This window comes from Prevotella pectinovora (assembly GCF_041323955.1).
In the GTDB taxonomy this organism is placed as follows: domain Bacteria; phylum Bacteroidota; class Bacteroidia; order Bacteroidales; family Bacteroidaceae; genus Prevotella; species Prevotella pectinovora.
The window spans coordinates 3,114,253-3,171,923 of sequence record NZ_JBGLIV010000001.1; the positions used below are offsets into that span (position 1 = coordinate 3,114,253).

Sequence of the window (57,671 nt, forward strand, 5' to 3'; positions counted from 1 at the left end):
ACATGGTGTGGACCATGCCGTGCCATCGCTCCTTTCGTGGCAGAGCTTGCAGAGGAGTACGACGGCAAGGTAGTAGTGGGCAAGTGTGACGTTGAGGCTAACGACGACATCGCTATGGAGTATGGCATCCGCAACATCCCGACTCTGCTGTTCATTAAGAACGGCGAGGTCGTTGACCGTCTCGTTGGCGGACAGTCTAAATCTGCTATCCAGAAGAAGTTCGAGACTCTGCTCTAAGCAGATTGTAATGCTCCTTTGCCTGTCGGTATTGTAGGTTGGCTGGGCTGGAGAAAAGGAATTATCGTTCCATATCGCTGTTGATATAGCGGTATGGAACGATTTTCTTTTTCCTGTAGATTATTTAGTCAATATGCTTGTAAATGTAAATATTTTGTCCTATCTTTGCATTTGAATAAAAAATGGCTGTCATACTATGGCTTTACGTATAGTATGGCATATAGGATTTGGATTTGATCGGGTAAATACAGGTGGGCTTTTAAGGTAAAAGCAACAACCGTCGGTAGCATTCATAACGTTGCTTCCGGTGGTTTTTATTTTGGCCGATTTTTTTTTAAAAACCATTGGCGGCATCACGCACACTTGAAATATTCTGACATAATTATATTAATGAAACCCATTGGCTGAATTAATTCAGTGCACGCTTAATTCTAATGTCAGTTTGTGTTAAATTGGGCACGGTGCTTGCCCAACTGGGGAACGCTGCTTTCTCATCATGGGCACGCTGCTTGCCCCGGATGGGCAGAATTGCTGTCAGACGTCTGCCCAATAATTGACTGTTGTAATACTGTTTCCTAACCTTGATTTTTCCCCCCACAGCGTGGGGAACATAACCCCCTAATGTGGGGTTTCATTCCCCACGTTAGGGGGGATATAAGCCGGTGGGTCAACTTTACGAAAAATTGGTGGGTTTAAATTTGCTTATTACAAATACCCATATTCCTGTTTTCTGGATTCTGCCAATGCATGCAATTCCTGTAGTCTGAATTCCTCACATCTGACAATTCGTAAGCGTATCCGCGATGCTCGTGTATGCGGTCAAAAAAAACATCGCCCAAGTTTTTATTCCCTTTCATCAGCAAACCATCCAGACAATTGGCTGACAATCGCCAGACAGTCAACTGTCTGTTTGTCAGAATGTTATGACGAAAAACCAGATGGTCTGACAGTTTTTCAGAAATTCTCGCTTTTACTAAGAATCAGAGGTATGGGCATCCATTTCGTCAGCTTTTTTATCATGACCTTTCCTTTCCTCTCATTTTCTTTCCGACTCCTTTTCTCTTATCGCTTGTCATCTTCTTTTCTTGAAGAACTCCTGCATCAGCGTCCGGCATTCCTCTTCGAGTACTCCTCCGATGGCTGTCGCTTTGGGATGAAGTACGTCGGGGGCGAATCTGCGGTAACCACGCTTTTCATCGGGTGCTCCGTATACGATGCGTGGTATCTGTGCCCATCCGATGGCTCCGGCACACATGGGACACGGTTCCACGGTGACGTAGAGCGTGCAGTCGGTGAGATATTTGCCTCCCAAGGCATTTGCGGCAGCCGTTATCGCCTGCATCTCGGCATGTGCGGTAACGTCGGTCAGGGTTTCCGTCAGGTTGTGGGCACGGGAGATGATGCGGCCGTGACACACCACGATGGCTCCCACCGGAATCTCTCCCTCGTCGAAAGCAGCCTGTGCTTCAACGAGAGCCTTGCGCATGAATTGTTCGTCTTGGTTTTCAGTGTTCATTGTGGATAAAGATTGTTTCCTTTGTCAGAACTTGACACTTCTCGTGCCGTCTTCGTTCTCTTTGATGTCCACATGGACAGCGTCCTCCGGCAACAGATCTTCTATCAGCTCCGGCCATTCTATAAGGCATATTCCGCCTCCATAGAAATAATCTTCATAGCCCATATCGTAGACCTCTTCCAACTTTTTGATGCGATAGAAGTCGAAGTGATAGATAGGGTAGTCCACGGTGTCAGACTGATATTCGTTCACGATGGCGAAGGTTGGCGACGTAACGGTGTCTACCACGCCGAGACAATCGCAGATTGCCTTGATGAATGTAGTCTTGCCGGCACCCATCTTGCCGTAGAAGGCGAACACCTTGGCGTCGCCCATGTTGTTTACAAACTCTTTGGCAGCTTCGTTGATGCTGTCGAGACCGTTTATTGTTATTTCTTTGTTCATTGTCGTTCGTTTTGTCAAGGAAAATACAGAGTCCTCTGTCGGATTATCCTTGTCTTTCCCTTGGTTTCTATTCCTTTAATAGTAAGGTTGCTCTTCCTTTTTTCAGTTTCTCTTTTTCTTTTTCATCGTGACGAGCGGTATGAGCATCTCTTCCATGGATATTCCTCCATGCTGGAAGGTGTCTTTGTAGTACGACACATAATAGTTGTAGTTGTTTGGATATGCAAAGAACGTGTCGTTTGTGGCAAATACATACGATGTGCTCAGGTTCGGCGATGGCAGCTGTGCCTTCTGTGGGTCTTTTATGGCGAATACCTCCTTGGCGTTGTAGTTCAGGTTCTTGCCCAGTTTGTAGCGCAGGTTGGTGTTCGTGTTTCTGTCTCCCACTATCTTGATCGGTCTTGATGCCCTCACGCTGCCGTGGTCTGTTGTCAGCACCACGGTGTAGTCGCTCTCTGACAGTCGGCGGAAGAGGTCGGAGAGCACGGTGTGTCTGAACCAGCTCAGCGTGATGCTTCGGTATGCCGACTCGTTGTTTGCCAGTTCGCGCACCATCTTTGATTCCGTGCGGGCATGGCTGAGCATGTCGATGAAGTTTATTACAAGTACGTTGAGGTCATTGTCGCCAAGCTGACAGAACTGCTGCAGCAGTTTGTCGGCGCCCACCGAGTCGTTCACCTTGTGGTAAGAGAATTTCGTTCCCGTCCGGCGGTATCTTTCGAGTTGCGTCTGTATGAGTGGCGCTTCGTTGAGGTTTTTCCCCTCCTCTTCGTCCTCATCGACCCACAGTTCCGGAAACATCCTCGCTATCTGGTTTGGCATCAGCCCGCTGAAGATGGCGTTTCGTGCATACTGTGTCGCTGTCGGCAGAATGCTCATATATAGATTCTCGTCGATATCGAACATGTCGCCCACCTCGTTTGCGAGCACCCTCCATTGGTCGTAGCGGAAGTTGTCAATCACAATCAGGAACACCTTCTCTCCCTTGTCGAGCAGCGGAAATATCTTCCGGCTGAATATGTTGTTGCTCATCAGCGGCCTTGATGGCAGCTGTGCGTTGTTGGGGTCCACCCAGTCAAGGTAGTTGTTGCGTATGAACTTGGCGAATCCGTTGTTGGCTTCGCTCTTCTGCATCATGAGCATCTCTGTCATGTTGCTTTCGGTGCTGCTCAGTTCCAGTTCCCAATGCACGAGCAGTTTGTACACGTCGATCCATTCCTCCACAGTCCGGCAGTTGTCAATCTTCGTCGATATGTTCATGAAGTTTTGCTGATATCCGGTCTGTGTCACTTCCGTCACTATTTCCTTCTGGTGTATGTTCTTTTTGAGGGTGAGCAGGATTTGGCTTGGGTTGACTGGCTTTATCAGATAATCGGCAATCTTCGATCCTATTGCCTGGTCCATGATGTTTTCCTCCTCGCTCTTTGTCACCATCACTACAGGTGTGGCAGGCAGAATCTCCTTTATCTTCTGCAGCGTTTCCAGTCCGCTTATTCCCGGCATCATTTCGTCGAGCAATACGAGGTCGAAGTTGTGTCGTGAGCATTCGTCGATGGCGTCGGTGCCGTTGCTCACGGTGATGACCTCATATCCCTTCTTTTCCAGGAATATGATGTGGGCGTGCAAGAGTTCTATCTCGTCGTCCACCCATAATAGTAGTCCGTTGCTCATTGTCGGTTCGTGAATTATTATTCAATATACTTGATCCATGATGACATGCAGTAGGGGGTTAGAATCCGTCCAGCTCGTAGTAGTCGTCTTCGAGGTTGAATTCCTGTTGCTTCTTCTGCTTTTTGTCGTCCTGCTGGATATTGTAGTTGTTGTCGTCAGCGTCGTCGGTGAAGTGGATGCCGTTGTCTTGCTGTTGAGGCTTTTTCTCTTCTTCCTTCTTGGGCGCAGGCTTCTCTGTCGTTGTCGCTTTCTCCGTCTTGGTTGTAGACTCCGTCTTGGCTGAGGTGCCTGTCTTTTCCCTTTTCTCAGTCATTGCAGGACTATCTGTCTTGGCAGGTTCCTTTGTCGGCTTTGGCACTTCCTTTTCCGCCTGCTGATCCAACTCTATGTTTGGCAGGTCGTCGTTTGCGGTTTGCTGCTTTCTGTCGTTGGCAGACTGTCGTTCAGGAGTCATGTCGAATGTTTCCTGCTGGTCTGTCGTCGAGTTGTCAGCGTCAGGCAGAGAGAATGTGTTGTCGTCAACAGGTGTTTCAACCTTCTTGTCAGTCGGTGCTGCCACGTTGTTGTCCACCGGTATTGTCAGACCGTCGTCGGCAGGCGCGACTGTTGGACTGTCGATAGGTATTATGGTTTCATCGTTCTCCTCGTTCTGCTTCTCGTCGTTAGTCGGTATTCCCAACTGCAGGAACGTGTCGTCGTCGATCACTCCGCCATTGTATAATTTGTTCTCCTCCTGCTTCTCGCTTTCCGGTTCCTTTTCGTATTCTATCGTTTCCGGCTCAGAGAGCAGTCGCATGGTACTGATGCGCAGCGGTACGAAGTGCTTCTCGTAGAACTTGTCATAGTCGTTATAACTGTATTGCGTTCCGAGCAGCTCCTTGTTGGAGTCGCTGATTATTATCGCTCTTGCCTTGCGTGTGAGTCGCAGGATGTTATTGTTGGAGTATAGCTGTCGTGCGTATTGCAGCGCCTCGTCGTAGCTCTTGAATCCGCTTATCACCATTCTTTCCAATCCTTCCACTTCTTCTCTTGCTATCTCGAAGTTTCTGACGAGGAAGTTGCTGAAATTGTATTTCGCCAATTCGAAGAGCAGCTGGTTCTCGTTTATGGAGTCAGTCTGATAGGCGATGATGAACGAGAAGTCCACATTGCGCTCCGCCGTGAATTTGCGCGTCTTTATAGAGTCACTGTCGCTCATCACTTCGGCACGTCTCTCCCACACATCGCTGATGTCGAATTTTCCGCCATGCAGTTTTCTTCCGGCGTTCACTCCGTTTACTATCATTCCTGCCAGTGTGCTCACTTCGCTCTTCGGGTATTTGTCCACCACGATCTTCATGTCGTCTACGCAACCTTTGGCGTCACCGCTGTTCAGCTTTGCCATACCGTCGAAGAAAATGAACTTGTCGCGGTTTGCACCCAATGGGAATCGTGTTGCCGATATCTGCACGTTGTTTTTCACCTCCATGAACTTGTCAGCCTTGAAGGCATCGTATGTGGCGGCATACAGAGAGTCTTCCAGATGCACGCCATAGCGGGAGTTCTCCACGAAATGCGGGTCGGAGAGGAGTGTCGTCCATTCGCTGTCGGGGAATCCGCTTTTCAGCTTTTCGAGATATGATGCAGCCGTCTGTGGCTGGTGCATTCTGCTGTAGAGCAGGAACAAATGATAGTATGCATTGTCCATGTGCTCGTAAGTAGGGTAGTCGTCGGCAAGACGTCGCAGCTCCTTTTCGCTGAGCACGAGGTTGTCGAGTTTGTCTTTGAATATCACTCCTGCATTGTATAGTCCGTCCATTATAAGGAGGTTGCTCGCCTCCACCTGTTCTTCGGTGAACGGAATCTGTGCGAGATAATATTCCCGTTTGTGCGGATCGTTCTGTGCGCTGTCAGCCACATTTGCCAGCGAGTCCTCCATTTGTGCCACGTTTGCGAGTGAGTCTCTCATCTCGTCGGTCATCTCTTCCACTCCCTGTGTCTGTGCAACGACTGTCTTGTTCACTCGCTGCCAGTCGTCCACGTTCTCACGCTTTCCCCATAGTTTCTGGAAGGTAGCCTTGCCTTGACTCACTGCCATAGGGTTGTAGAAATACCAGATTGCATTTTTCTGCTGCTGCTGGTTGTTTGTGATGTTGTTTCTCTGGTCAGCGTTTGCGCTGCCTCCGTTCTGTGCCTGAACGCGTTGTGCCTCGGCTTCGGCCTGTGCGTCACGCTCTTCCTTTTCCTTCTTCTTCAGCGCTTCTATCACACGGTCGATGGCGGCGTTGCGGTCTTTCTCCGACATCTTGGCGAGAGCCTGCAGAGAGTCCTGCAGGTGTACGGCGTCGGTATGTGGAACGAGTTCGTCGAGAATCTTCGAGCGGTCAGACAGTTGCTTGTAGTCCTTGCGGTCTTTGTCGAGCAGTCCGATGGCTTCCCCGTAGCAGCGTCGTGCGTTGCTGAAGTCCTCCTTCGCCCAGTATATGTCGCCGAGTGTCAGGAGCAGCACGCCTTTCTCTATTCCGTTGCGCGTAGATTTGGCGTTTCCCTTCTCATATGCGGCAATTGCCTGCACGGTGTCCTTCTGGTTCATGTATATGTTGCCGATGGCATAATACACCTGGTCGAGATATTCCTTGTTGTTGTCGTTTCTCGCCATTCGTTTCAGTCTGCCCACCATTTGCTTCCATTTTCCCGTTGCCATCACTTCCGTCATGGCTATGCGGGCATTGAATTCCAGTTCGTATGGCGGTTGCTGCCTTATCACGCTTCTGTATGCCTTGTATGCCGCCTGCCTGTTGCCTACAGCGGTCTGCAGCTGCCCCATCAGATACCATTCGCGGGCGCGCTGCTTGCGGCGTCCCTCGTGTTTGATTACCTTTCTCAGATAAGGTATTGCCTCCTGGTATCTGCCTGTTCGGATATAGTAGTCGGCGTAGGTGTAGTCCCAGTCTTTCTGAGCCCTCCAGTTCAGCGAGTCTCGCTTTATTTTGGTTATCACATCTTCTGCGTCGTATAGCCAGTCCTGTTCCACGTAGCATCTTGCCAGCCAAGCCCTTGCCTTGCCGTAGATAGCGGGTTGCGTGGCATACAGACGGCTCATGTATGCGAAAGTGGAAGCCGCTTCGTCGAACGACCCCTTCATGAATTGTGAGCGTCCCATCAGCAGCCATGCTTTCCAGAGGAACGGGTTGTATTCGCGTCTGTTCAGCCATTCGATGTCTTTTGCGTTTTTCTTGCGCGATTTGTTCCATTCCGGTCGTTTCTTGATGCTGTGCAGCTTTATCGCCTTCTGGCATTTTTCTATTGCGCGGTCGAAGTTTCCCTTTCCCAGTTCGCGGCTTGCTTTGTTGCCCACGGTGTATAGGGGCAACATCTCAGTGAAGTTGTCCTTGTTGCCGTTCTCTTTTTCGAGAGAAGCGTCTATATATGCTAGCGAACCGTTGTAGTAGGTGTTGTATCTTGCGTTGAATGAATGCCACCATCTGCTTGCCGACGTGTTCTTCTGCGTGGAGCAGCCGATTACGGTCATGACGGCAAGAAACGCCACGACTATTGATAATGTATGTTTGTCTATAATATTTTTCACTCTATAATAACTCAAAAAACCGCTTTTTATTGTATGTGCGGATGTTTTGTATTATCTTGTGTAATAAAGATTGTCGGCAGATTGTTTTGCTCCTGTCCTGCTATTCTTCCGAGATCAGGAAACCGGCGTCTGCCAGGTCTTTCCAGAAATGCGGATATGATTTCGTCACCACTTGCGGATTGTTGATTCCCAGTCCTGGTATCTGTGATGCCGCAGGAGCGAAAGCCAATGCCATACGATGGTCCTCATAGGTTTCGATTACGGGATTTTCTTCCGGTTCGCAGCGCTCTCCGTCCCATATCAGTTCCGTTCCGTCGCCGTCGCTTATCACATATCCCAGCTTGCGCATTTCCGTTTTCAGCGCCACGATTCGGTCGGTCTCCTTGATGTGTAGTGTGGCGAGTCCTGTGAAGTGGAACGGCACTCCCATCAGAGCGCAGGTCACCACGAACGTCTGTGCCAGGTCTGGCTGGTTGATGAAGTTGTAGTCGAGCCGTGCCGACACAAGTCCGGTCTTGCGTAGTGTCACAGTTGTCGGCACGTTGCGTGTCCTGCTGCTGAACGAAGTCTTGATGCCCAGCATGCTGAAGAGGTATTTCACCACGGAGTCGCCCTGCAGCGAACCGTCCATCAGTCCGTTGAGTCTTATCTCTGCCTCGTTGTCTTTTGAGAGGGCGAGAATCTCATACCAGTATGACGCCGCACTCCAGTCGCTCTCGATGTAATAATCCTGTGGGGTGTATGGTTGAGGCTTCACTTCTATAGTGTCGTTGTCGGTCCATTCAGCATCAGCTCCGAAGTTGCGCATTGTGCAGAGTGTCAGGTCGATGTATGGTCTGGAGATGATGTCTCCGGTGAGATGCAGTGTCAGTCCCTTCTCCATACCCGGTGCTATCATGAGCAGTGCTGAGATGAACTGCGAGCTTACGTTGCCCTGCACTTCCAGCGAACCTCCCTGCAGTTGTCTTCCCTTGATGCGCAATGGCGGAAATCCCTCATTCTCTTCGTATGCCACGTCGGCGCCGAGTCTTAGCAGTGCGTCGGCCAGGATGTTGATTGGGCGGTGTCTCATGCGTTCCGTTCCCGTTATAGTGTGCTCTCCAGGTGTCGCGGCAAGATAAGCTGTCAGAAATCTCATTGCCGTGCCGCCCGCCTTGATGTCGATGGTTTCGGGCATGTCTCTCAGTGCGTTGATCATTACCTCTGTATCGTCGCAGTCTGAGAGATGTTCAGGCATTGTCTTCCTTCCCGAGAGGGCATATATGATGAGCGCTCTGTTGCTGATGCTCTTCGATGCCGGCAGATTTATTTCCGTTTCGAGCTGTTGTGGTGCCGTTATTCTATATGTCATGTCTGTATCTTTTTAAATTGGTTTCGCTATGTGGCGTTTTTCTTGCCGTTTCGTGTCAATAAGCCGCATTGTCGCCTTCGATGATGTTTCTCACCGTGCGATACATTATATATAAGTCGAGACCTATCGACCAATGCTCTATATACCAGATGTCGCCTTCCACTCTGCCCTCCATCTGTGACAGTTGCTTCGTTTCACCTCTGAATCCGGTCACTTGGCTCCATCCCGTTATTCCCGGTTTCACGAAGTGGCGTATCATGTATTTGTCGATTAGCTTTGAGTATTCCTCAGTGTGCTTGAGCATATGTGGGCGCGGTCCCACCACGCTCATGTCCCCCTTCAGCACATTCCAGAACTGCGGCATCTCGTCAATGTTCGTCTTTCTCATTATGTCGCCCCATTTCGTCTTTCTCGGGTCGTCTTTCGTTGCCTGCAGTTTGTCGGCATCAGCGTTCACCTTCATGCTGCGGAATTTGTAGCAGTAGAACTCCTTGCCGTTCAGTCCGTTTCTTTTCTGCTTGAAGAAAATCGGTCCCGGCATTGTCAGTTTCGTTATTATTGCCACGATAATGAAAATGATAGGGAACAGCGTCACCAGGAACACTCCCGACACCACGATGTCGAAGGCACGTTTCAGTGCACGGTTTTCGGGGCGGGAGAGAGGTTCCCTGTAGAGACTCAGGTATGGCACGTTGCCGAGCATGTTGAAATAAACCCTGTGGTGCAGGTAGTTCGTCACGTTCGGCACGTTGTAGAAGTGTATGAAATTCTTTTCGCAGTAGTGTATTATCGGCAGGATCTCGTCGGCACGGCTTGATGGCAGACAGCAGAACAGCTCATGTATTGAATGGTTGCCTTTGAGATAGTCTATCACTTCGCTCGTCTTGCCCAGGAATTTGCATTCTTGGGGAAAGTTCCGGTTAGGCTGGTCATCGAAATATCCCACTACTTGGTATCCCAAAGATGATATTGCGAGCATCTCTTTGTATAGCGAGATGTTGTTCTCCTTGCTGCCGACGAACACCACCCGGTTGATTGATTTGCCTCGTCTTCTGTAGCTTATCACCGCCCATCTCACGAAAATGCGGTATGCCGACACCATGAATATCAGCGAGAAGAGGAAGAGCGGTAGGATTTTGTAGCTCATGTGGTTGAAATGACCGAGTCTGAGCAGCGGCACAGACAGGACCACGAAGAGCAGCACGTTTCTTGTCACGAGCGTCACTATCTGAAATCTCTTCACGTTGCGTATGTATAGTATCACTCCGCCGTTGAGTATGCAGGCGCAGTAGATCACTCCGATGAGTATCGACGTGTGTAGCTGCGTGTCGTCCAACGGCGTGCCTTTCACGGTGTTGAAGAGCCAGTATGTCAGCATGGCGATGATGAAGTCGCCAAGGATGGTGGCAGCTACTACGAGACCGTTGCTGTGCATATTGTTCAGCTTCTGTCTCATCCATGTTCCGCCCATATTTACTTGTACCCATTCCATATGCGTAGTTCAAAACTTGTTTTTTTATTAGAGATCTTTGCTCTTTTTATCTTAAGTCGGTATAGTCTGATAGAAAGGATGTTTCTTTTTCTCATGGTATCTCTTTCTCGTCTTTGTCAGGGGCAATGCAGGTTTTGACATGCATTGTCCCCGGATTGTCGGCGAGTCGGGGGTGTCTCTTCCCAGTCGTCATTTAGTCTTCTTTTCTTCCTTTTTTCAGAGTTTTTGAGCCTTTGCTGTTGTTGCAGACTCGTAAGCATGTGTCAGCTGATGCCGTCCTTATACCACTTGAACAGTTTCTCCACTCCGTCTTCTATCTCCACCTTGTGGGTCCATCCCAGACTGTGCAGCTTGCTCACATCGATGAGTTTGCGTGGTGTGCCGTCCGGCTTGCTTGCGTCGAATTCCACTGTTCCTTCGAATCCTACTGCTTTTACCACAAGTTCAGACAATTCCTTGATTGTCAGTTCTTTGCCTGTGCCCACGTTGATGTGGCAGTTCCTTATTTCGCCGAGCTGCGGTATCGCACCTCCTCGTCCCTCGCTGTTGTTGCGGTCTACTGTTCCGTCAACCTTTGCTCCATAGAACACCGAGCTGTATTTCTCTATGCCTATGATGTCTTTGAAGTCCACGTTGAGCAGCACGTGTACGCTGGCGTCAGCCATGTCTTGGCTCCACAGAAATTCGCGCAGCGGCTTGCCGGTACCCCAGAGCACCACTTTGTTGTCGTATATCCCGTAGTATTCCAGAGCCTTGAGTATGCGGTCCTTCGGGTTCTTTCCGTCCACGTTCCCTTCACCTATAGTCTGGCGTAGCTTGTCGTCTGGGTTGATCGGTCGTTTGTCCATATCCTTCTCAATCATGTCCCATGCTCCGTCGTGGATAAGCTTTGCCAGATATATCTTGCGCATCATCGCAGGCATCACGTGGCTGTTCTCCAGATGGAAGTTGTCGTTCGGTCCATATAGGTTCGTCGGCATCACGGCGATATAGTTCGTGCCATACTGCAGGTTGTAGCTCTCACACATTTTCAGTCCGGCAATCTTTGCTATTGCATATTCCTCGTTGGTGTATTCCAGTGGTGAGGTGAGCAGTGCGTCCTCCTTCATCGGTTGTGGCGCATCCTTCGGATAGATGCAAGTTGAACCGAGGAAGAGCAGTTTCTTCACCCCGTGCGAATATGCGTTGCTTATCACGTTGCACTGCATCTTCATGTTCTGCATGATGAAGTCGGCGCGGTATAGCGAGTTCGCCATTATTCCGCCCACGAAGGCTGCTGCGAGCACCACAGCGTCCGGCTTCTCCTCGTCGAAGAATTTCTCCACTGCGTATTGGTCTGTGAGGTCCAGCTCTTTGTGTGAACGTCCCACCAGGTTTTCGTATCCCCTTGCCTTAAGATTGTTCCATATCGCCGACCCCACGAGTCCGTGGTGACCGGCGATGTAGATTTTGCTGCTTTTGTCTAATGACATGTTTTATTAGTGTTTTGTATTCCTATATCGGTGTTGTTATTTCACGATACCCTTCTCAAGATATTCGGCGAGGTTTGTCTTCACCTTCTCTCCGGCGCGTTCCACTGCCACCTTTGCCATGTCGGCGTCAACCATTATTTTGACGAGCTTCTCAAACGATGTCTTGCCCGGGTCCCATCCCAACTTAGCCTTTGCCTTGGTTGGGTCTCCCCAGAGATTCACCACGTCGGTAGGGCGATAGAAATCCTTTGACACCTCGATGATTACCTTGCCCGTCTTCTTGTCGATACCCTTCTCGTTTTCGCCTTCGCCCTTGAATTCCAGTTCTATGCCGACATGCTTGAATGCCAGATAGCAGAAGTCACGCACAGAGTGCTGCACTCCGGTAGCGATGACGAAGTCCTCCGGTTTGTCGTGCTGCAGGATGAGCCACATACACTCCACGTAGTCCTTGGCGTATCCCCAGTCGCGCAGCGAAGAAAGGTTGCCCAGGTAAAGCTTTTCCTGTTTTCCCTGTGCGATGCGTGCTGCCGCGAGTGTTATCTTGCGTGTCACGAACGTCTCGCCTCTGCGCTCGCTCTCATGGTTGAAAAGGATTCCCGAGCAGCAGAACATATTGTAAGCCTCGCGGTATTCCTTCACAATCCAATATCCGTAGAGCTTTGCCACGGCGTATGGGCTGTATGGATGGAACGGAGTGTTTTCGTTCTGTGGCACTTCCTCCACCTTTCCGTATAGCTCCGATGTCGATGCCTGATATATTCGGCATGTGTCGGCAAGTCCGCACTGGCGCACAGCCTCGAGCACTCTGAGCACTCCGGTTGCGTCAACGTCGGCTGTGAACTCCGGTGAGTCGAAGCTCACCTGCACGTGGCTCTGTGCCGCGAGGTTGTATATCTCTGTGGGTCGCACCTTGCTCACCACCTGTATGAGGCTCATGGAATCTCCCATGTCGGCATAATGCAGATGGAAGTGTGGCTGTCCCTCAAGATGGGCGATGCGCTCACGGAAGTCAACCGATGAACGGCGTATCGTACCGTGTACTTCATATCCTTTACCGAGCAGGAATTCTGCCAAAAACGAGCCGTCCTGGCCCGTGATGCCTGTAATAAGAGCTATATTCTTCATAAATAACTGTTTGTTCTGTTGTGTCCTTTTTTATGTTGAAAATCCGCTATTATAGCGTTATAATAGTGCATTCAGCTCGCAAAGTTACAAATCTAAATTAAGATGTGCAACTTATTTTGTGGTTTAAATGCCATTATTATATAATATGTTGAAATTCTTGACTGATTTCTCTTTTCTTGGGATGATTCCTGTTTTTTTTATCTGATAATTGTCTTTGATGCGTGTGTGAAATTAGAGCGTAGCTTCGTACCTTTTCTTTCAAACAAGTGAAAGGCGTCTTCTGAAAAGTCAAAATCCGAGCAAGTCCCAATGGCCGATTCGGGCTTTATACACTTGTCCCGGATTGGGTAAGGAAGGGACAAAGTGAAATCAAACCGCTTTTGTTTTGCATTGCTCTTGAATTTGCATTACCTTTGTCCGCAAAAAACAAGAAGAAATGAAAAAGATAATTTGCTTTGTCTTGGCGCTGGCGCTGTTTTCGGCATGTGCCGACAATGGCAAGGAAGAGGCCCGGCGCATTCTCACAGAAGCCCAGGGACAATATGACAAAGGGAACTACAAAGAGTCGTTGCGGCTTGTTGACTCCCTCCGCCGCTCTCATCCCGAAGCAGTGGAAGAGAGGCGTCAGGCGCTGACACTCTATCAGGACGCATCCGAAAAACTCGCACAGTCGGAAATAGCCCGTCTCGATATGCAACTGCAGACTGCACAGTGCCGCCTCGACAGTATGGCTGCAGTGGTGGATTCGCATTCCGGAAGCAACGGCGATGCAGCCCTCGACAAGCTCGCCAGACTGCGCCAGCAGAGAGACTCCCTTCAGGTGGCGTTCGATACCCAGTGTGCTATGGTCAGACTGATAAGAGAGAAGCGCAAGGGATAGTCTGTATGCGGAAAGGGAAAAGGGGAGAAAATGCTGTGGCAATGACAAGTGGAGATTGCTTATAGTCGCTCAAATCACCGATTTGGGTTAAAAAACTTTCCAAATCACTTGATTGTCAATATTAATGTGTAACTTTGCCCCAATATTGACTCCTGATAAGTTATTTAAAAATAAAATAAGACCCATAAACAGAGCATCATACAATGGCTAAGGAAAATCCAGAAACGGAAAAGCAGTTCAAGGAAACACTCGAAGGCTGTCGCACGCTCTTTGCGAAGAAGCTACACGACTACAATGCGTCATGGCGAATGCTCCGACCATCGTCGCTCACTGACCAGCTCCTCATCAAGGCGCGCCGCATACGCAGCATCGAGGTGAAAGGCAAGGCTATGGTTGAAGACGACATACGTTCGGAATTCGTGGCGCTGATAAACTATGGCATCGTAGGACTGATACAGCTCGAGAAAGGATTTGCCGACAGCGTGGACATCACCAACGATGAGGCCCTGGCGCTATACGACAAATATGCCTCTGAGGCCCTGCAGCTCATGCTCCGCAAGAACCACGACTACGACGAGGCGTGGCGCATGATGCGCGTGAGCAGCTATACCGATTTCATCCTGACAAAGATAGAACGAGTGAAAGAGATAGAGAACCTTGGCGGAGGAACCCTCGTTTCTGAAGGAATCGACGCCAACTATATGGACATCATAAACTACTCCGTGTTCGGAGTGATAAAACTGACATACGGGGAGTTACAAAGAGGCTGATGAACAAGGAGACGATAAAAGATATCGGAGTCAACGTGTGCCGTTTCGTGGTGGCACTGACATTCGTATTCTCAGGCTACGTGAAGGCGGTAGACCCCATCGGAACGCAATATAAGCTGAACGACTATCTTGCCGCCGTGAATCTCGAAGGGACCGTTCCCGACTATCTCACGCTCAGCGCCTCGGTGCTGCTGGCTGCCGTGGAACTGTCGCTTGGAATCCTCCTGCTCTTTGCCATCCGCCGCAGGCTCGTGTCCAAGCTGATACTCGCCTTCATGACGGTGATGACCGCCATAACGGTATGGATAGCTATAGCCGATCCCGTGAAAGACTGCGGATGTTTCGGCGATGCATTGAAACTCACCAACGGTGAGACGCTCCTCAAGAACATCGTGCTACTCGCCGCCTCCATCGTCGTGTGTAAATGGCCGTGCGCCATGGTGAGGTTCATAGGCAAGGCAAACCAGTGGATAGCCATCAACTATACCATACTGTATAGCATAGCCACAAGTACATATTGCCTGTATGCACTGCCGGTATTCGACTTCCGTCCATACCACATCGGTGCCGACATACGCAAGGGGATGGAAATACCGCCCGGAGCAGAGCAGCCACAGTTTGAGACCACCTTCATACTGAAGAAAAACGGACAGACCAAGGAGTTCACCCTCGAAAACTATCCCGACTCCACATGGACTTTCGTAGACAGCAAGACCGTACAGACGAGCGAGGGGTACGTACCGCCGATACATGACTTCAGCATGGAAGACATGACGACGGGCGACGACATGACAGACGACGTGATATCCTCCAAGGGATACACCTTCCTGCTCGTGTCGCCACATCTGGAGAATGCCAACGACTCATACTTCGGCAACATGAACCAGCTCTACGACTATGCCCAGGCGCATAAATACCGCTTCTACTGCCTCACGGCAAGCAACGCCAAGGCGATAGACCGCTGGCGGGACATGACGGGAGCCGAATACCCGTTCCTCTTCACCGACGAGACCACGCTGAAGACAATCGTCAGAAGCAATCCCGGACTGCTGTTGCTGAAAGACGGAGTGGTGATAGGCAAATGGAGCCATAACCAGCTGCCGCAGCTCGACGACGAGTCGGCGCCGCTCGACAAACTGCCCGAGGGCAAGCTCTCAGTCACATCGCTGGGCAAGAAGATATGCCTGTCGCTGCTGTGGTTCTTCCTGCCGCTGTTCATCCTGTCGCTTGCCGACAGGACATGGGCATGGACGCGCCGCTTCAGAAAACAGAAGTCGGCGGCAGGACAGACAGGCGGAAGTGATTCTACTGACAAAGACAACAACACCCCCGTCGCAGACGAGGGATAACATCATTTTAATTATTAGCAAAAGTAAAAGGAAATGAGAAAGAAAATTGTAGCAGGAAACTGGAAGATGAACATGAACCTGCAAGACGGAGTTGCTCTGGCAAAGGAGCTTAACGACACACTGACAGCACAGAAGCCAAACTGCGGAGTGATAATCTGCACTCCATTCATTCATCTGGCAAGCATCGCACAGTTCCTCGATCAGAGTGTAATCGGTCTTGGAGCCGAAAACTGCGCCGACAAGGAGAAGGGCGCATACACAGGCGAGGTGTCAGCAGAGATGGTGAAGAGCACCGGTGCACAGTATGTCATCATCGGCCACTCAGAGCGCAGAGGCTATTACAATGATACTCCAGAGGTACTGAAGGAGAAAGTGCTCCTGGCGCTGAAAAACGGTCTGAAGGTAATCTTCTGCATCGGCGAGAGCCTTGAGGAGCGTGAGGCAAACAAGCAGAACGAGGTTGTGAAGGCTGAACTCGAAGGAAGCGTGTTCAACCTCTCAGCAGAAGAATTCAAGAACATCATCGTTGCCTACGAGCCAATCTGGGCTATCGGTACAGGCAAGACCGCCACTGCCGACCAGGCAGAGGAGATCCACGCATACATCCGCAGCGTGATTGCCGACAAGTATGGCAAGGAAGTAGCCGACGACACTACCATCCTCTATGGTGGAAGCTGCAAGGCAAGCAACGCTCCAGAGCTGTTTGCAAAGCCAGACATCGACGGTGGACTCATCGGTGGAGCTTCTCTGAAGGCTGCCGACTTCAAGGGTATCATCGACGCACGATAATAATTGAATACGAGAGCATCCCCTGTCGCAGAATGCCTGCAAACGGCATTGGCGGCAGAGGACTCTCCTTTTTATATTAAAGCAAAAAGACAAACATGAAACAGTTCATCGCTATATTAGTATTCACGGTATGCCTCGCCACCAGCGCCAAGGCACAGACATTCCTCAACGACCTGCAGAAATCCAAGCCGGGAGAGGGAAAGATTACCGTGACGCAAAGTGCCGATATAGACAACTTAGTGAACAACGCCAAACTGAAATACGCACAGGAACAGGCCTCTAAGCAGAAGGCAGGTCAGAACGTCGTGCCTCAGGACGACAAAGACAAGAAAAACAAGACCCATGTTCCTGCCGACAAGAAAGACCACCATACGGCTGCCACGGACAAGAAAGAAAACCACACCGCGGCTCCCAACAAGAATACTGCAGGAGAGCATCACCGTGGAGACTCCACGGAGCACAAGAACCCTTCTGCCGAAGCAAACAACACACACAGAAGCCAGGACCGCCAGCCTGTTGACAGTCAGCAGCCTGTAGACACCAGCAAGAAGATGATGCGCAACAGCCGCAAGGTGACCGGCTATCGCATCCAGGCATATTCAGGAGGAAATTCCAGAGCCGACCGCGAGAAGGCAAATCGCATAGGCAACGACATAAAGATGAAATACCCCGACCAGCCAGTCTACGTGCATTTCTATTCTCCGCGATGGATATGCCGGGTGGGCAACTTCCGGTCATACGGAGAGGCGGAACAGATTCTCAGAGGCATCAAGGCGATGGGCTACAAACAGGCTTGCATCGTGAAGGGAAAGATTACAGTGGCATACTGATCTGTCCCGTCGGCTGAGAAAAGTCAGTTCCCGCCTTTACTCCCCACAAGGAAGGGTATGACACATCGTTAATCAGTAAACTAAAATAAAACAATATAATGAATCCCGAAACAGAATTCCGCCCCGGGCTCGACCAGCTGGCGGAGAACTACAAGAGCATTCTTAACCTGCTCGGTGAAGACACGGAGCGTGAGGGACTGCTCAAGACGCCGATGCGCGTAGCCAAGGCGATGCAAGTGCTGACACGCGGATATACGCAGGACGCACACAAAGTGCTTACCGACGCACTCTTCAAGGAAGAATACAACCAGATGGTAATCGTGAAGGACATCGACTTCTTCTCGCTCTGCGAGCACCACATGCTGCCGTTCTATGGAAAGGTGCACGTGGCGTATATCCCCAACGGATACATCACCGGACTGAGCAAGATAGCGCGCGTGGTAGACATCTTCAGCCATCGTCTGCAGGTGCAGGAGAGAATGACGCAGCAGATAAAAGACTGCATTAACGAGACTTTGCATCCACAGGGCGTAATCGTGGTGGTTGAGGCTAAACACATGTGCATGCAGATGAGAGGCGTGGAGAAGCAGAACTCCATCACCACAACCAGCGACTTCTGCGGTGCCTTCGAACAGGCAAAGACCCGTCAGGAGTTCATGAACCTCATCCATAAGTGATGCCCTGCAGCCGGTGCCGGCAGTGAGGCTCGGTGGAATATCCTCCATACCAGACAGAAAAAATATACCGTTGCCATGCAATGAAATGACATCATCGGAGTTTTACAGGTAAAAAATGAAATAAAAATTATTTGTAATATGAAGAAACTAAGAAAACTACTGCCATTGATGCTTATGGCATTGATGGTCTCTATGACAATGGTGTCATGTCTCGACAGCAACGATGATGAGCAGCTCTCAGACAAGGAGAAGCAGAACTGGCTCATGAACGCAGCCGGAACATACAGAGGAAAGATGTACTGGTTTGACAAGAACATCGACAAGACGAAATACCCCAAGCAGGTTGACTCGCTCGTTGTCACCACAAAGATGTCGCTCGACAACACCATCACCATCTACGACTTCCCTGTGAAGCTTTTCTTCAAGTCATTGCCTGTAACGAAGAACTATACCGAGCAGCAGCTCGCAGAACTCTCTGCTGACGAACTCGCCAAGCTGAAGCGCAACGACGAAATCGTGAAGTCTGCTGAGGAAGTGGGAACGATGGATCTGAAGATGAACTTCAGCATCTTCACCGCCAAGAACAACTTCTTGTATTACTATGTGGCTCCAAACCCCGTAAGAATGACGCTCAACTTCGGTGGTGCATCACACGACATTGCCATCGCCTTCATCAGCATGACAAGAGGTATCTACAGTTCCAACAAGAACTATATCCAGATCTACGAGGCTGCCATCTACGACGGTAAGGACGTGAACGGCAAGGACAAGCTCCTCGACGGAAAGGCTCTCTACGACAACAACTCTACCGGAACAGAACTCCAGGATCTCATCTTCGAGTTCAACGGAGAGAAATAAAAGCATATTGCAGACATGAGATATACTGCCGCAGCAGGTTGACTACATGGATAGTCACTTGCTGCGGCAGTTTTTTTTGTTTCCCCAATCCATTCTCTAAAAAACAAAATCCGCTCTTCTAAAAATCAAAATCCAAGCAAGCCCTAATTGCCGATTTGAGTTAAAATGCCACCTGTCTGTATTTTGTCATTGGCTAAATTTCATAATCTTATACAAAATCATTAACTTTGCAGCCGCTTTTATTTATATACAGTATATGAGACTATTGAGTGACGCCGAACTGGCACAAATACTTGACAAAGAAATATTCCATAAAATTTCAGATGCAGCCGACTCCCTCGGACTGGAGTGCTATGTAGTGGGGGGCTACGTGCGCGACCTCTTTCTTGAGCGCCCGTCAAACGACATTGACGTCGTGGTGGTGGGCAGTGGAATAAAGGTGGCCGACGCACTGAGGCGGTCGCTCGGCAGGAAGGCTCATATCTCCGTGTTCCGCAATTTCGGAACGGCACAGGTGAAATACAAGGGAACGGAAGTTGAGTTCGTAGGCGCCCGCCGTGAGAGCTACACCCGTGGGTCACGAAAGCCGATCGTTGAAGACGGTACGCTCGAAGACGACCAGAACCGTCGCGACTTCACCATCAATGCACTTGCCGTATGCCTGAACAAAGACCGCTTCGGCGAGCTTGTGGATCCCTTCGACGGAGTATACGACATGGAAGACGGCATCATACGCACACCCCTCGATCCCGACATCACATTCTCCGACGACCCGCTGCGCATGCTGCGCTGCATACGTTTCGCCACACAGCTCAACTTCTTTATAGAAGAAGAGACCTTCGACGCGCTACAGCGCAATGCCGACAGGATAAAGATCATTAGCGGAGAGAGAGTGGAAGAGGAGCTGAACAAGATAATGATGACCAAGACACCGAGCAAGGGGTTCGTTGACCTGCAGCGTTGCGGACTGCTGCCGCTGATAATGCCGGAGCTTAGCGCTCTCGATATCATAGAGACCAAAAACGGCAGGGCACACAAGAATAACTTCTATCACACACTTGAGGTGCTCGACAACGTTAGCCGCCGGAGCGACAATCTGTGGCTGCGCTGGGCAGCCCTCATGCACGACATCGGAAAAGCACGCAGCAAGCGCTGGGACCCCATTGCCGGATGGACATTCCACAACCACAACTTCATCGGTGCCAAGATGGTGCCGGAGATATTCCGCAGGATGAAGCTTCCGATGGATGCCAAGATGAAATACGTGCAGAAACTCGTCGACCTGCACATGCGCCCCATCGCCATCGCCGACGATGTGGTGACCGACAGCGCCGTGCGCCGACTCATCAATGATGCCGGCGACGATATCGATGACTTGATGATTCTCTGCGAGGCAGACATCACGAGCAAGAACCAGGTGCGCAAGCAGCAGTTCCTCGAGAATTTCCGTATGGTGCGCGAGAAACTCACTGACCTTAAGGAAAAGGACTTCAAACGCTTGCTGCAACCGGTAATCGACGGCAACGAGATAATGGAGATGTTCCATCTCAAACCATCGAGAGAGGTGGGCACGCTGAAGCAGACGCTGAAGAATGCCGTACTCGACAACAAAGTGGCTAACGAGCGAGAACCGCTGATGCAGCTGCTGATGGAAAAGGCGAAGGCTATGGGACTGTGCTGAGTCCTTTCTGATACATTGAGTGGAATCAGATTATAAACGCTCGACACATTTTTTTCAAAATCGGTCATTAGAACAAGCGGTGCATGTAAAATGCCATTAAACGTTCTAATGACCGATTTTTGTTTAAGTGAAGCATGAGCTTTTGTCTTTTCAAAAATCAACAGGAAACGTAAGCGTATCCGTGCCGCCAGTGTATACAGATGCTTATATGCGCTGGACAATTCCTGAAGCCATGAATGTCAATAAATAAGAATATCGGGCAGCGGTTGAGCGTGAAATCTGCCCAAGTGGGGCACGCTGCTTGCCCCACTTGAGAACGGTGCTTACCCAACATGGGCAAGCATGTTGCCCATTTATTGAAATATTTGTTTGGATTTCAACCCACAAACCGTCATTATGGCTTGATGCAGTTTTCTGCTGCCAGTGTTCCAAAGTTCTTGTGGCGTGACCATTGTGACTGATGGCTTTTCCGTTTTCCGTAAAATTTAGTTAAAACAAAACAATAATCATTGACATGCCATCATAGTATGAAGAATAATGGCTAATTTTGCATCTGAAAACTGAAAAAAGTATTTGGGTTTTCTGTAAATGTTCCGCCGGAAGTTTGTTTTAGCATGTGAATGCCATCAGCAGCCGGGGCGGATAAATCAAGAAAGAAATATTAGGTAGTTTTACATATATAATATACAAATCATTACATATATATTTTTACATACATAGAAAACTTTAATATTATAAATAGGTATGAAGAAAAAGAGTAATTTATTTATTCTGTTGCTTGCCGCAGTGCTCGTGTCATGCGGCGGAGGCAAGAAAAGTGGAAAACCGGATTTCGGCGACGACGAATATGCGGTAAGGACAGTAGGTGTGCAGTCAGCAGAGCTGCAGACCACCTATCCTGCTACGATAAAGGGAGTGCAGGACGTGGAGATCCGTCCTAAGGTGTCTGGATTCATCACCAAGTTGTGTGTGCATGAAGGCCAGGCAGTGAAGAAAGGCCAGCTCCTCTTCGTCATCGACAACGAGACCTACCAGGCAGCCGTGCGCCAGGCAAGGGCAGCCGTGAACACAGCAAAGGCTCAGCTCAACACAGCCAAGCTGACATACTCAAACAATGAGAAACTCTTCAAGAACAACGTTATCGGTACTTACGAGCTTCAGTCATCAAAGAACAATCTCGAGGCAGCCTATGCAGCCGTGGCACAGGCCCAAGCAGCTTATGTGTCAGCCAAGCAGAACCTCGACTTCTGCTATATCACCAGTCCTGCCAACGGTGTCGTAGGCGATCTGCCATACCGTGTGGGCGCATTGGTGAGCGCTTCAAGTCAGCAGCCACTCACCACTGTGTCGAGCATCGGCACTATGCAGGTGTATTTCTCAGTAACAGAGAAAGACCTTCTGGACATGACAAAGGGCGTTGGCGGTATCAATGCTGCAATCAAGGATTATCCAGCCGTGAAGCTGCAGCTCGCTGACGGAACTGTATACAACCACGACGGGCATGTGGCTACAGTGAGCGGCGTGATCGACCCTACTACAGGTACCGTTTCTATGCGTGCCGACTTCCCTAACCCTGAGCATCTGCTCAAGAGCGGCGCTTCTGGCAGCATCGTGGTGCCACATGTGTCTTCTTCGGCTATCATCATCCCGCAGGATGCCGTATCTCAGGTTCAGGACAAGTTCTTCGTATACGTAGTTGGCGAGGGCAACAAGGTGAAATACACCCCTGTGACCGTGAATCCTAACAACGACGGCAAGAACTACATCATCGAGAGTGGCCTGAAGGCAGGCGACCGTATCGTGATGAACGGTATCTCAGGTCTTACCGACGGACAGAAGATCACTCCTCTCACAGAGGCACAATATCAGGAGAAACTGAAGAAGACCGAGGCTCTGGGCGCTGACCAGGGCGACCTGAGCAAGCTGAAGAAGGCTTTCGGAAAATAAACAAGTAGAGAAGAGACGAAATGGCAAGGAGTCCTCGCATGACCCGTCAAAAAGGGTAGTGGATGATTTAGGCAGCCATGATTGCAGACAGGCAGTTGATGTAATGCTTCTTGCAGATAAGCCGGCCTGTCGGATCTCCGGCTGACTTGTCAGCTTGTCTACTTGTCAACTCGTCAACCTAAATAAAATTACAACAATGAGATTAGATACATTTATCAAACGCCCGGTGCTCTCCACCGTGATCTCTATCCTGATAGTGATTCTCGGTGTCATCGGACTCATTTCGCTGCCAATCGAGCAGTACCCGAACATGGCGCCTCCTACCATCATGGTGCGTGCCTCATATACGGGTGCCAACTCGCAGACAGTGCTTAATTCCGTGCTTGCTCCTTTGGAGGAGTCAATCAACGGTGTGGAGGGAATGACATACATGACCTCTTCTGCAACAAACGACGGTTCGGCTTCCATCACAGTGTTCTTCAAGCAGGGTATGAATGCCGACATGTGTCAGGTGAACGTTCAGAACCGTGTGTCACAGGCGTCAGCTCTTCTGCCAGCCGAGGTTACCAAGGCCGGTGTGACGGTGATGAAGCGCCAGTCGTCAACGGTGATTCTTTTCGGTCTTACTGCCGACGACGACCGCTACGACGACAAGTTTCTCACCAACTATGCAAACATCAACGTCATTCCTGCCATCAAGCGTGTGAACGGTGTGGGTGAGTGTCAGTGTTTCTCCCAGAAAGACTACACCATGCGTCTCTGGATAGACCCGGTGAAGATGAAAAGCTACGGACTGATTCCTGCCGACCTCACAGGAGTGCTGGCTCAGCAGAACATCGAGGCAGCTCCTGGTTCTGTGGGCGAATCGTCTGACAACCAGTATCAGTACACCTTCCGTTACAAAGGTCGTCTGAAGACTCCAGAGGAGTTCGGCGACATGATCATAAAGTCTACACAAGACGGACAGACCATCCGTGTGAAGGACGTGGCACGCGTGGAGATGGGAGCCCTCTCATACAGCGTGGAGTCAAAGAACAACGGCAAGCCGTCTGTAACCATGATGGTGACACAGACTGCCGGTTCTAACGCTACAGAAATTGCTACAAACATCAAGAAGCTGCTGAAAGAGCAGGAAGCAACAATGCCTCCTGGCATCCACTTCGATATCATGCAGGACGTTACCGAGTTCCTCTTCGCTTCTATCGAAGACCTCATCAAGACCCTCTTCGAGGCATTCGTGCTCGTGTTCATCGTGGTGTATATCTTCTTGCAGGACACCCGTTCGACGCTCATCCCGCTTATTGCCGTGCCAGTGTCGTTGATCGGTACCTTCTTCTTCCTGTATGTGTTCGGCTTCTCGCTGAACCTCTTGACGCTCGCCGCCCTCGTGCTTGCCATCGCCATCGTGGTCGATGACGCCATCGTGGTGGTCGAGGCTGTCCATGCCAAGCTCGACCTTGGATACAAGTCGGCGACGACAGCTTCTATCGATGCCATGAACGAGATTTCGGGCGCCATCATCTCCATCACCCTCGTTATGGCATCAGTGTTCGTGCCGGTGTCTTTCATGGGTGGTACGTCAGGAACCTTCTATCGTGAGTTTGGTATAACGATGGCCATCTCCATCATCATTTCAGCCCTCAACGCCTTGACTCTTTCTCCAGCGCTTTGTGCAATGTTGCTGAAGCCTAAGAACGAGGACGGTTCAGAGCGCAAGATGTCGATGGTAGACCGTTTCCATGCTTCGTTCAATGCTGCCTATGGAAAGGTGCAGGCTAAGTACACCAAGGGCGTGCGTCGCTTGGTTGAGCGTCCGGTTATCGCAATAGGTTCTGTCATTGTCGGTATCGCAGTAATGGCAGTACTCATGTCAACCACAAAGACAGGTCTTGTGCCTGACGAAGATACAGGTACTGTATTCTGTACCGTTTCCACTCCTCCAGGAACTTCAATGAAGAAGACCAACGAGGTGATGGACGAGGTGGACCGTATGCTCGCCACCAACCCTGCCATCGCCAGCCGTATGCGTATCATGGGATATAACTTCATCGCCGGCCAGGGATCCAACCAGGGTACGTTCATCATCAAGCTGAAGTCATTCGAGGAGCGTCAGAAACTTGAGGGACCGCTGAAGTATATCGGTGTGCACAACCTCGGTTCCGGTATGGTGCTCGGTATGATATACAAGCAGACGGCAGCCATCAAGGGAGCGCAGATTCTTGCCTTCCAGCCGCCTATGGTGCAGGGATTCTCTGCTACCAACGGTATGACATTCTCTATGCAGGACCGCACCGGTGGCGATGTGAACAAGTTCTATGACATCACCCAGAAGTTCATCGGTGAGCTCAACAAGCGTCCTGAAATCAGCAATGCCATGACATCATACAACACTAAATATCCACAGTATAAGATTGATGTCGATGTTGCCAAGTGTAAGCAGAGCGGTATCGACCCAAGCACGGTGCTCACCACCATGCAGGGATACTACGGAGGTATGTATGCAAGCAACTTCAACTCATACGGTAAGCTCTACCGTGTGTATATCCAGTCAGAGCCGAAAGACCGTGCCGACCTGAAGAGTCTTGCAAACATCTACGTGCGCACTCAGACTGGTCAGATGGCTCCTATCCAGGAGTATGTAAACCTGGAGCGTGTATATGGTCCACAGGAGATCGACCGTTTCAACCTGTTTACCTCTATCAACGTGAACGCTTCTGCTGCCGACGGATATTCTACCGGTGATGCCATCAAGGCTATGGACGAGGTGGCAAAGACCACATTGCCAGCCGGTTACACATACGAGTTCTCAGGTCTGACACGTACAGAGCAGGAGTCAAGCAACTCCACTGCGATAATCTTCGCGTTGTGTCTCACCTTCGTATACCTGATTCTCTCGGCACAGTATGAATCGTATGTACTGCCGCTTTCGGTAATCCTCTCTATTCCGTTTGGTCTTGCCGGAGCGTTCCTCTTCACCAACATGTTTGGTAAGAACAACGACATCTACATGCAGATCGCGCTCATCATGCTTATGGGACTTCTCGCCAAGAACGCCATCCTTATCGTGCAGTTCGCCCTTGAACGCCGTCGCACGGGTATGGCCATCTCATGGTCGGCAGTGCTCGGAGCTTCTGCCCGTCTGCGTCCTATCCTGATGACTTCGCTCGCCATGATCATCGGTCTGTTGCCATTGCTCATGCCATGGGGCGTAGGCTACAACGGAAACATGACACTCGGAGCGGCAGCCGTAGGTGGTATGCTCATCGGTATGCTCTGCCAGATTATGGTCGTTCCAGCGTTGTTCTACATCTTCCAGACATTGCAGGAGAAGATCAAGCCTATCGAGTTTGAGGGCGACAATGCTTCTGTTGACTCTGAGGTGAAACAGTATACCAACCCATATGTGGCTGGTGCGCTGCAGGCAGAGATCGACAAGAACTCAAAGAAATAAAATAATATATCCAGTCCCATCGGAGAAACTCACCTCCTTTGGGTCTGGGATTATAAAAATACATTATCTATATGAAGATCAAGAGTATTATAGCTTTCGCCTCTGCCGGTCTGTTGCTTGGCAGCTGCGGAATATACAATAAATACGAGCGTCCCGACGTGAATGTGAAGGGCCTGGTGCGCGACTCCGCTTCCATCGCCGACACTCTCGCCGTAAGCGACACTACGAGCTTCGGCAACCTGCCTTGGCGCAGCGTCTTCACCGATCCTCAGCTGCAGTCGCTCATCGAGCAGGGACTGACTCACAACACCAACATGCTCAACGCCGCTCTCAACGTGAAGATGGTGGAGGAACAGCTCATGGTGGCAAAGCTCGCTTTTGTGCCATCGTTCACGTTCTCGCCACAGGGAGTGATCTCTTCGTGGGACGGCAACAAGGCAACGAAGACATATTCACTGCCAGTGCAGGCAAGCTGGAGCATCGACCTCTTCGGCAATCTGCTGAACGTGAAGCGCAGCGCACAGATGTCGCTGCTCGCCACCAAGGATTATCAGCTCGTGGTGCAGACTGGTCTGATTTCAAACATCGCCAACATGTACTATACTCTCATGATGCTCGACAAGCAGTTGGAACTTGTAGACAACATGACAAACCTCACCAAGGAGACATGGGAAATCATGAAGCTCCAGAAGGAATTGGGACGTGTGAAGGAGACTGGCGTGCAGAGCGCCGAGTCTAACTACTATTCGGTGCAGGCACAGGCAGCCGACCTGAAGCGCCAGATTCGTGAAGTGGAGAATTCCCTCTCCCTTCTGCTCGGTCAGCCGGCACAGACAATCAGCCGCGGAAAGCTCGACGAGCAGTCGTTGCCTTCGGAATTCTCTACCGGCATCGGCATACAGCTCCTGAGCAACCGTCCCGACGTGCATTACGCCGAGATGTCGCTCGCACAGTGCTTCTACGACACCAACCAGGCTCGTTCGCGCTTCTATCCAAGCATCACAATCAGCGGTTCTGGTGCATATACCAACAGCGGTGGTGCAGGTATCGTGAACCCTGGCAAGATGTTGTGGAATGCCATAGGTAGCCTCGTGCAGCCTATCTTTGCCCACGGTCAGCTCGTGGCAGGACTCAAGGTGGCCAAGGCAAAGCAGGAACAGGCATATAACACATGGCAGAATGCCGTGCTCTCTGCCGGCAGTGAGGTGAGCAATGCCCTGGTGCTCTACAACTCTTCTGACGAGAAGTCGAAGCTGGAGCAGAAGCAGGTGGAAAGTCTCACCAAGAACGTGGAATACACCAAGCTTCTCTTCAACGAGGGCAGCAGCACCTATCTTGAGGTAATCACCGCACAGCAGAGCCTGCTCAATGCGCAGCTCTCCAAGGTGGCAGATGATTTCTACAAGATGCAGGCTGTTGTGAACCTCTACTACGCTCTCGGCGGAGGAAGAAACTAAAGTTACACACCATTTAAACTTGTATATCATGATAAGTGAAAAAGCATATATAGCCCCGGGCGCAAAGTTGGGCAAGAATGTCACTGTCTATCCTTTCGCCTATATCGAGGACGACGTTGTCATCGGCGACGACTGCGTGATTTATCCTTACGTGAGCATCATGAAGGGCACACGGATGGGAAAGGGCAACAAGGTTTATCAGAACACCGTGCTCGGTGCTGAGCCACAGGACTTTAATTTCAGTGGTGACGACACACCGCTGATTATCGGCGACGAGAACATCTTCCGTGAGAATGTTGTCATCAACCGTGCCACATTCAAGACCGGCGAGACACGTATCGGCAACCGTAACTTCTTCATGGAGGGTGTCCACGTGTCTCACGACACAAAGGTTGACGACTACTGCACATTCGGATATGGTACTAAGGTTGCCGGCGACTGCGAAATCCACAGTGCTGTAATCTTCTCTTCCGGTGTTATCGTAAACGCCAATGTGCGTGTGGGTGGAGCCTCGATGGTCACCGGCGGTGTGCGCATCAGCAAAGACGTACCTCCGTTTATCGTAGCCACTGACAACCCAGTGCGCTACGGAGGAGTAAACGAGACCCTTCTCCACAATTCGGGCATTGAACCAAAGGTGGTAGGCCATATCGCCAATGCCTATCGCCTCGTGTTCCACGGACAGACGAGCGTGTTTGATGCCATAAACCAGATCAAGGAACAGGTGCCGCCAGGCAAGGAGATTGAATCTATAGTTGCGTTCCTTGAAGCATCTAAGATTGGAATTATAAGTAAAATGTAAATCATACCTAATATTTTTTCATAGCATGGTTTTTGTAGGGAATTGGCCGCGAGGTTAGTTCCCTATTTTCGTAGTATTGAGGTATGCCGGGCTTCTCTTGTCCGGATAGCTGTCGGTCATAAAATGCTTCCACAAAGCGCTCTGTATATGCAGACGGCGTTGAGTCGCTGCCGGCAGTTGAGACAATGGCAAAGGGCAACAGACCGACATATTCGCTGCCGTTCTCAGAAGACTTCACCGGCGGACTGACACCAGAAAACTGGATTATCGAGAAACTCGACGGCAAGATGCAGGACCAGTATCTGTGGCGCTTCGACAATTGGTATGAGATTCCTGTCACAAGCGGCAACTTCGAAGGAGACTTCGCTTCAATATCATCAGCAGTGGCAGGATACACACTGGTATGGGCAGTTCTCGACACACCACCACTCGTTCGCGGAGAACTGAAAGACGGTGAGAAGACATTCCTGGAGTTTGACATCGACTACAATGCCACGACAAAGAAGAGCACTGAGGCTGGAGTATACTATTCATACAACGCAGTGGAATGGGCGCCAATCGAAACGCTGAAGGGATATACCGCCGAAGACCTTGCTGACGGTGAGACAACGAAACCTGAACATAAGGTATATGACATCACCAAATGCTTCACTGATGACACCACGCCGGTATATATCGCATGGCAGTATAAGGGCAAGCTCGCACAGCACATGGCAATCGACAACGTGAGAGTTTACAACGGAGAGTCGGCTTCTATCGCAGCTGCCAATGCAGACATGAAATTCCGTGTTGAGGGCAACGCCATCGTAGTGGGCGGTATGGCAGGCAACGTCAGTGTATGCACACCAAGCGGAATGTGTCTCGCCGAGGCAAGACTCAATGCCGGTGACACAGCAACGCTGCCACTCGCCAAGGGTGTGAACATCATCTCCATCCGCACGGCAGACGGTGTGAAGACAATGAAGATCAACAAATAAATGACGATGAATGATAAATGACAATAAGGAATTAAAGGTAAGTTTTAAACATGCGAAAAGAAAAATCGGCAATTTGACTTTTTGAGATTTCGCCGATCATAAGCAATAAAAATGTGCATAGTCTCAGCCGTGATGGCAGGGACTATGTTTTTTTATGCTCTGACCCATGCCCGTTTTGCTTGTCATGTGTTCCGACAGATTCAGAACTGTATACTCTTATCTTTTAACGTCATTTATCTTTTGCCGTCATTCATGTCCGCTCTTTATGCATTAATGTTACTTTTTACAATAATAAAGATGCTTATTCAAATATTTTGCCTAACTTTGCCCCGAACTATTAATATCTACTAACAAGCTAATCAAAAAAACATAAACAGGAAAATACAATGGAACAAGTATTCGGCTACATTATCAGTCTGGGTGCAAGTGTGATGATGCCTATCATCTTCACCATCATCGGACTGTGTATCGGTATGAAATTCGGCAAGGCACTCAAGTCGGGGCTCTTTGTCGGTGTGGGATTCGTAGGACTGGGAGTGGTGACGGCATTGCTGACCACCAATTTCAACGACCCGCTGAAGGGAATCTCAGACATCTATCACCTGCAGCTCAACGTTTTTGATATGGGTTGGCCGGCAGCAGCTGCCGTGGCATACAACACCGCCGTGGGAGCGCTCATCATCCCCATCTGTCTGGGAGTGAACTTCCTGATGGTCATTACCAAGACCACACGCACGGTGAACATCGACCTCTGGAACTACTGGCATTTCGCCTTTATCGGAGCCGTGGCTTATTTCGTGATGGGTGAGAGTCTGCTTTGGGGATATTTCGCTGCCATCGTTTGCTATATCATCACTCTGGTATGCGCAGACCTGACGGCAGAGAAATTCCAGAAATACTACGACCTCGAAGGAATCTCCATTCCTCAGCCGTTCTGCCAGAGCTTCATGCCCTTCGCCATCGTGTTTGACAAGTTGCTCAACCTCATCCCGGGCTTCTCTAAACTCGATATCGACGCAGAAGGACTGAAGAAGAAGTTCGGTGTGCTCGGCGAGCCCCTCGTCCTGGGAGTGATCGTGGGTATGCTCATCGGATGGGCAGCACAGCTCGACATCAAGAAGATACTCTTCCTTGGCGTCACCATGGGAGCCGTGATGGAACTCATCCCCCGTATCACCTCGCTTTTCATCGAAGGACTGAAGCCTATTTCAGAGAAGACACAAGAACTGGTGAAGACCAAGTTCAACGGCAAGAAGGTGCATATCGGCATGAGTCCGGCTCTTGTTATCGGGCATCCCACGACTCTCGTGGTGTCTATAATCCTCATTCCCGTGATTCTCGCTTTGGCAGTGTTCCTGCCCGGCAACCAGTTCCTGCCGCTGGCATCGCTCGCCGGAATGTTCTACCTCTTCCCGATGGTATTGCCGTTCACCAAGGGCAATGTGGTGAAGACGCTCATCATCGGACTCGTGGCTCTCGTCATCGGCCTGTATTTCGTTACCGACATGGCACCCGACTTCACAATGGCAGCAAAGCATGTGTTTGATGCCACTGGCGACAAGGCAGCCGAGATACCGGAAGGATTCTCCGGCGGTGCGCTTGATTTCGCCTCTTCTCTCTTCGGTTGGGTAATCTATCGTGGCATCAAGCTGCAGTATCTCGGTATGGGAGTATTGACGGTGATAACCCTTGCCCTCATGTTCATAAACAACAGACGAATCGTGAAGGAAGACAGAGAGGCAAAGAAAGACTAATTGAAGCAGGTGGGTATGCCATACAATGTGGCAGATCTGCATATAATATAAATCAAAAAACTATCAAGATAATGAAGAAACTATTGTTGTCTACAGCCCTTGCGGCTACTACTCTGTGTGCCAATGCACAGACAGACTATTCTATCCAGACGGCTTGCAATCCATTGGACGTGAAGACATACGACACCGACCGCCTGCGTAGTGCGTTCACAATGCAGAATGTGATGGAGGCAAACAAGATCCACCTCACATATTCAATGTACGACCGTCTCGTTTTCGGAGGAGCAGTGCCAGTAGGCGAAGTGCTGAAGCTCGAAGCCATCGACCCTCTGAAGGCACCATATTTCTGCTACAACCGTGAGGTGGGAATCATCAATACCAGCAAGGGTGTTGGTGTGGTGACCGTTGACGGCAAGCAGTATGAACTGCATTTCAAGGATGCTCTCTATGTGGGCCGCGGTTCAAAGGAAATCACCTTCGCAAGCAAGGACGCACAGAACCCAGCCAAGTTCTATATCAATTCCACTACTGCCCACAAGGCATATCCTACACAGATGATTGTATGCAACGATGCAGCTCGCGCCAAGAAACTGAAGTGCTTGAACTCAAACAGCTTCCATGCCGGAAAAATGGAAGAGAGCAACGACCGCGTCATCAACCAGCTGATTGTAAACAACGTGCTCTCTGAGAAGAACGGCGGCAAGGGCGGTCCATGCCAGTTGCAGATGGGACTCACCGAGTTGGCTCCAGGTTCAGTATGGAACACTATGCCAGCCCATACCCACGGCCGTCGTGTGGAGGCATACTATTATTTCAATCTGCCTGAGGGTAACTCCATCGCCCATTTCATGGGAGAGCCACAGGAGACCCGCGTAATCTGGCTGCACAATGAGCAGGCTGTGATGTCTCCGGAGTGGAGCGTACACTGCGCTTCTGCCACAAGCAACTATATGTTCGTCTGGGGCATGGGCGGAGAGAATCTTGACTATGGCGACATGGACAAGATACCTTATGTGGAAATGAAGTAATCCCTATGTGGATATGAAGTAAAACCTAAACGGCCTAATGACCGATTGGGAATAATCCCCTATCGACATTAGACCGTTTTTTTTATAACTGCTTGCAGCCTTTTGTATTTTGCAAGGCATTTTGGCAAGTATACGGATTGACGGGTAGACGAGTAAAGAGTCTGCCCGTCAATTCGTTGTATGCTCGGCACGAGCATTGTCTAACGGGTGCAAGTCCCGAGTAAGCCTTAATAGCGGGAATTACATAGCCAAAGGCAAGGGTGTTCATCGTGAGGTGAAATCTGAAAGAAGCCGGTGGCAAACATCTGACCTAACGTACAGAAACTTCATACAAGGCATATGACCGTGGGTAAGGTTGCAACACAGACCAAAGCCCCATAGCTATTCGGAACGGTCGGTGTAAATGAAGTGGGTATAAGATGGAAAGACAATGCCCTTATCCGAGGAGGTCTCACGGACGCTTCAAATAGTCTTTTTTACGAAAGAAGCGGAGTAAAGCTTACCGTGAGAAGTCAGCAGACGCCATAGTAGTGCAATAGTCGATAACGTTGCACGAAGGGCTGAACCTAACAATTAAACGATAGTAATTGAAACATACCTCATGAAGGAAAGAATGCAGAAAACATTATCCCAAGTTAATGGCTGCCCCCAAAGAGATAGGTCGGAAACCGAATGGTATGGGGGAGTGCAGACCTTCATGTGGATGTGTGAAGACAACATCGTGGAAGTACCATTCGACAAGGAGCACCTTTTCGAGCAAATCCTCAGTCCTTCCAATCTCAACCGAGCCTACAAGGCTGTTATGAGAAACAAAGGCTGTGGTGGTATCGACAAGATGTCATGCGAGCAGTTGCTCCCATGGCTCATGACCAACAAGGATGTGCTCATCCGTTCCTTGATGGACGGCTCTTACCGTCCGAACCCAGTGAAAAGGGTAGAAATACCCAAAGACAACGGCAAGATGCGCCTGTTGGGAATACCTACAGTAGTAGACCGTGTGGTGCAACAAGCCATCAACCAAGTACTGACTCCCATCTATGAGAACCAATTCTCCAAGACAAGCTACGGCTTCCGACCGAGAAGAGGATGCCATGATGCACTGCGTGGAGCGCAAAGGATAATCAACGAGGGCTACACCTATGTAGTAGACCTTGACCTTGAACGCTTCTTCGACACCGTGAGCCATAGCAAGCTCATAGAAATCCTCAGCCGTACGATAAAAGACGGCAGAGTTGTCAGTCTTATACACAAATATCTCCGAAGTGGTGTAATGAACAAAGGCTTGTTTGAAGCGAGTGAGGAAGGAACTCCCCAAGGAGGACCGCTAAGTCCGTTGTTGAGCAACATCATGCTCAATGAATTGGATAAAGAACTTGAACGCAGAGGGCTTCCCTTTGTACGCTATGCAGATGACTCGATGATATTTTGTAAGTCCAAGAGGGCAGCAATGCGAGTGAAGGAGTCTATAACCCGATTTATAGAGAATACTCTATATCTCAAAGTCAACAAGGAAAAGACCGTAGTGTCGTATGTGCGCGGAGTGAAATACCTCGGCTACTCCTTTTATGTGATGAAGGGCAAATGCCAACTCACAGTGCACCCAAAGTCCAAAGCCAAGATGAAATCAAGGTTGAAAGAATTGACAAGTCGCAGCAACGGATGGGGATACGCCAAGAGAAAGCAAAAGCTGAAAGAATACATAAGAGGGTGGGTCGGCTATTATCATCTTGCTAATATGAAACGTCTCTTACTTGATACTGATGAATGGTTAAGACGTCGAATACGCATGTGTATATGGAAAGCTTGGAAGAAAGTCAAGACAAAAGTGGCAAACCTCATCAGATGTGGCATTAATAAATACCAAGCATACGAATGGGGTAATACTCGCAAGGGCTATTGGCGAATAGCTGACAGCCCTGTTCTAAAAAGGGCGATAGATAACAATAAACTACGCTCCGCAGGGTATGCTACTTTAATGGAGGCATATCTCGAATGGTATCCAAAATAGGAACCGCCGTATGCGGAACCGCACGTACGGTGGTGTGAGAGGTCGGAAAACGAAAGTAGGAAGAAAACTGCTTCGTTTTCCTCCTACTCGATTTTACTATCTGGTTGTAGTAAGGATATGGTATTTCGATGCCCTCCTTGTCAAAGCGCTCCTTGATGCTCTTTAAGAGGTCGTATTTCATCACCGTGGCGTTTACAGCCGTTGCCGCCCATGCCCATGCACGCAGCGTTATGGCAGAGTCGCCGAGATTCACCACGCGTATCACCACCTCAGGCACGTCCGCCTTCTTCTCTTCCTCCGTGCGGTGGTCTAAAAGCAGCGGGTGCTTCATTATCTCCTGCCGCATCACGTCGATTGCCCCGTCCAGGTTGGTGTCGTAAGACACGCCGATGTCGATGAACGCACAGGTGGAACTGTCGCCATACGAGGAGTTTATTATCGTGGCAGAGTTTATCTTGCTGTTAGGAATCAGAATCATGCGGTTCTCCACGTTGCGTATTATGGTGTGGCGCAGCGTTATCTCGATTACCGTCCCCACCACGTCGTCGTCAACCCGTATGAAATCCCCCACCTTGAACGGGCGGGTGAAGATGATGAACAGTCCGCCTACGATGTTCGACAGTGCCTCTTGTGATGCAAGACCCACCGCCATGGCCAGGATTCCTGCACTGGCGAGTATGGAGTTGCTTATCTTCTCCATTCCCGGTATGAGCGAGAGAAATGAGGCGCATCCGATGATGTATATCGCCGTGACCACTATCTGCCTGAGAAACATCACCTTCGTCACGTCCATTCCCTTCTCCGCCTGTTTGCGCATCGTATGGCGGAACAGGTATTTGGCTATCGCCGAGAGCACTCTTACGATGATGTATATCACAACGAGCTTTATGCCGAAGATTATGGCGTCTTCGAGTCGGATGTTCATATGAGACTTGTCGAGCAGCTCCTTCACGGAGTGTTCGGGAACCTTCTCGATTTCCTTGATGGTCAAGGTGGCGGCGAGGAATAGACTGTTCATAATTGTGTTTGGGTTTTAATTGGGATTTAATATGATGCCGTGCATGGGATTCCCATGGCTGTCACGCGGTCGCGTATGCCGTCAAGCTCCTCGTGGGTAGCTTTCAGCAGACCCTTTGCCGGAGTTTCGCGGTCGATGGTGTATACCATCACCTCCATCGGCTTGATGCGCTCCACAGCCTTGAGCCACGGTTCGATGTATTCCTCCTTCACGTTGCTCATGTCCACGCCGTCTGCTTGTCCTTTCATGAACATCGTCTGGATTATGACATGGCCTTTGAAGGCGGAGAGACTCTCGATGATGTCCTCCACGTTGTAGTTCGGCTGCTGCGGACGGTCCACCTTCTTGATGTATTCTATGCTTACGGTGTCGAGTTTCAGTATGTTGTTGTCAACGCGCATCAGTGCCTCGTGCACCTGCTTGTGGTGGAGCATGGTGCTGTTGCTCAATACCGATACCTTTGCCTGCGGGCAGTATTTGTCGCGCAGTCTTATAGTGTCGTCAATGATTTCGGCGAAATGCGGATGCGCCGTAGGTTCACCGTTGCCGGCAAATGTCAGCACATCGGGCTTCGGTCCGTTTTCTGCCATCTCCTTCAGCTTGGCTTCCAGGGCGGCAGCCACTTCCTCGCGAGTGGGGCGTGGAAGGGTGGGGCGGTGGTCGGCGTTGAAGCCGCATTCGCAGTAGATGCAGTCGAATGTGCACACCTTTCCGTCGGCTGGCATAAGGTTGATACCTAAAGAAACACCGAGTCGGCGACTGTGTATCGGTCCGAAAATCGGTGATGGATATATTACTGTACTCATGGTAAGATGTTTTTTTTGTTTTTTTGTATGTTTCTATTTGTCATGCAAATATACACACTATTTCTAACACCAAGAAGAAAACAATTGTTTTTATCCCAAATATGGGCTTCATTGCAGCATGAATCCAATACGGATAATTGTAAGGAAACCCGTTGGCGGAATTAATTCAATCGATATGAGTAAAAGTTGTTCATAACACTGATTTTCAGTAAAAACAAGAATTTCAAAAAAAACTGTCAGATCATCTGGTTTTCCGTCGTAATGTTCTGACAACCAGATAGATGACCGTCTTTCGATTGCCAACCAATTGTCTGGATGGTTTGTCGGGTGCGCCCGACGATATACAATGTCGCAGCCATGAAATGTCCAAAGCCAGTTGAGCAGCGGCTCTGTATTCTTCCTTCATAGACGCTGCAGAGTCGCCATATAGTTCGCCTACCGACCTCACCTCATCGCTCGTCTGATAAGGAGATAGGTTGGAAGTGTATTTCTTTCTGAACATATCCGAAGCCATTCCCCATGACAAGGATGCTTTTTTATCTCCATGGCATCATATGCCGGCATAAGGTCCGACAGGTTTATGCCGCCCTTATCTAATATATAAGGTTGCATATCGGGCAAAAGTTCCATATCTCCATCAATTACATAGCAAACATTTTGTTCTGATGCCTTGTCTGTCAGTTCATATCTCACTCTGAGTTCAATGGCAGAACTGATAGGCAGGAGTAATATGCCACATTCACGACTCACCGCATTCTGTGTATCGGGGTGTGACAGAAATCTGTCTGCGTTTCTCACTATTGTCAGACGGGAACGCGCATCTGCCACTCGTCCTTTTATCCTTTTCGCCAGTTCATCCATCGATTCTTACTGTCAGAATGTGTTTTAATCTGGTACTACACTTTTGCCTTTATATCTCATTTGTCTTCTGTTCTATGTTTCTATCGTCAGCACTTCATGTTAAAGAAATCGGGATTTCTTAACACGTTATTCATATCATGTTAAGAAAATCGGGATTTCTTAACACGTTATTCGGGTCATGTTAAGGATTTGGCGATTTTTCAACATGAACAGATTCAACACCATCTGTATTATCAGCCTCTTGTTGTTCACTGAAGGTAAGAAAGAGTTCCATCAACTTAGTGTTGATGTAATAATTCTCTTTGCCCATGCGCTCCTTCTGCAGTAAGCCAAGCGAAGCAAGTCTATCGAGATATTTCGCTGCGGTTTGTCTTGATACCTGCATATTGCTCTCCAAATGGCCAATCTTAGTATATGGATGATAAAAGAGACCGTTGAGAAGCTCATGGCTATACTTTCCTCCAAAGGCTGGACGTATAATATTCTTATATTCCGTCATCAGTTTACCTATATTCTTAACAAGCGCAATGGTTTCCTCCGCGGTCTGTTCCACACCGCGAAGCATATATAGAATCCACGCTTCCCACTGGGCAGAATTGTCGCCAGTCGCATTTCTTATGGCTTGAATACGCTCATAATACTCAGCCTTGTTGTGAGTGATATACCTACTAAGATAGAGTATGGGCAAATCAAGCAGTCCTGAAGTGACAAGATAGAGGATGTTTACAATGCGTCCCGTACGTCCGTTGCCATCATAGAAGGGATGAATGCTCTCAAACTGGTGGTGTATGATAGCCATTTTCACCAATGGGTCGATCGGGCAAAGCTCATCATCATTGATGAATTGTTCGAGGTTACTCATCAACTCCACTATACGCTGACCGTCCTGTGGTGGGGTATAAATGACGGCTCCATCGCTGCTTCGTTTTAGTTGTGTACCTGGTGTTGTACGGAAGCCTGCTGAGTTTTGTTCAAGCACCTCCTGTATACGTTTTATGTCATTAAGTGCGAGGATGTTCTTATTTCTTACCAGTTTGAACCCCTCATTGATAGCTTCACGATAAAACAGCACCTCCTTAGTGGCCGCGCCTATGAGTGTAAAATTCGCATCGAGGCCTGCACGATAAAGATCGTCCTGTGTGGTTACTATATTTTCTACTGCCGAACTATCTTTTGCTTCTTGCAGCGTGAGACTGCTTATAAGAATGCGTTCATTGGGTATGGCCTGTGCCACGCCCTTTAATTCTGCAAGTTTTCGGTTGGCCTTGTTAGCCTGTCGCAACACAGTCTTAGTTTCAAGGTCATAAGGCAGTGGCAAAAGTGGTATTTTGTATGATGCCATATCTTTATACTTTTTATTTATTCCATTCCGCTACACTAATAATGGTGTTCCCTTTTTCGCATACAACAGGAAGATGAGCAAGATGCTCCTCCACAAAATCCCATATATTTCGAGAATTGTTCATGTCAGATATAGCTTGTATTCTCTCAGATGGTTTGTTGCAAGATATGGTAAGGTCTTGCTTACCTGCCTCTCAGATGGCTTGTAGCAAGTGATGACGAGGTCTTGCTTCACGGCAGTGGTGGTAGTGGTCGGCGTTGAAGCCGCATTCGCAGTAGATGCAGTCGAATGTGCACACCTTTCCGTCGGCTGGCATAAGGTTGATACCTAAAGAAACACCGAGTCGGCGACTGTGTATCGGTCCGAAAATCGGTGATGGATATATTACTGTACTCATGGCAAGATGTTTTTTTTGTTTTTTTGTATGTTTCTATTTGTCATGCAAATATACACACTATTTCTAACACCAAGAAGAAAACAATTGTTTTAGTGACGGTGAAAAAATAGGTTCTTCCGTTAAATGCGTAGACGCTTGTCGTGTAGAGCGTATAGCTTTAACGTGAAGAATTCATCATTTCTGAATCCATACATTTGTCTTTTCAGCACTTTAATCTTGTTGTTTATACCTTCAGTAGGGCCATTTGATATCGGGTAGTCATACCATGCAAGTATATATGGCTTGTAGGCCCGCAAGGTAGCAGCCATTTTGACCAATGGCTGTATTTTTGAATCCATGGCCTGCCGCACCCATTCGTTTAGCACCAATTCTGCATCATCCTTGTTGGTTTGGTTCCATATTTCCCTCAAGTCTTCTTTCAGGTAATATGCAATCATCAACGGTTCATTCAAGTTCAGCACATTGTCAAGTCTTGTCTTGTATTTTGCGTCAAAGATGTCGTTGCCGTTTCTCAGCAATATCCAGCGCGTGCCCTTGATTACCTTACGCTTGTTAACGTCTTTCTCAGCATGCCACAACTGGCGGCGCAACTGGTCTATCCTTTCATTCATGAGCTTTACCACATGAAAATGATCCACGACAAGAGAGGCATTGGGGAGATTTGCCGTTACCGCCCCCGTATAAGCAGACGACAAGTCTGTGCATACGGCTTTTATGTCATTCTTTCTGTCTCCGAGCTTGTTCCAGAATTCCTCAAGCGAAGCCTTGCCGTTACCGTCACCTACAAAGACAATCCGCCCGGTTTCCAAGTCTACGACTATCGTCTTGTAAACTTGTCCCTTGTGGGTAGCGAACTCGTCTATGGATATGTATCTGAGGTTTGAAAGGTCAGGGCTGCCATACTCCTTTTGCAGGAACTCCATCTGTATGTTCCGCACCATGTCCCAAGATACATCCAGGAACCATGCAATGTCCTGTATAGTTGCAAAGCGCGACAAGTCTATAACCATATTGGCGAAAGCGGTCGTATGCCTGCGCTTGCCTTTTGCGAAATCGACATCCTCGTTCTTTATGCAGCCACAATCAGAACATTTGACACGTTGGATCTTCATCTCGACGAAAGTCTTTGAACAACCTATCGGCACGCTCACAAAGCGTCTGGCCGTGAAACCATTACGGACTACATTATGGCTTCCACACTCCGGACAGCAAAGTTTGTCTGATGGAGTTTGGATATTCAAAACTATTTTATTACTTTCGCAACGCATATCCAAACATTCTTGCAAGGATATGCCAAAAGCTTTATGCATTATGCTGGCATTCATTTATCATTGAGTTTGGTCACTACAAAGATAGATGATGCCAGCTTTATTTTTATCATAATATAAAATTTTTTTTTCTATCTATGCATTTAACGGAAGAACCAAAAAATAGATTGGTATGATTTGAGCCTCATATCTTTAGATGAAGTTGACACCTTATTGGGATGTTACATTTCTCACTCAAATCGTACCGCATTATTATTTTACCTCCTCGAAATGCACACTGTCTATAAACAAGCTATTTGCGTGAGCGTGCTGCAAATGTGCTGCAAAACTCGTGCTAACGAGAGAAAAGAAAACTTGCTTTCTTTTCCGAGTGCAGCCGAGTTTGACCTTGGTCAAATATGGAAATAAACAACGATAAGCAAACACGCACTCAACTGCTGTAAAGGTAGTATTTTTACTTGTAAATGCCTTAAAGAAATGAACATTTTCTTTAGAACCAAAATAAGTCAATCACAAAAATGCCGAATGACTCACCACAAAAACGCCGAATGAATTACCACAAAAATACCGAATGGATTACCACAAAAATACCGAATAGTTTTGTGGTTTAAACAAAAGTCATTAATTAGGTTTATGTATGTTGGTGCTGCGCTGTCGTTGATGGCTGTGCCAAGTGCTGCCAGGCCGACCTCATGGCATATGCCAGTTCCGCATTCTTCAAGATTGGCAAGAAGCGTAAGGATATCGCCCAGTTCCTCTGTACGGTTTTCGAAGCTTACTTCCCTGGTGGTGAAGGATTCGTGTATAAGAAGATGCCAGGGACGAAAAGTTAGCTTGATAAGATCAGAGAATAATAGATAAGTTAGCACGAGACCACCATAAAACAAATGCACTTACATCCTTCATAATCTTATTCTTGAAATCTTACTGATTGCTCGTAATGTACTGATAATCAATACTAATTGGAATGGTAAAATGACGAAAGAAACAAATTAGGAACAACAAAATCAAGAAACCCCAAAATGAAAGCATGAGAAAACATAAATTAACACTGAAAACAATGATAAATTTCCGATTTTGACATTTTAAGAACATGGCAAATAGAACAAATATTTATGAACGCATATATGTATCTTGCCATGTTGGGAAATCAATTGCTTAGTCCCATTTTTGCAGATTATATTTCTATTTTGTCTAAATTACGACGGAATACAGCAGATATTCAAGGGATTTGGATGGATTATCACGATAAAATATTATTTTTGTAGCGTAAAAACGATAAAAACATGAAGTTAAATCGCATAAGAGCAGTCTTAGAGGACAAAGGGATAAGCCAAACATGGCTTGCAAAGAAGTTAGGAAGGAGTTTCAGTACGGTCAATGCTTACGTATGCAACCGTTCTCAACCCAACCTTACAACGCTTCTTGAAATTGCACAGTTCTTGTCTGTGGATATGAAAGAACTTATCACGGACAAAAAGGAACGCAATGATTGAAGAGATTATGAGAGACAAAATAATATCATAGCATCATTTTGTGGATAAACTAAAATATAGTATTTGCAAAATAAATTGAACTTTTCTCATAAGAAAAGAAATATACTATAAGAGTTCATATCTCTCTACATGTTAAATTATTAATTGCTGATAACTATGAGACTGAAGCCAAAACTCCTCAATGCAATAATATTAGGATTGACAATGTTCCTTTCAATGCAAACCACTTGTGCTGCTTGCAACCCATCAATGGCCATTCAGCAAAAGAAAGTGGCAACTGTTGGCAAAAAGAGGGTTGCCATTAGCAAAAAGAGAGTTGTCAAGAGCAAGAAGAGAACCTATCGCAAGGCTTCGGCGCGTAAATATTCGCATAGGGAACTGAACGCCATTATGCGGATACTTGAGCGGAAGTTCCTGTCGGAAGACAAGACCCCGGCCTTGCGAAATGTTGTTGGATTTGGAATGGGATCCAACTCCATTGATGTTGCGCTCCGTTGGAACACGAAGGAGAAGCAGCTGGAGTTTCGTAGGCAGATTTACAACTCGCCCGCCATCAGGTTTGAGGGCAAGTTGGACCCTATCATCGACAACAGGGAAGGCGTGAGCACCTACCAAGGTATCTCCCTCAAGGCGGAGAAGCCTTCCTATCCATTGGGCACCACGGAGATCAGATTCACGATTACCAACCATAGTGGCGAAGAATTTGTGTATGGCGATGCCTATAGCATCACGGCCCAAGGAGCGGATGGCAATTGGTTTGTTGTGCCCACCGATTGCTCGTTCACGGCCATCGGTCATGTTTTAAACGATGGTCAAAGCGGCACCATTACTGCCCATCTTTTTCCCGATATTCTTCCCAACAAACCAGGCGTTTACCGCTTTTTTTATGAGGATAGCATAGATGGTGAGAAGGTGCCTTTCATGGCAACCTTTGAGTTGAAGTAAATAAAAAGAATTGTTGCTTATGAAAATACTCTTCAGTTTATTGGCATTTTGTTTATTCTTGATAATCTGCTGATTTCTTGTAAAGTACTGATTATCAATACTAACTAAAGCCGAAAATTTGCAAAAGAAACAAATTAGAAACAAGAATTACTTTTATCCGAAAATGAAAACATCTGCTTAACAAATCTTAACATGGAAATGGTCGGAAATTTTCCGATGTTGTCATTTGATTACTGTTTCGATTGCTATTAAAAGTGAGAAAATGAGCCCTATTGTTAATTGTTGGACAGCTGACATATTATGCCTGACTATATGGAATGCTCTAAATGGCAAGTTATCCTCGCAATTAGGAGCACTTTTTAATACTTTTTGATAAACACAGACTGATTTAGCCCTACAAAAATGTTAATCATTTGTTAAATTACGAACAATCATTGGTAGATCAAAACATTGTTTGTATTTTTACGAACAAATTCAAGATACATCTAAGCATGGAAGAAAAGAAATATTGCATCAAGACGGAAACTTTGGCAGGTTTTGCTAAGGCCCTCGGACATCCGGCACGCATAGCCATCATGAAGTTCCTTGCGAAACAGGACACTTGTTATTTTGGTGATATTCACGAGGAGTTACCTATAGCAAAGGCTACAGTAAGTCAGCATCTTACAGCTTTGAAAGAAGCAGGACTCATACAAGGTGAGATAGAACCCCCTAAGGTGAAGTATTGCATCAATCGCGAGAACTTGCAGTATGCACACCAACTCTTCTCGGAGTTCTTCAATATGGAACTCAGCGAGAAGAATGATGGTTGTTGCCGATAACCACCCACTTGCAACAGACACTCTTTGACCTAAATATACCCTCGCGGTTCGCTTCGAGGGTATATTTAGAATTAAAATGTTCGTTGTTCTGCGAATTATAAACAATAATTAATTATATAAGTTATGAAACAGATTAAAGTACTTGTAAGCTCATGTGCTTGCAATCAGAAGTATGTGTCTCTAGTAGAGGCGGTAGTAAAGAACAACCAGATTGACGCAACCATCGAAAAGGTGGATGACATCATGAAGGTAATGCAGTACAACGTGATGTCGCTTCCTGCTCTCGTGGTCGATGGCGAGGTTGTTGCCCGTGGGCAGAAGAACGAAGCAGAACTGCTGGCAATCTTGAAGTAACAACCATTAGACAAAGATCATATGAGACCATTATCAATCATCATTCTGGCTGCATTATTTTCAGCCGTTAGTGTAAGCTCTTGCAATGCTAACCACAAATCTGCCGAAGTAAAGACAGAAAATGCAGTTAAGGTTCAGCAACCTGTAGAGATCCTGTATTTCCACGGCAAACAGCGTTGCATTACGTGCATCGCCATCGAGAACGAGACGAAAGCACTCGTTGAGGGCGAACTCTCCTCGCTCGTCAAAAAAGGCAAGGTAACTTTTCGCATCATCGACATCACCACACCCGATGGCAAAAAGCTCGCTAAGAAATACAAGGTGACGTTCTCTTCACTCTTCGTCGTTACGCCGAATGGTGCAGAAGACCTCACCCGCTTCGCCTTTGCCAATGCCCGAAGCAATGCTAAGGAGTTCTGTTCTCAACTAAAAAACAAGGTCATGAAGGCCGTAAAATAACTGGCTATGGACTTTCTCAACCATCTCCTTGACAGCAGCCAGGTGCCAGTATTTACTGCTTTTCTCCTCGGTTTGCTCACTGCACTGAGTCCTTGTCCGTTAGCCACCAACGTCACGGCAGTCGGTTACATTACTCGTGGCTGTATGGCGTGCGATGATGACCAGCAAAGGGCTCGTCGTGGAATCTTGTGGAGTGGCGTGCTCTATACCCTTGGTCGAACTTTTGCCTACACCCTTCTCGGAGTCATCCTCATTTATATAATAAGAATAGGCAAAGACACTTTCGGACTTCAGCAGGTGGTGAGCGAATGGGGCGAACTCATCCTTGGTCCATCACTTATCCTTATCGGCTTCTTCATGCTCTTTGGTGATAAGCTCCACCTGCCCAAGTTCGGCTTCAACGGTAACATCAATGGTATGATGAAAGGCGCATGGGACAGTTTCGTCCTCGGCATCCTCTTTGCCTTGGCATTCTGTCCCACCAGCGGATTGTTCTACTTCGGTATGCTCATCCCTATGTCCGCCGAAACCACCGCAGGTTATCTCCTTCCGCTCGTTTTCGCCATCGCAACGGCACTTCCCGTCCTTCTTGTGGCATGGATTCTTGCCTATAGTATGCAGTCGCTCGGCAAGGTGATGGGACGAATAACCGCTTTTCAGCGATGGCTCAACCGCATCGTGGCACTGCTGTTTATCATCGTGGGAATGTATTACATCGTAACAATCAACGTATGAAACGAATTTTAGTTCTATGTACAGGCAATCGTTGCCGCAGTCAGATGGTTCAGGGCATTCTCCAAAGCCTTGACCCTGATTTAGAAGTTCATTCTGCTGGCATTCGTCCGGCATCAAAAGTTCATCCTCTAGCTGTCAAGGTGATGGCAGAGATAGGCGTTGACATCGCCGAACATTATCCGAAGCACATTGACTCTTATCTGGGTGATCCATGGGATTATGTGATTACTGTCTGTGGGGGAGCGAACGAATCGTGTCCGGTGTTCATAGGCAAAGTGGGAAAACGTCTGCACATTGGCTTTGACGATCCAGATGCTTTCAAGGGTACGGAGGAAGAGGTGCTGACTGAGTTCCGACGTGTGCGCGATGAGATTAAACAAAAAATGCACAATTTCTATTTGACAGAAATAAAGGATATCAAGATAGAATGTTGTACATCAGAAAACTATAATGATTAAACTATTATGATTCAACAATTTGCTGATTGGCTTGTCTATAACCTCATAGGTGTAGATGCCACAACACACCTTGGCGAAGCACTCAACTTCTTCGTCTATGACACGCTGAAGATTGTACTGCTGCTATTCCTCATCAGTGTCGTGATGGGGGTAGTAAACGCCTATTTTCCTGTTGAGCGACTTCGCAATTTCCTTACCTCACGACGGCTCTATGGTTTACAATACCTGCTGGCGAGCCTCTTCGGAGCCATCACGCCCTTCTGCTCCTGCTCCAGCATACCGCTCTTCATCGGGTTTGTCAAGGGAGGCATTCCGTTGGGCGTAACCTTCGCATTCCTCATTACATCTCCTTTAGTCAACGAGGTTGCCGTGGCGATGTTTGCCGGCACATTCGGTTGGCAAGTGACCGCCATTTATGTCATAAGCGGCATTCTCTTAGGCACCATAGGAGGCTACATCTTAGGAAAAATGCGACTTGAGAAGAATCTTAGCGATTGGGTGCGACAGATTCAGCAACAGACAGGAACCAGTCAAGACACACCGAACGAGCATTTCTCCCTGCCACAGCGTCTGCCACAGATTCTGAGAGAAGCATTCGGCATCGTTCGCGGAGTCATCCTTTACGTCATCATAGGCATCGCCATCGGAGCTACTATGCATGGCTATGTGCCCGAAGGATTCTTCGAGACCTACCTCAGTGGAGAGCACTGGTATGCCGTGCCTCTTGCCGTCTTTCTTGCAGTACCGATGTACGCCAACGCTGCCGGTATTGTCCCCGTTGTCGAAGTCTTTGTGGCAAAAGGCGTGAGCCTCGGCACCGCACTTGCCTTCATGATGTCGGTAGTAGGTCTATCTTTGCCAGAGGCTACCATGTTAAAGAAAGTAATGAACACGCGTCTCATCGGGATTTTCTTCAGCACAGTTGCCTTCGCCATCATCCTCCTTGGTTGGCTGTTCAACTGTTGTTTATAGGTAACGAACGTCCTGAAATTCAACTAGCATCGGTAATGTATAATGCTACTACTGATGATGAAGAACACTTGGCTGATCATCACTATAAAATTGATAATTCATCTTATCAAGATTGACAATCTAATAAGCAGCCCCATTGATTTTCAGCAGAAATGCCGATTGTCAGTGGGCTTGTTCTTTCCAAAATGAATTCCACAAGCCATGTTGGGAACACTAGATTACTTCGTCCAGTGGTAGTGGCTGTCGAGTATCAAGAAGATAGCCAAGCCGAAAATGACCAAGCCAAGAACGAAGAAGAACCAGAAGAACCACTGGGCATAGTAACCAAGGTAACAACCATCATATTCCTTGTAGCGTTCACGGACTTTCTTCCGTTCATCAGCAAACATGGAATTGACCTCACGGATATGCATCTGTGCGGTCATCCATTGGCGTTCTTTGGCAAACAGTTCTTGAATCTTCTGCCAGTCAGCATCATTGACATTTACAGATACCTTTAATTTTGTGGGAGCATTTTCCAAAGCTTTGTCTATGTGCTGATTGATGGTATCAACCTTTTTGCTGATAGTAGTCACAGCACCACCTAATTTTGCTTCTGCCCGTTGATACTGCTGAATGGCAGATTCCAGTTCAAGTCTGGCATTGATGAAGGTGTTGGTAGCCTTGTCAATGTCCTCACTCAACTGCTTCAACTCAGGAACACGGTTTACAAGTCCATCCTCGGCTTGCTGTTCCTCGACCTCGTTTTCAACATCATTCATCATCTTATCGAAATCTGGTAAAAGCTAAAATCTTCTCAACTGCGCATTATCATAAGTCAAGAATATCGTCAAGAACACAGAAACGACAAGAGAACAAGCCATGCAGATAACCAGGAACTGACGGAAGTGCTCACTTCGATACATCCTCTTTATCCAATACCAGGGATATGTCATGAATATAAATCGTGGCAAGGCTTTTATGGTTTGCGGTATGGGGGGCTCTATTGTCTTGGATTTCTTCGCTTGCATAAGTTCCATCATTGCTGTATATCGCTTTTCCGCCAGTTGGATATTGGATTTATAGTCTCTGCATTTTTGTTGCAGTTAGCTGTGACCGTATTATACATATTCGCAAGTTCTGTGAAAACTGAGACTAGTTTGTCCACATACTTCTCGTCATCATAAAGGCGAGACTGCAAGGCCACATCTATGGCTTGATATATAAGCTCAGCCCGTTGGTGGAATTAATTCAATGGATATGAGTAAAAGTTGTTCATAACGCTGATTTTAAGTAAAAACAAGAATTTCAAAAAAAACTGTCAGATTGTCTGGTTTTTCGTTGTAATGTTTTGACAACCAGATAGATGACCGTCTTTCGATTGTCAGGCAATTGTCTGGATGGTTTGCTGATGAAAGTAATTGTCAGATGGAAGTAATTGACAGATGTGAGAAATTCAGACTACAGGAATCGTATGCGTTGGCAGAATCCTGTAATACGGTAATATGGGTGTTACAACATTAACTTATTGGGCAGATGTCTGACAGCAAATCTGCCCAACAGGGGCAAGCACGTTGCCCATGATGGGCAAGCACGTTGCCCCAGTTGGGCAAGCACCGTGCCCAATTTCAACCCGAATCGGTCATTAGGCCGTTCAATGTGATATTATACAAGAAAAATTTCTTGTTTCTCTCTAAAATGGTTATCTTTGCAGCGAATTCAGGTTATATAGCCAAATTGTGAAATGAGCAAGAAAAGAAGAAAGTCCGGCAGACGCATTGGTCTGCAGGCGATAACGCTATGTATAAGTACCGCAATGGTACTGATTTTATTGGGAATGGTGGTAACCTCCGTGCTTACGGCGCAGAATCTCTCCTCTTATGTGAAGGAGAACCTCACTGTGACGATGGTGCTCAGCGAGGAAGTCACCGATCCGCAGGCAAGGCAGATGACCGTTGCCCTGCAGAAGCTGCCCTATGTACACCGTGTGACCTACGTCAGCAAGGAACAGGTGCTCAAGGAGCAGACTGCCGCCATGGGCACAGACCCGAGCGAGTTTATCGGTGAGAACCCCTTTGTCGGTTCCATGGAGCTGCAGCTCAAGGCGGATTATGCCAACAAGGACTCGCTGAAATGGATTACCAAGAATCTTAAGGCTGACAGCAAAGTGACCGACATCACTTATCCGCAAGACCTCATGGACAGTGTGAACGACAATCTGCAGCGCATCAACCTGGTGCTGCTGGTGCTTGCCGTACTGCTCTCCTTTGTGTCGTTCTCGCTGATAAACAACACCGTGCGCCTCGCCATGTATGCCCGCCGTTTCCTGATCAACACGATGAAACTCGTGGGAGCGTCATGGGGATTCATACGCTGGCCGTTCGTCAGAAGCGCCATGTGGCAGGGACTGCTCGCCGCGGTGCTCGCCGATGCGGTGCTTGCCGGTGGAGTGTATGCCCTGTATATGTATGAGCCCGACGTGCTCGTGGTGCTCACATGGCAGGTGATGGCGATTACGGGAGTGTCGGTGCTGCTCTTCGGACTGCTCATCACGCTCTTCTGCTCATGGCTCTCGGTGAACAAGTTCCTGAGGATGAAAGCCGGAGACCTCTACAAGATTTAAGGCCCCTTGGCTGGCTCCAGCCTTAAGCGCCACTTCCCGGCCCTTGTCGGGATTAAATAAGACATACATTAAAAACGTTACATAATAATGGACAAGAGAAATTTTGCATTTGACCGCGTGAACTTCATGCTTATCGGCATCAGCATGCTGATAGTGATAGTCGGCTTCATATTGATGAGCGGCGGCGGTTCGACCGAAGAAAAGTTCGACCCCGAGATATTCAACACTATGCACACTACCGTAGCGCCTATAGTATGCTTCATCGGTTTCGTGTCGATGATATACGGAGTGATGAGAAAACCTAAAGACGATTAAGGCATAACATAAGGAATAGAAATGAATTGGTTTGAAGCATTGATCCTCGGTCTCGTGCAGGGACTGACGGAATACCTGCCTGTGAGCAGCAGCGGCCATCTGGCTGTCAGCGCCACACTCTTCGGAGTTAACGGTGAAGACAATCTCGCATTCACTGTAATGGTGCATGTGGCAACGGTGCTCAGCACCCTCGTGATACTGTGGAAGGAGATTGACTGGATCGTGAAGGGCGTGTTCAAGTTCAAGATGAACGAAGAGACGAAATATTTCCTCAATATCCTCATCTCAATGATACCGGTCGGCATCGTGGGCGTGTTCTTCAAAGACACTGTGGAGGAGATATTCGGTTCCGGACTCCTCATCGTGGGCTGCATGTTGCTCGTAACAGCATTGCTGCTGATATTCTCATACTACGCCAAACCACGCCAGAAAGAGAAAATCAGCCTTAAAGATGCCTTCATCATCGGTCTCGCACAGGCAGTGGCAGTGATGCCGGGACTCTCACGCTCCGGCAGCACCATAGCTACAGGACTGCTGCTCGGCAACAAGAAAGAGAAGCTGGCACAGTTCTCCTTCCTCATGGTCATTCCTCCAATCCTCGGTGAGGCATTGCTCGACCTGCTCAAGGGACTCAAAGGCGAGCAGGCCTTCGGCGGAGTAGACACACTGCCACTCGTGGTGGGCTTCTGCGCTGCATTCATATCCGGATGCTTCGCCTGCAAGTGGATGATAAACATCGTGAAGAAAGGCAAGCTCGTATATTTCGGAATATATTGCGCCATCGCCGGTGCGGTGACCATAATCTGCTCATTTGCATAACAGAAAAGAACAGACATACAGATGAACTTCAACAAAGGAGAGATAATCTGCATCGACAAGCCATACCGCATGTCGAGCTTCGGGGCACTTGCCCACATCCGTTTTTTGATTTCAAAGAGGATGGGAGTGAAGAGGGTGAAGACCGGACATGCCGGCACACTCGATCCGCTTGCCACCGGAGTACTCATCCTATGCACTGGCAAGGCTACCAAGCGCATCGATGAACTGCAGGCGCACACCAAGGAATATACCGCCACGCTGCAGCTCGGTGCCACGACGCCAAGTTTCGACATGGAGCACACCGTGGACCATACCTATCCCACGGCGCACATCACACGTGAACTGATAGAGGAGACGCTGCCAAAGTTCGTGGGAGAGATACAGCAGGTGCCTCCGGCATATTCGGCATGCAAGATAAACGGAGACCGCGCCTACAAGCTCATGCGCGAAGGCCAAGACGTGCCGCTCAAGGCCAAGACCCTGCGAGTGGACGAGATAGAGATGACCCACTTCGACGAAGAGGCAATGCAGCTGTCTGTCAGAGTGGTATGCGGCAAGGGAACATATATCCGCGCCCTGGCACGCGACATCGGAGAAGCTCTCGGCAGCGGAGCCTATCTAACAGCCCTGCGGCGCACAAGGGTGGGCGACGTGAGAGTGGAAGACTGCATCACGCTCGATGACTTTCCGCAGTGGCTCGCAGAGCAGGACATAGAGGAGAACACAGAAGAAAATTGAAAATATATAAAGGTAAAGCAAGAATATGAAACTATCGCAATTCAAATTTAAACTTCCAGAGGAGCTTATCGCACTTGAACCGTCATACCATCGCGACGAGTGCAGGCTGATGGTGGTACACCGCAAGTCGGGCACCATCGACATGTTTCAGAAAGACGATAAGGGACATGAGCTGAAGGATGCAGACGGCAACCCCGTGTACATGGACTTCCGCAACGTGCTCGACTATTTTGATGAGCACGACGCATTCATATTCAACGACACGAAAGTCTTCCCGGCACGTCTCTACGGCACGAAGGAGAAGACAGAGGCAAAGATTGAAGTGTTCTTGCTGCGTGAGCTAAACGAGGAGATGCGCCTGTGGGACGTGCTCGTGGAGCCGGCAAGAAAGATAAGAATAGGCAACAAGCTCTTCTTCGACGAGAGCAGTTCGATGGTGGCAGAGGTGATCGACAATACCACAAGCCGTGGACGCACACTGCGATTCCTCTACGATGCACCACACGATGAGTTCAAACGCGACCTCTTCGCGCTCGGTGAGGCTCCGCTGCCACACTATATCGTGGACAGGAGAAAAGTCACCGACGAAGACCTGGACAGATTCCAGTGTATATTCGCAAAGAACGAGGGAGCTGTCACAGCACCGGCAAGCGGACTGCATTTCAGCCGTGAGCTGATGAAGAGGATGGAAATCAAGGGCGTGAACTTCGCATTCATCACCCTGCACTGCGCACTCGGCAACTTCCATAGCATAGAGGTGGAAGACCTCACCAAACACAAGATGGACTCCGAGCAGATGCACATCGGAGCCGAGGCATGCAGCGTGGTGAACGAGGCAAAGCGCAATGGCAGACATGTATGCGCCGTGGGTACAAGTGTGCTCAAGGCTACAGAGACCGCCATCGGCACAGACAAGATGCTTAAGGAATATGAGGGATGGACAAACAAGTTCATCTTCCCTCCATACGAATGCGGACTCGCCGACACTATGATTGCCAACTTCTATCAGCCGATGTCGCCGCTGCTCATGGCAACATGCGCTTTCGGAGGATACGAACTGATAATGGAGGCATACAAGAAGGCGGTGGAAAACGGCTACAAGTTCGGATGCTACGGTGACGCCATGCTGATTTTGAACGACTGACGCAGATGATAGCATATCTTTCTTTGGGAACAAACCTCGGCGACAAACGCAAGAACATCGCCGAGGCAATAAAAAATATCGGAGAGCTGGTTGGCGACGTAGTGCGCCAGTCAGCTCTTTATGAAACGGAGCCTTGGGGCTTCAGGTCAGACAACCGCTTCGTCAACGCTGCCGTATGTGTGGACACACAGCTCTCACCCCGCCGGCTGCTCGAAGTGACACAGCGCATAGAGAGGGAGATGGGGCGCACGCTGAAATCCGACGGCGGTGAATACCACGACCGCATAATCGACATCGACATACTGCTCTATGGCGACCTGCATATCGATGAACCCGACCTGAAGATACCGCATCCGCTGATGCACGAGAGAGACTTCGTGATGACGCCACTCAATGAAATAATGGAGGAATAACAAGAAATGGGTATAGAAAAAGGTATATTCAAGAGAATGGAACTGCTCGTCGGCGAGCGTGTGATGCAGAAAACCGCTGAGGCACGGGTGATAATCTTCGGCGTAGGCGGAGTGGGCAGCTGGTGTGCCGAGAGTCTTGTGAGGTCTGGAGTCAGACATCTCACCATCGTCGACTCCGACAGGGTGTGCATAACCAACGTGAACCGCCAGCTCATGGCAACCACCAAGACCATCGGACGGGTGAAGGTTGAGGTGCTCAAGGAACGACTGCTGGAGATAAACCCTACGGCAGAAATCGTTGCCCTGCAGAAAATCTACGACGAGACCACTGCCGGCTCTTTCAATATCGGCAGCTACGACTATATCATCGACGCCATCGACAGTCTGAAAGACAAGGCATTGCTGATTCTGGAGGCTTGCAAGACCGATTCGGTGCTTCTCTCCTCTATGGGAGCAGCACTGAAGATGGATGCGAGCAAGATTGCCGTTGCCGAATTCTGGAAGGTGAAAGGCTGTCCGTTGGCACGTGCGTTGAGAAACAAGTTCCGCAAGATGAAGGTGCGTCCGGCACATAAGTTCAAATGTGTATACAGCGATGAGCTCCTGCATAATCTCGGCACCAGCTTCACCTGCGGTACAGACCAGTGTGTATGCTCCAACAAAGAGGAGGTGTCCGGCGACCCTGCGCTTGCCGACCATAACTGGAACAATTCCAAAGCGCAGATAAACGGTACTGCGGCACATATCACGGCGATTTTCGGTTTTACCCTCGCCAGCCTCGTAGTAAACGACCTCTATCAGAAGGGACTTGCCGAGGCAAAAGACGCGGAATGATAGGTCTTGGTATCTTCGCCTTTGCGTGAACATTAGCGTGTCAGATTCTAATTTCCCCCCAGGGGGATAAAAACGAAAAAGCCACCCGTTTGGGTGGCTTCTGTATTTTGTATAACATTACTGACATTCACTTTCTTTTCTTTCTTTTTTGACCGTTACCCACGTGCCTGTTGCTGTATTTACAGCAAACAGGTGTGACTAACTAAAATCAAACAACTAATCTTACCTAAATCTATAATAACCTAACTAATAATCGTTTTCAATCCCCTTGGGCATCATTCAATCCTTGAAAAACAATCTTTTATCTTTACCTTAATCCTTTTTCCCACCGCTTTTCATAGCGGGGGAATCATACCTATCTTCTTCGTTATCCTTGCCGTCGAGCGGCTTTAAACAATCCTTTACCACTAATTACCTATTTCACAATCTTTCATTACCTAATATTTCTATGGTCTTTCTGTTATCCTTATCTTTATTATCATCAATGACCAACTTTGTTATCCTCAATCTTCATTACCTGAAAAACTATCGTTTCCTTGTTTCTAATACCTTTCTGGTCATCTCTGCGTCTTTGTTATCCTTCCTTCAATCTTTGTCTTTTACCTTTCTAATAACCTATCTTCAATCTTTTTACCTCTTACCTCTAATAACCTATCTGTTTGTTATTTCTTCTATTGGCGTTGTGGAGGTCTTCTTGTGTGCCTCCTTGTTTGTTTTGACGTTGCAAAGATAGTATTGTTTGCGCACACAACAAACAAAAACATGCTAAATAACATACTTTTCCATAATATCTTGATGTAAATCAAAGTATTTTTGTTATCGCACACAAATGCAAACGATTTCTTCTTTTTTCCTGTTGTGTTCATTGGGTTAAAAGACAAACAAAATCCACTCTTCTAAAAAAAACAATATCCAAGCAAGCCCTAATGTCCCGATGTGGGTTAAACTAAAAATAGGAAGACAGCATGTAGTCATGCCGGCTCCCTATTTTATGTTTTTGTTATCCTTTGTCCTTTTTACCTGTCTATGTCGATGCAAAAATATGAAATAAAGGTGGATGTTGTATCGCTTTCCGCCTTAAATCATACGTAAACGATTACATGCCAGACAGAGGCTTACTTGTCTACGCTCACCTTGTGGTTCATCCATTTCCCCCTGTAGATGCGAATGAGGAAGATGATTCCTCGGAACGTCAGTTCTATCGCCATTGCCGACCACACGCCAGCCAGTCCGTATTTCGGTGCCAGATAAGCAGCGAGCGAGAGGCGTATGAGCCACATGCTGCCGAAGTTCATCACCGATGGAATCTTCGTGTCGCCGGCTCCTATGCAGATGCAGTTGCCCACGATAGCTGCGGCGAACATCGGTTCGGCAAAAGCCTCTATGCGCAGTGCTCCGATGCCGAGCACTCTGATTTCCGTCACCGGTGTCATGATGCCTATCATTTCTGGTGCAAAGCAATACATTATAGCTCCCATCACCGCCATTATCATCATTCCCAGAGCCAGCGTCATATATGCGAACCGCTTCGTCAGGTCGTGTCGTTGCGCTCCCATGCTCTGTCCTATCAGCGTAGTGGCAGCCTCGCCGATGCCATATCCTGGCATGTAGCACAGGCTCTCTGCCGTGATGGCGAAGGTGTTGGCGGCGATGGCAAAGTTGCCAAGCGGCGCCACGATCATGGTGCTCACTATCTGTGCGCCGCTCATCAGCATATACTGTATCGCCATCGGAAAACTTATTCTTATGGCATTCTTGATATATCCGCGGCATGGTCTCCATATCCATCTCTCCCCTTTGAGCGATATTATCGGAGCCTTCCTCACGGCAATCCATATCAGAATCAGTCCGGTGACGAGAAACGCCAATGCCGTTCCCACGGCGGCACCCGTCAGTCCGAGTCCCAGTCCGGGCATGTGTATCGTCGTTCCCAGTATCGTGATGTCTCTCGTCGGGAATATGGCGATGAAATTGAACATCACGTCGAGCAGACACATCAATACGCTCATCATGCTCGGTATCTTCATGTTGCCCGAGCTTTTCAGCATTGCCGACGCCATCATGCCCACCATATATATAGGTAGGGCGGTGCTGTAGACCAGGAAATAGCTTGTCGACAGCGGAGCGATGTCGCTTCCGCCTCCGAGCCAGTAGGGCAGAGGCTTTGCTATTGCCGCTCCTAATGCCATGAACAGCAGCGACATGACGGTCATCGCCATCAGTCCCAGACGGAACACCTGCCGCGTCTTCTTCTCGTCGTTGGCGCCTATGAAATGTGCCGCCTGCACCGAGAATCCCATTATCGCCGCCGATGCCAGTCCGCCGAACAGCCATGTAGTGGTCTCTATCAGTCCTATTGCTGCCGAAGCCTTCGCTCCGAGCGAACCCACCATTGAAGCGTCGATGAAGAACATGAGTATCGACGACATCTGAGACAGTATCGACGGTATGCTGAGCTGCACGATGAGGCGCAGCTTGTCGCCGTCGGTCATCTCCTGTCCGTTGCGGATCATCGCCAGCAACTTGTTCTCTTTAGCGTTCTTTTGTGACATATTGATATCGTAGTTGACAAGTTCCTATTTGTCTTCCCGTTCGTTTCCTTCCTCGTTCTTTTCTCTTTCCATGTCGCGTTTCGACTTGCTCTTTATCACGAGCCACACACCCAGACATACGAGCAATATGGCGATGCCCTTCTGCAGCGTCATCACACCCATGCCGGTCAGTATGCTGACCGTCACCGACACGGCAGGCTGCACATAGTTGTACACTCCCACCACCGTAGGGCGCAGCGTGCTCTGTCCTATCATCATGAGGATGTATCCGAGATACGTTCCGAAAACCACCACGAATGCCGATTCCCACAATGTCTTCGCCGGCACGCTGCCGAAGTCTATGCTTGCCACGTGTGGCATGGTGAACGGCAGGATGATGAGTGCAGCCCATGTGAACATCCATTTGTTCACCGTTATCACCGAGTATTTCCTCACCAGCTTGCTGAAGAGCGCCAGATAGAGGGCAAACGACAGCTGTGCCGCCATGCAGAGCAGGTCGCCACGCAGGTCGCCCACCTTGTCGCTCGTAGCCGCGGCGCTCGACATCACCAGTGCCACGGCTCCCGTGCATCCGAACAACACTCCCAGAGCCTTCTTTCCGGTGATAGGCTCCTTCAGTATTATCGCCGAGAGAATCATGGCGAAGATAGGCATCGAGGTGGTCACCACGCTGGAGTTGATGGGCGACGTGATGCTCAGTCCCACGGTATAGCAGCATTGGTTGGTCACGAGGCCGAAGATTCCGGCTGCTATGAACATCAACTTGTCTTTTGTCGGCACGTGCTCACGTGTAGTGAATAGTGATGTTATCCAGAACAGGACTGCTCCTCCTGCCACACGGAACGACACCATGTCGAGTCCCGTCACACCATGCGTCATGGCATCCTTACCGAGCGGTGCCATCAGTCCCCAGAAAGCACAAGCAAGGAAGATGCTCAGGTGGGCAATCAAGACACGGCTATTGTTGCGTAAATTGTTCATTTTTTCCTTAATATCGTTAAATTGCGGCTGCAAAGGTACTTAATTATGATAGAAAACCTTATATTTGTAATTGATAAATCATTAAAATAGTTTGCTATGCAGAAATACGCGGATTACATACGTCAGATAGAGATAGACTCCCTGTGGAGCGGCAGAAAACACGTGATATGGAATCTCGACAGAAGGGTGAACATATTGAGTGGAGTCAACGGCGTGGGCAAGAGCACCATTATAAACAAGGTGGTGAAAGGACTCTCTGCAGGCGGAGAGTTTCCGAGCCATCTCCTCAAAGGCGTGCATCTCAAGGTGAGTCCCGAGGATGCCAAATGGATACGCTTCGACATCATCCGTTCCTTCGACAATCCTGTGGTCAACCAGGAACTGCTAAGCAAGGTGGGCATCAGCCTCGTCACCGAGCTCGACTGGCAGTTGTACGTGCTGCAGCGCAAATATCTCGACTATCAGGTGAACATCGGCAACCGCATCATCGCTGCCCTGCAGAGCGGAAAACCGGATGCCGCCGAGCGCGCCCAGAAACTGTCGGAGCCAAAGAAGAAATTCCAGGACCTCGTAGACGACCTCTTCGCCGACACCGGCAAGACCATCGTGCGCACGGCAAACGAGATATGCCTCACGCAGATAGGCGAGACCCTGCAACCATACCAGCTGTCGAGCGGCGAGAAGCAGATGCTCGTCATCCTGCTCACGGTGCTGATAGAAGACCAGAAGCCATACGTGCTCTTCATGGACGAACCCGAGGTGAGCCTGCATGTGGACTGGCAGCAGCGCCTCATTGACATCATTCTGGAACTGAACCCCAACGTCCAGATTATCCTCTCAACCCACGCCCCGGCGGTGATAATGAACGGTTGGATGGACAACGTGACAGAAGTCAGCGACATCACCATGGACTGACCATCAGGAGGAAAGCTCTATGAACAAGCGACTTACCCATAACCTCACTTCCGCCTATATCGAGGCGGCAAACCGGCTCAACTCCAAGCGTTCCCGCAAGCGCATCGTGGCTTACGTGGAGAGCTATGACGACGTGTTCTTCTGGCGCACCGTGCTCAGCCGCTACGAAAACTCTACACGCTACTTCGAAGTGATGCTCCCCTCGCACACCACCCTGGAGCGAGGCAAGAAGTCGGTGCTCATGAATGAGCTCGGCGACCGCCTCGGCGAGTGTATGATAGCCTGTGTG

49 protein-coding genes and 2 pseudogenes (2 of these 51 only partly in view) are annotated in these 57,671 nt (G+C 48.7%); 35 read left to right on the forward strand and 16 right to left on the reverse strand.

Annotation, left to right across the window (positions count from 1 at the left end):
- On the forward strand, positions 1–237 hold the 3' portion of the coding sequence (gene trxA / locus ACDC99_RS12275) for a thioredoxin (RefSeq protein WP_022317124.1). Its footprint begins 78 nt before the window's first position; only the last 237 of its 315 coding nucleotides appear in the window; the start codon falls outside the window, past its left edge; it ends in the stop codon at positions 235–237.
- A 1,072-nt stretch (positions 238–1,309) separates the two neighbouring features.
- Here the strand turns inward: trxA and ACDC99_RS12280 are convergent.
- From ACDC99_RS12280 to gmd, 8 genes are all read right to left on the reverse strand, one after another.
- Positions 1,310–1,753 carry a nucleoside deaminase gene (locus ACDC99_RS12280; protein ID WP_370756863.1) on the reverse strand — a complete coding sequence of 148 codons (444 nt, stop codon included), beginning with the start codon at positions 1,751–1,753 and terminating at the stop codon, positions 1,310–1,312.
- 24 nt (positions 1,754–1,777) lie between these two features.
- Positions 1,778–2,197 (reverse strand): tRNA (adenosine(37)-N6)-threonylcarbamoyltransferase complex ATPase subunit type 1 TsaE, encoded by a 420-nt coding sequence (gene tsaE, locus ACDC99_RS12285; RefSeq protein WP_022315677.1) that lies wholly within the window; start codon positions 2,195–2,197, stop codon positions 1,778–1,780.
- A gap of 102 nt (positions 2,198–2,299) precedes the next feature.
- Positions 2,300–3,868 carry a T9SS response regulator signal transducer PorX gene (gene porX, locus ACDC99_RS12290; protein WP_302414714.1) on the reverse strand — a complete coding sequence of 523 codons (1,569 nt, stop codon included), beginning with the start codon at positions 3,866–3,868 and terminating at the stop codon, positions 2,300–2,302.
- A gap of 58 nt (positions 3,869–3,926) precedes the next feature.
- Complete coding sequence (porW, locus tag ACDC99_RS12295) at positions 3,927–7,379, reverse strand: type IX secretion system periplasmic lipoprotein PorW/SprE (RefSeq protein ID WP_370756934.1); 3,453 nt, start codon at positions 7,377–7,379, stop codon at positions 3,927–3,929.
- 157 nt (positions 7,380–7,536) lie between these two features.
- Complete coding sequence (locus ACDC99_RS12300; protein WP_370756864.1) at positions 7,537–8,787, reverse strand: 3-phosphoshikimate 1-carboxyvinyltransferase; 1,251 nt, start codon at positions 8,785–8,787, stop codon at positions 7,537–7,539.
- 55 nt (positions 8,788–8,842) lie between these two features.
- Entirely contained in the window at positions 8,843–10,243 is a 1,401-nt protein-coding gene (locus ACDC99_RS12305) for an undecaprenyl-phosphate glucose phosphotransferase (protein ID WP_288762624.1), read from the reverse strand.
- A 299-nt stretch (positions 10,244–10,542) separates the two neighbouring features.
- A complete protein-coding gene (locus tag ACDC99_RS12310) occupies positions 10,543–11,751 on the reverse strand; it encodes a GDP-L-fucose synthase family protein (protein ID WP_022315671.1) in 1,209 nt (402 codons plus the stop codon).
- Between the two features lie 36 nt (positions 11,752–11,787).
- Positions 11,788–12,879: a GDP-mannose 4,6-dehydratase gene (gene gmd, locus ACDC99_RS12315; RefSeq protein WP_022315670.1), complete on the reverse strand. Its 1,092-nt coding sequence runs from the start codon at positions 12,877–12,879 to the stop codon at positions 11,788–11,790.
- A 436-nt stretch (positions 12,880–13,315) separates the two neighbouring features.
- On the opposite strand from gmd, the gene ACDC99_RS12320 reads away from it, so the two are divergent.
- The 16 genes from ACDC99_RS12320 (at position 13,316) to ltrA (ending at position 34,137) form a co-directional block, all read left to right on the forward strand.
- Complete coding sequence (locus ACDC99_RS12320) at positions 13,316–13,759, forward strand: outer membrane protein assembly factor BamD (protein ID WP_288767971.1); 444 nt, start codon at positions 13,316–13,318, stop codon at positions 13,757–13,759.
- 203 nt (positions 13,760–13,962) lie between these two features.
- On the forward strand, positions 13,963–14,529 hold the full coding sequence (locus tag ACDC99_RS12325; RefSeq protein ID WP_370756866.1) for a DUF1599 domain-containing protein: 567 nt from the start codon (positions 13,963–13,965) through the stop codon (positions 14,527–14,529).
- The gene (locus tag ACDC99_RS13130; RefSeq protein WP_287072967.1) at positions 14,529–15,878 is read left to right on the forward strand and encodes a BT_3928 family protein; all 1,350 of its coding nucleotides are present in this window, start codon (positions 14,529–14,531) and stop codon (positions 15,876–15,878) included. Before ACDC99_RS12325 ends, ACDC99_RS13130 begins: the two co-directional genes overlap by 1 nt.
- Before the next feature lie 33 nt (positions 15,879–15,911).
- The gene (gene tpiA, locus ACDC99_RS13135; protein ID WP_022315666.1) at positions 15,912–16,667 is read left to right on the forward strand and encodes a triose-phosphate isomerase; all 756 of its coding nucleotides are present in this window, start codon (positions 15,912–15,914) and stop codon (positions 16,665–16,667) included.
- Positions 16,668–16,762: 95 nt separating this feature from the next.
- Entirely contained in the window at positions 16,763–17,497 is a 735-nt protein-coding gene (locus ACDC99_RS12335) for an SPOR domain-containing protein (protein WP_044072509.1), read from the forward strand.
- 98 nt (positions 17,498–17,595) lie between these two features.
- Positions 17,596–18,174 carry a GTP cyclohydrolase I FolE gene (gene folE, locus ACDC99_RS12340; protein ID WP_022315664.1) on the forward strand — a complete coding sequence of 193 codons (579 nt, stop codon included), beginning with the start codon at positions 17,596–17,598 and terminating at the stop codon, positions 18,172–18,174.
- A 138-nt stretch (positions 18,175–18,312) separates the two neighbouring features.
- Positions 18,313–19,032, forward strand: a complete 720-nt coding sequence (locus ACDC99_RS12345; protein ID WP_288745010.1) for a DUF4840 domain-containing protein — start codon at positions 18,313–18,315, stop codon at positions 19,030–19,032.
- A 256-nt stretch (positions 19,033–19,288) separates the two neighbouring features.
- Positions 19,289–20,713 carry a CCA tRNA nucleotidyltransferase gene (locus tag ACDC99_RS12350; RefSeq protein ID WP_022315662.1) on the forward strand — a complete coding sequence of 475 codons (1,425 nt, stop codon included), beginning with the start codon at positions 19,289–19,291 and terminating at the stop codon, positions 20,711–20,713.
- 744 nt (positions 20,714–21,457) lie between these two features.
- Positions 21,458–22,660 carry an efflux RND transporter periplasmic adaptor subunit gene (locus tag ACDC99_RS12355; RefSeq protein ID WP_044075089.1) on the forward strand — a complete coding sequence of 401 codons (1,203 nt, stop codon included), beginning with the start codon at positions 21,458–21,460 and terminating at the stop codon, positions 22,658–22,660.
- Positions 22,661–22,856: 196 nt separating this feature from the next.
- Positions 22,857–26,111, forward strand: a complete 3,255-nt coding sequence (locus tag ACDC99_RS12360) for an efflux RND transporter permease subunit (protein WP_022315660.1) — start codon at positions 22,857–22,859, stop codon at positions 26,109–26,111.
- Positions 26,112–26,182: 71 nt separating this feature from the next.
- Positions 26,183–27,568 (forward strand): efflux transporter outer membrane subunit, encoded by a 1,386-nt coding sequence (locus tag ACDC99_RS12365; protein WP_022315659.1) that lies wholly within the window; start codon positions 26,183–26,185, stop codon positions 27,566–27,568.
- A 28-nt stretch (positions 27,569–27,596) separates the two neighbouring features.
- Positions 27,597–28,370, forward strand: a complete 774-nt coding sequence (gene lpxA / locus ACDC99_RS12370; protein WP_042517081.1) for an acyl-ACP--UDP-N-acetylglucosamine O-acyltransferase — start codon at positions 27,597–27,599, stop codon at positions 28,368–28,370.
- A gap of 185 nt (positions 28,371–28,555) precedes the next feature.
- A complete protein-coding gene (locus tag ACDC99_RS12375) occupies positions 28,556–29,347 on the forward strand; it encodes a hypothetical protein (protein WP_278841337.1) in 792 nt (263 codons plus the stop codon).
- 386 nt (positions 29,348–29,733) lie between these two features.
- Positions 29,734–31,101 (forward strand): PTS galactitol transporter subunit IIC, encoded by a 1,368-nt coding sequence (locus tag ACDC99_RS12380; protein ID WP_042517077.1) that lies wholly within the window; start codon positions 29,734–29,736, stop codon positions 31,099–31,101.
- 71 nt (positions 31,102–31,172) lie between these two features.
- Positions 31,173–32,129, forward strand: coding sequence for a 5-dehydro-4-deoxy-D-glucuronate isomerase (gene kduI, locus ACDC99_RS12385; protein WP_287072883.1), 957 nt, complete (start codon positions 31,173–31,175; stop codon positions 32,127–32,129).
- Between the two features lie 601 nt (positions 32,130–32,730).
- On the forward strand, positions 32,731–34,137 hold the full coding sequence (ltrA, locus tag ACDC99_RS12390; RefSeq protein WP_044075172.1) for a group II intron reverse transcriptase/maturase: 1,407 nt from the start codon (positions 32,731–32,733) through the stop codon (positions 34,135–34,137).
- 133 nt (positions 34,138–34,270) lie between these two features.
- Here the strand turns inward: ltrA and ACDC99_RS12395 are convergent.
- The 5 genes and pseudogenes from ACDC99_RS12395 to ACDC99_RS12415 all read right to left on the reverse strand — a co-directional run.
- Positions 34,271–35,155, reverse strand: a pseudogene (locus ACDC99_RS12395) (mechanosensitive ion channel family protein); the annotation flags it as partial.
- A gap of 26 nt (positions 35,156–35,181) precedes the next feature.
- Positions 35,182–35,961 (reverse strand): radical SAM protein, encoded by a 780-nt coding sequence (locus ACDC99_RS12400; protein WP_278841340.1) that lies wholly within the window; start codon positions 35,959–35,961, stop codon positions 35,182–35,184.
- Positions 35,962–37,003: 1,042 nt separating this feature from the next.
- Positions 37,004–38,164, reverse strand: coding sequence for a Fic family protein (locus tag ACDC99_RS12405; protein ID WP_022315651.1), 1,161 nt, complete (start codon positions 38,162–38,164; stop codon positions 37,004–37,006).
- Between the two features lie 232 nt (positions 38,165–38,396).
- Positions 38,397–38,561 (reverse strand): annotated as a pseudogene (locus ACDC99_RS12410) (radical SAM protein); the annotation flags it as partial.
- 119 nt (positions 38,562–38,680) lie between these two features.
- Positions 38,681–39,886 carry an ISL3 family transposase gene (locus ACDC99_RS12415; protein ID WP_042517111.1) on the reverse strand — a complete coding sequence of 402 codons (1,206 nt, stop codon included), beginning with the start codon at positions 39,884–39,886 and terminating at the stop codon, positions 38,681–38,683.
- Positions 39,887–40,521: 635 nt separating this feature from the next.
- Here ACDC99_RS12415 and ACDC99_RS12420 point away from each other — a divergent pair.
- The 9 genes from ACDC99_RS12420 to ACDC99_RS12460 all read left to right on the forward strand — a co-directional run bounded on the left by ACDC99_RS12420 (position 40,522) and on the right by ACDC99_RS12460 (position 46,069).
- Positions 40,522–40,662 carry a hypothetical protein gene (locus ACDC99_RS12420; RefSeq protein WP_156132433.1) on the forward strand — a complete coding sequence of 47 codons (141 nt, stop codon included), beginning with the start codon at positions 40,522–40,524 and terminating at the stop codon, positions 40,660–40,662.
- Positions 40,663–41,115: 453 nt separating this feature from the next.
- Positions 41,116–41,325, forward strand: coding sequence for a helix-turn-helix domain-containing protein (locus ACDC99_RS12425; RefSeq protein ID WP_044072484.1), 210 nt, complete (start codon positions 41,116–41,118; stop codon positions 41,323–41,325).
- 156 nt (positions 41,326–41,481) lie between these two features.
- Positions 41,482–42,270, forward strand: coding sequence for an immunoglobulin-like domain-containing protein (locus ACDC99_RS12430; protein ID WP_144007179.1), 789 nt, complete (start codon positions 41,482–41,484; stop codon positions 42,268–42,270).
- A 491-nt stretch (positions 42,271–42,761) separates the two neighbouring features.
- Complete coding sequence (locus ACDC99_RS12435; RefSeq protein WP_287072867.1) at positions 42,762–43,091, forward strand: ArsR/SmtB family transcription factor; 330 nt, start codon at positions 42,762–42,764, stop codon at positions 43,089–43,091.
- Positions 43,092–43,214: 123 nt separating this feature from the next.
- Positions 43,215–43,445 carry a thioredoxin family protein gene (locus ACDC99_RS12440; RefSeq protein WP_022315796.1) on the forward strand — a complete coding sequence of 77 codons (231 nt, stop codon included), beginning with the start codon at positions 43,215–43,217 and terminating at the stop codon, positions 43,443–43,445.
- A 21-nt stretch (positions 43,446–43,466) separates the two neighbouring features.
- The gene (locus ACDC99_RS12445; protein ID WP_022315795.1) at positions 43,467–43,904 is read left to right on the forward strand and encodes a nitrophenyl compound nitroreductase subunit ArsF family protein; all 438 of its coding nucleotides are present in this window, start codon (positions 43,467–43,469) and stop codon (positions 43,902–43,904) included.
- A 6-nt stretch (positions 43,905–43,910) separates the two neighbouring features.
- Positions 43,911–44,639 (forward strand): aromatic aminobenezylarsenical efflux permease ArsG family transporter, encoded by a 729-nt coding sequence (locus ACDC99_RS12450; RefSeq protein WP_287072865.1) that lies wholly within the window; start codon positions 43,911–43,913, stop codon positions 44,637–44,639.
- A complete protein-coding gene (locus ACDC99_RS12455) occupies positions 44,636–45,097 on the forward strand; it encodes an arsenate reductase ArsC (RefSeq protein ID WP_287072864.1) in 462 nt (153 codons plus the stop codon). Before ACDC99_RS12450 ends, ACDC99_RS12455 begins: the two co-directional genes overlap by 4 nt.
- A 6-nt stretch (positions 45,098–45,103) precedes the next feature.
- Positions 45,104–46,069, forward strand: coding sequence for a permease (locus ACDC99_RS12460; RefSeq protein ID WP_370756868.1), 966 nt, complete (start codon positions 45,104–45,106; stop codon positions 46,067–46,069).
- A gap of 218 nt (positions 46,070–46,287) precedes the next feature.
- Here the strand turns inward: ACDC99_RS12460 and ACDC99_RS12465 are convergent, their stop codons facing one another.
- Positions 46,288–46,833 carry a hypothetical protein gene (locus tag ACDC99_RS12465; protein ID WP_370756869.1) on the reverse strand — a complete coding sequence of 182 codons (546 nt, stop codon included), beginning with the start codon at positions 46,831–46,833 and terminating at the stop codon, positions 46,288–46,290.
- Positions 46,834–47,792: 959 nt separating this feature from the next.
- Between ACDC99_RS12465 and ACDC99_RS12470 the strand changes: the two genes are divergently transcribed.
- From ACDC99_RS12470 to ACDC99_RS12500, 7 genes are all read left to right on the forward strand, one after another.
- A complete protein-coding gene (locus ACDC99_RS12470) occupies positions 47,793–48,671 on the forward strand; it encodes a cell division protein FtsX (RefSeq protein ID WP_042520112.1) in 879 nt (292 codons plus the stop codon).
- Positions 48,672–48,758: 87 nt separating this feature from the next.
- Positions 48,759–48,986 (forward strand): DUF3098 domain-containing protein, encoded by a 228-nt coding sequence (locus tag ACDC99_RS12475; RefSeq protein ID WP_022316286.1) that lies wholly within the window; start codon positions 48,759–48,761, stop codon positions 48,984–48,986.
- Positions 48,987–49,007: 21 nt separating this feature from the next.
- A complete protein-coding gene (locus tag ACDC99_RS12480) occupies positions 49,008–49,805 on the forward strand; it encodes an undecaprenyl-diphosphate phosphatase (protein WP_370756870.1) in 798 nt (265 codons plus the stop codon).
- A 21-nt stretch (positions 49,806–49,826) separates the two neighbouring features.
- Positions 49,827–50,543, forward strand: a complete 717-nt coding sequence (gene truB, locus ACDC99_RS12485; RefSeq protein WP_022316284.1) for a tRNA pseudouridine(55) synthase TruB — start codon at positions 49,827–49,829, stop codon at positions 50,541–50,543.
- 25 nt (positions 50,544–50,568) lie between these two features.
- Positions 50,569–51,687, forward strand: a complete 1,119-nt coding sequence (gene queA, locus ACDC99_RS12490) for a tRNA preQ1(34) S-adenosylmethionine ribosyltransferase-isomerase QueA (protein WP_278839936.1) — start codon at positions 50,569–50,571, stop codon at positions 51,685–51,687.
- A gap of 5 nt (positions 51,688–51,692) precedes the next feature.
- On the forward strand, positions 51,693–52,100 hold the full coding sequence (gene folK / locus ACDC99_RS12495; RefSeq protein WP_042520110.1) for a 2-amino-4-hydroxy-6-hydroxymethyldihydropteridine diphosphokinase: 408 nt from the start codon (positions 51,693–51,695) through the stop codon (positions 52,098–52,100).
- Between the two features lie 6 nt (positions 52,101–52,106).
- Positions 52,107–52,934, forward strand: a complete 828-nt coding sequence (locus ACDC99_RS12500) for a tRNA threonylcarbamoyladenosine dehydratase (protein ID WP_044072605.1) — start codon at positions 52,107–52,109, stop codon at positions 52,932–52,934.
- Positions 52,935–54,049: 1,115 nt separating this feature from the next.
- On the opposite strand, the gene ACDC99_RS12505 is transcribed toward ACDC99_RS12500, so the two are convergent.
- Positions 54,050–55,486, reverse strand: coding sequence for an MATE family efflux transporter (locus tag ACDC99_RS12505; RefSeq protein ID WP_022316280.1), 1,437 nt, complete (start codon positions 55,484–55,486; stop codon positions 54,050–54,052).
- Between the two features lie 24 nt (positions 55,487–55,510).
- Complete coding sequence (locus ACDC99_RS12510) at positions 55,511–56,467, reverse strand: DMT family transporter (protein WP_042520107.1); 957 nt, start codon at positions 56,465–56,467, stop codon at positions 55,511–55,513.
- Positions 56,468–56,563: 96 nt separating this feature from the next.
- On the opposite strand from ACDC99_RS12510, the gene ACDC99_RS12515 reads away from it, so the two are divergent.
- On the forward strand, positions 56,564–57,382 hold the full coding sequence (locus ACDC99_RS12515) for an AAA family ATPase (RefSeq protein ID WP_330071103.1): 819 nt from the start codon (positions 56,564–56,566) through the stop codon (positions 57,380–57,382).
- Positions 57,383–57,401: 19 nt separating this feature from the next.
- A protein-coding gene (locus ACDC99_RS12520) for a DUF4435 domain-containing protein (RefSeq protein ID WP_042520105.1) crosses the window boundary here: on the forward strand, positions 57,402–57,671 show its start. Its footprint extends 759 nt past the window's final position; the window shows 270 of its 1,029 coding nt (coding positions 1–270); its start codon is at positions 57,402–57,404; the stop codon falls past the right edge of the window.

What these genes read in the sequence shown, in the direction of transcription:
- ACDC99_RS12420 (WP_156132433.1), top strand. Translation starts at nt 40,522, where the DNA reads ATGGCATATGCCAGTTCCGCATTCTTCAAGATTGGCAAGAAGCGTAAG.
- ACDC99_RS12415 (WP_042517111.1), bottom strand. Translation starts at nt 39,886, where the DNA reads ATGAATGCCAGCATAATGCATAAAGCTTTTGGCATATCCTTGCAAGAA.
- porX (WP_302414714.1), bottom strand. Translation starts at nt 3,868, where the DNA reads ATGAGCAACGGACTACTATTATGGGTGGACGACGAGATAGAACTCTTG.
- lpxA (WP_042517081.1), top strand. Translation starts at nt 27,597, where the DNA reads ATGATAAGTGAAAAAGCATATATAGCCCCGGGCGCAAAGTTGGGCAAG.
- truB (WP_022316284.1), top strand. Translation starts at nt 49,827, where the DNA reads ATGAACTTCAACAAAGGAGAGATAATCTGCATCGACAAGCCATACCGC.
- ACDC99_RS13130 (WP_287072967.1), top strand. Translation starts at nt 14,529, where the DNA reads ATGAACAAGGAGACGATAAAAGATATCGGAGTCAACGTGTGCCGTTTC.
- ACDC99_RS12450 (WP_287072865.1), top strand. Translation starts at nt 43,911, where the DNA reads ATGGACTTTCTCAACCATCTCCTTGACAGCAGCCAGGTGCCAGTATTT.
- ACDC99_RS12480 (WP_370756870.1), top strand. Translation starts at nt 49,008, where the DNA reads ATGAATTGGTTTGAAGCATTGATCCTCGGTCTCGTGCAGGGACTGACG.
- ACDC99_RS12345 (WP_288745010.1), top strand. Translation starts at nt 18,313, where the DNA reads ATGAAGAAACTAAGAAAACTACTGCCATTGATGCTTATGGCATTGATG.
- ACDC99_RS12355 (WP_044075089.1), top strand. Translation starts at nt 21,458, where the DNA reads ATGAAGAAAAAGAGTAATTTATTTATTCTGTTGCTTGCCGCAGTGCTC.
- ACDC99_RS12350 (WP_022315662.1), top strand. Translation starts at nt 19,289, where the DNA reads ATGAGACTATTGAGTGACGCCGAACTGGCACAAATACTTGACAAAGAA.
- ACDC99_RS12445 (WP_022315795.1), top strand. Translation starts at nt 43,467, where the DNA reads ATGAGACCATTATCAATCATCATTCTGGCTGCATTATTTTCAGCCGTT.
- folK (WP_042520110.1), top strand. Translation starts at nt 51,693, where the DNA reads ATGATAGCATATCTTTCTTTGGGAACAAACCTCGGCGACAAACGCAAG.
- ACDC99_RS12470 (WP_042520112.1), top strand. Translation starts at nt 47,793, where the DNA reads ATGAGCAAGAAAAGAAGAAAGTCCGGCAGACGCATTGGTCTGCAGGCG.
- ACDC99_RS12320 (WP_288767971.1), top strand. Translation starts at nt 13,316, where the DNA reads ATGAAAAAGATAATTTGCTTTGTCTTGGCGCTGGCGCTGTTTTCGGCA.
- ACDC99_RS12435 (WP_287072867.1), top strand. Translation starts at nt 42,762, where the DNA reads ATGGAAGAAAAGAAATATTGCATCAAGACGGAAACTTTGGCAGGTTTT.
- tsaE (WP_022315677.1), bottom strand. Translation starts at nt 2,197, where the DNA reads ATGAACAAAGAAATAACAATAAACGGTCTCGACAGCATCAACGAAGCT.
- ACDC99_RS12430 (WP_144007179.1), top strand. Translation starts at nt 41,482, where the DNA reads ATGAGACTGAAGCCAAAACTCCTCAATGCAATAATATTAGGATTGACA.
- kduI (WP_287072883.1), top strand. Translation starts at nt 31,173, where the DNA reads ATGAAGAAACTATTGTTGTCTACAGCCCTTGCGGCTACTACTCTGTGT.
- ACDC99_RS12405 (WP_022315651.1), bottom strand. Translation starts at nt 38,164, where the DNA reads ATGGCATCATACAAAATACCACTTTTGCCACTGCCTTATGACCTTGAA.
- ACDC99_RS12460 (WP_370756868.1), top strand. Translation starts at nt 45,104, where the DNA reads ATGATTCAACAATTTGCTGATTGGCTTGTCTATAACCTCATAGGTGTA.
- ACDC99_RS12465 (WP_370756869.1), bottom strand. Translation starts at nt 46,833, where the DNA reads ATGATGAATGATGTTGAAAACGAGGTCGAGGAACAGCAAGCCGAGGAT.
- ACDC99_RS12400 (WP_278841340.1), bottom strand. Translation starts at nt 35,961, where the DNA reads ATGAGTACAGTAATATATCCATCACCGATTTTCGGACCGATACACAGT.
- tpiA (WP_022315666.1), top strand. Translation starts at nt 15,912, where the DNA reads ATGAGAAAGAAAATTGTAGCAGGAAACTGGAAGATGAACATGAACCTG.
- ACDC99_RS12380 (WP_042517077.1), top strand. Translation starts at nt 29,734, where the DNA reads ATGGAACAAGTATTCGGCTACATTATCAGTCTGGGTGCAAGTGTGATG.
- ACDC99_RS12455 (WP_287072864.1), top strand. Translation starts at nt 44,636, where the DNA reads ATGAAACGAATTTTAGTTCTATGTACAGGCAATCGTTGCCGCAGTCAG.
- ACDC99_RS12310 (WP_022315671.1), bottom strand. Translation starts at nt 11,751, where the DNA reads ATGTCATTAGACAAAAGCAGCAAAATCTACATCGCCGGTCACCACGGA.
- ltrA (WP_044075172.1), top strand. Translation starts at nt 32,731, where the DNA reads ATGAAGGAAAGAATGCAGAAAACATTATCCCAAGTTAATGGCTGCCCC.
- ACDC99_RS12365 (WP_022315659.1), top strand. Translation starts at nt 26,183, where the DNA reads ATGAAGATCAAGAGTATTATAGCTTTCGCCTCTGCCGGTCTGTTGCTT.
- ACDC99_RS12505 (WP_022316280.1), bottom strand. Translation starts at nt 55,486, where the DNA reads ATGTCACAAAAGAACGCTAAAGAGAACAAGTTGCTGGCGATGATCCGC.
- ACDC99_RS12515 (WP_330071103.1), top strand. Translation starts at nt 56,564, where the DNA reads ATGCAGAAATACGCGGATTACATACGTCAGATAGAGATAGACTCCCTG.
- ACDC99_RS12360 (WP_022315660.1), top strand. Translation starts at nt 22,857, where the DNA reads ATGAGATTAGATACATTTATCAAACGCCCGGTGCTCTCCACCGTGATC.
- ACDC99_RS12280 (WP_370756863.1), bottom strand. Translation starts at nt 1,753, where the DNA reads ATGAACACTGAAAACCAAGACGAACAATTCATGCGCAAGGCTCTCGTT.
- ACDC99_RS12440 (WP_022315796.1), top strand. Translation starts at nt 43,215, where the DNA reads ATGAAACAGATTAAAGTACTTGTAAGCTCATGTGCTTGCAATCAGAAG.
- ACDC99_RS12325 (WP_370756866.1), top strand. Translation starts at nt 13,963, where the DNA reads ATGGCTAAGGAAAATCCAGAAACGGAAAAGCAGTTCAAGGAAACACTC.
- queA (WP_278839936.1), top strand. Translation starts at nt 50,569, where the DNA reads ATGAAACTATCGCAATTCAAATTTAAACTTCCAGAGGAGCTTATCGCA.
- gmd (WP_022315670.1), bottom strand. Translation starts at nt 12,879, where the DNA reads ATGAAGAATATAGCTCTTATTACAGGCATCACGGGCCAGGACGGCTCG.
- porW (WP_370756934.1), bottom strand. Translation starts at nt 7,379, where the DNA reads ATGACCGTAATCGGCTGCTCCACGCAGAAGAACACGTCGGCAAGCAGA.
- ACDC99_RS12475 (WP_022316286.1), top strand. Translation starts at nt 48,759, where the DNA reads ATGGACAAGAGAAATTTTGCATTTGACCGCGTGAACTTCATGCTTATC.
- ACDC99_RS12375 (WP_278841337.1), top strand. Translation starts at nt 28,556, where the DNA reads ATGGCAAAGGGCAACAGACCGACATATTCGCTGCCGTTCTCAGAAGAC.
- ACDC99_RS12305 (WP_288762624.1), bottom strand. Translation starts at nt 10,243, where the DNA reads ATGAGACAGAAGCTGAACAATATGCACAGCAACGGTCTCGTAGTAGCT.
- ACDC99_RS12425 (WP_044072484.1), top strand. Translation starts at nt 41,116, where the DNA reads ATGAAGTTAAATCGCATAAGAGCAGTCTTAGAGGACAAAGGGATAAGC.
- folE (WP_022315664.1), top strand. Translation starts at nt 17,596, where the DNA reads ATGAATCCCGAAACAGAATTCCGCCCCGGGCTCGACCAGCTGGCGGAG.
- ACDC99_RS12510 (WP_042520107.1), bottom strand. Translation starts at nt 56,467, where the DNA reads ATGAACAATTTACGCAACAATAGCCGTGTCTTGATTGCCCACCTGAGC.
- ACDC99_RS12300 (WP_370756864.1), bottom strand. Translation starts at nt 8,787, where the DNA reads ATGACATATAGAATAACGGCACCACAACAGCTCGAAACGGAAATAAAT.
- ACDC99_RS12335 (WP_044072509.1), top strand. Translation starts at nt 16,763, where the DNA reads ATGAAACAGTTCATCGCTATATTAGTATTCACGGTATGCCTCGCCACC.
- ACDC99_RS12500 (WP_044072605.1), top strand. Translation starts at nt 52,107, where the DNA reads ATGGGTATAGAAAAAGGTATATTCAAGAGAATGGAACTGCTCGTCGGC.